Genomic DNA, 56,867 nt, shown 5'->3' with positions numbered 1-56,867 from the left:
CCGGCTAGTCGAGCAGGCAGGGTATGCCGATCGCGTGCACATCGATTCCGCCGGCACACACGCTTACCACATCGACCAGCCGCCCGACCTGCGCGCGCAAGCCGCGGCAGCGCGGCGTGGCGTCGATATCGCCATGCTGCGCGGTCGTCAGGCGCTGGCGGAGGATTTGTTGAGCCATGACTATGTGCTGGCGATGGACGACGAAAATTACGCGCACCTGCGCGCGTTATGTCCGCCGGAACATGAACACAAGGTTCGGTTGTTTCTGGAATTCGCCACGCGTTCGAACGAGCGCTTCGTTCCCGATCCGTATTACGGCGGTGCGAGTGGTTTCGATCGGGTGTTGGACTTGATTGAAGATGCCGCGGAAGGACTGCTCGCCGACATTCGTAAACGCACTTCTTAAAAATGCAGGGTGGACAAACGGTCCACCCTGCATTGCTAATTACTCTGTCTTAATCGAATCTTCATTATTCCGCGACGGCGCCGGTGCAGTTTCTATCTGAACCAAGCGCGGTTCTTCCGATCGTGCTGATGTCGCCGGTGGTGGCGTCGATTCTGTATGTTCCACGGGTGTTGCTGTTTGCGGTTCGCGTACATTCGGTGCCGCCGGCTCGCTGGGACGCGGGCTATGGGTACGTTCATGCTCACGATGTTCATGGTGCTCGTCTTGATTCGTCTGCTGCGATTCGCGAAACGATGGCTGCTCCGAGGCGCCTTCCGGCCGTAACTCTTGCGGACGATCACTCCCCGTACGACCGCGACGACCCCGGCGGCCACGACGGCGGCCACCGCCTTCGCGCCGCTCATTGCGACCCGCAGCGCCTTCCGGGGGTTGCGGGTTGGCGTTCGCTGGCCGTGGTGGCCGCGGCTGATGCTTCGGCGCATCGGCTACGGGCTTCGGAGTCGGCGGCGTATTCCGTTGTTGATGACGCGGACGTTGATGGTGCTCACGTTCGCGGTGTTCGCGCTCGCGGGGTGCCGATGTCGGTTGTGGTCGGGTAGTGCGCGGTTCTTTGGCTTTGACGGGGGTAGCCGGCGCGGAAGTGGCTTCCGGCTCGGTGCTGAAGAAATTGGTAATCAAGCGCTTGATGAAGCTGACCGGCTTCTTCGGCGCCAACGGCACAGGTGCTGGCGCATGGGTCAGCGGACCGATCGCCGGCTTTTCGGCGACTGGCACGACACGGGCCGGCGTTTCGTCTTCTTCCTCATCGACCAATTCGATCTCGTAGCTTGGAACATCGGCTTCGGAGTCGTACTCATCCATGCGTAACCGGCGGATATGGTAATGCGGCGTTTCGAGTGTCTCGTCCGGAATCAGCATGATCGGTGTACCGATACGCGATTCGATGGCGTTGATCTCGACGCGCTTTTCATTCAGCAGGTAGGTGGCGGTCGTTACCGGCAGATGTATATGTACTGCCGCGGTATTTTCCTTCATCGCTTCTTCCTGAATCATGCGCAGGATGGAGAGGGCGGAGGAGCGTACCGAACGAATCACGCCGGTGCCGCTACAGCGCGGACACACCAGGCTCGACGACTCGCCAAGCGATGGCCGCAACCGTTGGCGCGACATTTCCAACAAGCCGAAGCGGGAGATGCGACCAACCTGTACGCGCGCGCGGTCGACCTTAAGCGCTTCGGTGATACGGTTTTCGACCATCCGCTGGTTGCGCACCGGTGTCATGTCGATGAAGTCGATGACGATCAGGCCACCCAAGTCGCGCAACCGTAATTGGCGTGCGACTTCATCGGCGGCTTCGAGATTGGTATTGAGGGCGGTTTCCTCGATGTCCGCGCCCTTGGTGGCGCGTGCCGAGTTGACATCGATCGTGACTAGCGCTTCAGTTTTGTCGAACACGATGGCGCCACCGGACTCGAGGCGCACTTCGCGTGAGAATGCCGATTCGATCTGATGCTCGATCTGAAAGCGCGAGAACAATGAGGTCTCGTCGGCGTACAGCTTAAGCCGCTCGACCCATTGCGGCGCCACTTGCTGCATGAACTTCTTCATGCGCTCGTGGATTTCGGGGTTGTCGACTAATACTTCGCCGATGTCCTGACGCAGATAATCGCGAGTCGCGCGGACCACGAGATTACTTTCTTGGTAAACCAAGAATGGCGCTGAACGTTCAACCGCTGCCTTAGTAATGGCATCCCACAGATGAATCAGGTAATCGAGATCCCATTGCAACTCTTCGGCACTACGGCCGATGCCGGCCGTGCGGGCGATCAACGAGTAGTCGTCGGGGATCGTGAGCTGAGCCATGGCTTCGCGGAGTTCGGCGCGCTCTTCGCCTTCAATCCGACGCGAGATGCCGCCACCCTTGGGGTTGTTCGGCATGAGTACCAGATAACGTCCGGCGAGACTAATAAAGGTGGTAAGGGCGGCGCCTTTGGTGCCGCGCTCTTCTTTATCGACCTGCACGACGAGCTCTTGGCCTTCCTTGACGACGTCCTTAATCTTGACGGAGCCAAGGGGTGTTTTGTCGTCGTAACCGCTGAAGTAACTGCGCGAGATTTCTTTGAGGGGGAGAAAGCCTTGACGCTCGGTACCGTAATCCACAAACGCCGCTTCTAGGCTGGGCTCGACGCGCGTGATACGCGCTTTGTAGATGTTGCCCTTTTTTTGTTGATAACTGGATGACTCTATATCTAAATCGAGGAGTTTTTGGCCGTCGACGATGGCAAGCCGCAACTCTTCCGGATGAGTTGCATTAAACAATATTCTTTTCATTTAAAATCCCCGACGCTCGGGGTTCACGCAGCATAAGGCAGGCGTGTGTGGCCATGCGGCACCCTGCGGGAAGCGGCACATCGTCGAGTGACGGGCGCTAAGCCGGCCTGGTGCGAAAACCCGTTTGCGTCTTACTGTGCGTCCCTACTATTGACTAGGGGGGTGAGAGACGCTGAACCCTTGTTATCCGGCAGGCTTACTCGAAAGTGGGATATGGATTCACTGCGGTCTGCTTGCCGGGACGGTACCGGTACGCTTTGTCCCGGTATGGAAAAATGTTCTATCTGACACGAATCAAAATAGGCCAATCGGGGCGTTCGTCGGTTGGCCCTTGACACCGTATCAAAAGATACAACGTGGGCACTATATCAATGAACTTACCCAGCAGCAATCAGCAAGTAGGGCAATTTAAATGAAAAAACAGGAATCCATGGAGGTGCGCTACGTCGAAATCGACGAGGCGCGCGAGGGCCAGCGCCTAGACAATTTTTTGCTGGGGCAACTGAAAGGCGTCCCTAAAAGTCATGTTTATCGGCTATTGCGGCGTGGCGAAGTTCGGGTTAATCGCGGTCGGGTAAAGCCGGATTACCGCTTACAGGCGGGCGATAGCGTCCGAATTCCACCGGTTCGGCAGGTGGTAAAGGTACAACCGGACGGGGACGGGTTCGAATGGTTGTTGCAACGAGTGCTGCACGAGGATGCCGACCTGTTGGTGCTCGACAAACCGGCCGGTCTCGCGGTGCACGGCGGTAGTGGTGTGCAGATCGGCCTAATCGAGGCGCTGCGCGGATTGCGGCCGGACGTGCCGATGCTGGAGCTGGTGCATCGCTTGGACCGGGACACCTCCGGTTGCCTGTTGTTGGCGAAACACCGACAAGCGCTATTGGCAATGCACGAGGCGCTGCGCGAAGGACGCATGGAGAAGCAATACCTGGCGCTGGTGCAGGGACGCTGGCGCGGCGGACCGCGAACGATACAAGCGGCGCTGGCGCGCGATCAAATGAGCAGCGGCGGCGAGCGGCGCGTCGGCGTAAGCGAAGACGGGCGCGAGGCGGAAAGCCTGTTCACGCCGAAGGGCTTTTACGGCTCGGCGACGTTAATGGAAGTCACGCTCGTGACCGGCCGCACGCACCAAGCGCGCGTGCATGCGGTTCACGCCGGCCACCCGATCGCCGGCGATGATAAATACGGCGAACGCGACTTCAACCGCGCCGTGCGTAAGGTCGGGCTGAAACGATTGTTCCTGCACGCCGCGCGCGTGCGGTTCATTCACCCGACGAAAGAAGTTACCATCGACATCGAAGCGCCTCTGCCAACCGAGCTGTCTCAAGTCCTGGAACGCCTGCGTGATACGTCCTCGTTATGACCTGATCGTTTTCGATTGGGACGGTACTCTCATGGATTCTGCCGCCAAAATCGTTCGCTGCTTTCAATTGGCGGCGGCCGATATCGGCCTAATACCGCCGAGCGATGCTGAGATTCGTAACATCATTGGATTGGCGTTGCGCGAAGCGATTGCCGTATTGCTACCCAATGCTGAGGCCGGCGCGCGCGAGCGGTTGGCCGATCGTTATCGTGATCACTTCGTACATTTAGACGAAACAGAAACGGTGCTGTTTCCCGGCGTCGAAGCGGGGCTGCAACGATTAGTCGACTCTGGCTATCAACTGGCGATCGCCACCGGCAAAGCGAGACGTGGCTTGGACCGCGTGTTGAGCGAAACGGCTATCGGCGCACATTTTTGTGTCACACGTTGTGCCGACGAAGCCTATTCCAAACCGCACCCGCAAATGCTGCACGATATTCTCGATTACACCGGCATAACTCCGGATCGTGCACTGATGGTGGGCGATACCACTTACGATTTGGAAATGGCCGCTGCTGCCAAGATGGGCGGTTTGGCCGTGAGCTACGGCGCGCATGCACGCGAACGTTTATTGGCGCTTGCGCCACTTGGCTGTTGCGATTCGTTTGTCGAGGTTTGCCAGTGGATCAAGCCCGGCAATTAATTTGTGCCAGTACGGCGTTAGTCGATGGCGCCGATGGCGTGCGCTTTACCGTGCGCCGTGACGATGGGACCTTTCCCGCTTTTGCAGTACGGTATCGCGGTCACGTGCATGCTTATGTCAATCGCTGTACGCATCGCGGTGTCGAGTTGGATTGGGCGCCCGGTCGATTCTTTGACGCAGACGGTCGCCATCTGATTTGTGCTACCCATGGCGCGCTGCATCATCCAGAAACCGGTGCTTGCATGGGGGGTCCTTGTAACGGGGGACTGGCCAAGCTCGAAGTAATCGAGAACAATGATTGCATTCATCTTGCGACATTCTGCGACGAGGTTATTCCGTGACCGACCCAAAAAATGAAACACCATCTTCACCAGAAAACCGTACGGCCGGTTGGGAACGCGATCTGCTAGAGCGATTTGCTTTCGCTAGTCTCACCGAACAACGGCGTGCCCGCCGTTGGAGTATCTTCTTCAAACTGTTCTTCGTCATTTATCTATTGTTCGTGTTGTTGATGGCTCTCAGTAATGGCCTCGGCAGTCATGGGTTGTCGACGCATCACACGGCGTTGGTCGAGCTCGACGGCACTATTGAAACCGACGGCCTGGCGGGTGCCGATGCTGTTATTACCGGTTTGCGCAGCGCCTTCGAAGATACCAACGCGCTCGGTGTAATTATCCGTGCCAACAGTCCTGGCGGCAGTCCGGTGCAGGCCGGTTATATCTACGACGAAATCAAACGCCTGCGTGCGAAGTATCCAAAGATGCCGGTCTATGGTGTCGTTACCGACGTCTGTGCCTCGGCGTGCTATTACGCATTGGCGGCAACTGACAAGATCTACGCCGATCGCGCCAGCATCGTCGGTTCCATCGGCGTGTTAATGGATGGGTTTGGGTTCGTCGATACCATGAAAAAGTTCGGCGTTGAGCGACGTTTGCTCACTGCCGGGGAGAATAAAGGATTTCTCGATCCGTTCTCGCCGATGACGCCAGCACACCGCGAGCGCATGAAAGTTATTCTCAATAGCGTCCACCAACAGTTTATCGAGCGCGTGCGTGACGGCCGTGGTCAACAATTGAAAGAAACCAAAGATATGTATTCCGGAATGTTCTGGACCGGCGAAGAGGCGTTGAAGCTTGGGCTAATCGACGATTTCGGCAGTGCTAGCTTCGTTGCCCGCGAAGTGATCGGCGCTGAAGATCTTGTCGACCACTCATTACACGAGGACATGCTCGATCGCTTTACGCGTCAATTCGGTGCGTCGATCGCCGGCGCACTGGGCATCCGCACGCGCGGAACCGCGCCGCAGTTGCGATAGAGCGCTAAACGACCACCACGCCTTCGTTCTCCAACATCCGTATCAAACGGATCAATGGGAGACCGATGAGCGTGTTGGGATCGTCGCCTTCGAAACGCTCGATCAGCACGATACCGAGGCCTTCGGACTTAACGCTGCCCGCGCAGTTGTAGGGCTTTTCCTTGTGCAAATAAGACTCGATTTGCGCGTTGGTGAGCTGCCGAAACAAGACCCGGTAAGGGATTACCTCGCTTTGGAGGCGGCCGGTACCGGCATTTAATAGGGCTAAGCCGGTGTAGAGTGTAACTTTCTTGCCCGATGCTGCCTGTAGTTGCTTGACCGCTTCGGCATGGGTGCCCGGTTTGCTGACAATGGCGCCATCATAGATGGCCACTTGGTCCGAACCGATAATGAGCGCATCCGGTCGGCGCTCGCCAATGGCCCGTGCCTTGGCAACCGCCAGCCGCTCCACCAGCGTCATTGGTGATTCGCCGGGCAGCGGCCGTTCGTCGACATCGGGCGCGATTGCCTCGAAAGGGAGCTGCAAACGCGCCAGCAGCTCGCGCCGGTAGGGCGACGAAGAAGCCAGGATTAGCGGTAGATTCGTCATAGCAGGGATTGGATCTATAAGAAGTTAGTGAAAGAAGCTAGATAGGTGGCGATCCTGCCCGGTCGACGGCCGCAGGTAAAGTCGGGGCAGTCCCAAAGTTTTTAATACCTTGTTTTGACACAGGTTACCGTCACCATTAAGATGCGCGCCTTATGTCTGCTGGCTGGCCTTCGACGATCGATCCCATTCAGCTTGCCGATCAAGGTGCGCGCTTAACCGGCGAGCTTCCGCTTAAAGGAATGCAGCGGCTGATCGACATGTGCCTGGATGATGCTGGGTCGGCTATGATCGACCTACAGTTCGACCGTAGTCAGGGCGACGGTGTGCGCACGATGGTTGGCAGGGTCCATGCGCGACTGCGGATGACTTGTCAGCGTTGTCTGCGACCGTTCGAGTTAGCGGTACGAACCGAACCGCGGTTGTTGTTACTGCGTCCCCGCGAGCGCGAGGATTTGCTCGAAAACGGCGATGCGTTAGTGGTCGAACAATCGATCCCGCTGAGCAGCCTGGTGGAAGATGAGCTGTTACTGGTGATGCCGATGGTGCCGATGCATGCACCGGCGGATTGTCCGGTAACGAGAAAAAGCGCGGGCAGTCAGCCGCAGCCAACAGAAGACAGTCGGCCCAATCCATTTTCCGTGCTGGAAAGACTGAAACGCACGGATCATTAATCTACTCAGTCAGTTTTAAGGAGTTCAAATGGCAGTCCAGAAAAGCCGAGTATCACCGTCACGGCGTGGCATGCGGCGCGCGCACGACAAGTTGACCACGTCGACCCTGGCGGTCGACAAGACCAGCGGCGAAACCCATCGCCGTCATCACGTGACCCGCGACGGCTACTATCGTGGCCGTAAGGTAATCGACAACAGCGCCGAGTAGTAGCGCGCACTTGCAAGGCGAAGGCGACATCGCTTGATCACCATTGCGCTCGACGCGATGGGAGGCGATCACGGTCCGTCCGTTACCGTTCCCGCCGCCCTCGCGGCGCTGACGAAAGAGTCGACGCTCAAGCTCGTTCTTGTCGGTCGTCGTGAAGTTTTGCTCGAAGAGCTCGCGCGTCATGGCGCGAGTGAGCACCCGCGTCTGCAAATTCATCACGCCGCCGAAGTCGTCGATATGGACGAGCCACCGGCACAGGCGCTGCGCAACAAAAAAGTATCGTCCATGCGCTTGGCCATTGAGTTGGTGAAGCAGGGCGAAGCGCAAGCGGCGGTGTCGGCCGGCAACACCGGCGCCTTGATGGCGACCGCGCGGTTCGTGCTGAAAACCATTCCTGGCATCGATCGTCCCGCTATCGTAAAAACATTACCGACCACGCGTGGTCGCACGCACATGCTCGATCTCGGCGCTAATGTCGATTGCACTCCCGAGCAGCTGGTGCAGTTCGCCATCATGGGCTCGATATTGGTTAGCGCCATCGACGGCAAACCGCGTCCGCGCGTCGGCCTGCTAAATATCGGCCAGGAAGACATTAAAGGCACGGAAGCGGTAAAGAAGGCGGCCGCGTTGTTGCGCGCAAGTCATGCGAACTACGCCGGTTATATCGAAGGCAATCAGATCTACACGGGCGATTTCGATGTCGTCGTCTGCGACGGGTTTGTCGGCAACGTCGCTCTGAAAACCAGCGAAGGCTTGGCGAATATGCTGTCGCACTTCATGCGCGACGAGTTTGGACGCAGTTGGTTGCGAAAGCTGGCAGCATTAGTGGCGCTGCCGGTGCTACGTTCGTTTCGTCAGCGCGTCGATACGCGACGTTACAACGGCGCGACCCTCATCGGTCTTAACGGCACCGTCGTCAAAAGTCATGGCGGTGCCGATGCCTTCTCTTTCGAATACGCAATCTACGAAGCACTTGCCGAAGTTCACAACCGCGTGCCGGAACGTATCGCCCGTGAGTTGCTCGGCATGCTTGGCACTGGCCAAGTGGCATGAAACATACCCGCATTCTCGGCACCGGCAGCCATCTTCCGGTGAAAATCGTAACGAACGCCGATCTCGAAAAGATCGTCGATACGTCCGATCACTGGATCGTTGAGCGCACCGGCATTCGCCAACGCCATATCGCCGGACCGGAAGAGACCACCAGCAGTCTGGCACTCGAAGCGTCCAAGCGCGCACTAACAGCGGCCGGCATCAGTGCGCAAGACATTGACCTGATTATCGTCGCCACCACCACACCTGATCTGGTATTTCCGAGTACCGCCTGCCTGTTGCAGGATCAGCTCGGGATCCAAGGTTGCGCCGCATTCGACGTGCAAGCGGTGTGCACCGGTTTTGTGTATGCGTTATCGATCGCCGATAAATTTATCCGTACCGGCAGTGCGCGCCACGCGCTGGTAGTCGGTGCCGAAACAATGTCGCGCATTCTCGATTGGAGCGACCGCGGTACCTGCGTGCTTTTCGGCGATGGTGCGGGTGCTGTTGTGGTCGGTGCCGCTGACGCGCCTGGCATAATCTCGTCGCACTTGCACGCCGACGGTCGCTACAAAGATCTATTGTGTGTGCCGGCCGGTATTTCCAGGAACAGCGAGCAACTCGCCGGCAGCGGTCGTTACCTGCACATGAAGGGCAGCGAAGTGTTCAAGGTGGCAGTGACCACGCTCGGCCAGATTGTCGATGAAACACTCGAAGCCAATGGTTTGCAGAAGTCGGACATCCAATGGCTCGTGCCGCATCAAGCGAACGTCCGTATCATTACTGCCACCGCGAAGAAGCTCGGTATGCCGATGGATCGGGTTGTGCTTACGGTCGATCGCCACGGTAACACCTCGGCCGCTTCCATTCCGCTGGCGTTCGATGAAGCGGTGCGCGATGGCCGCATTAAGCGCGGCGACACCGTGCTGATGGAAGCATTCGGCGGTGGCTTCACCTGGGGATCGGTTTTGTTGAAGTACTAACTCACGGATGTCTTAGCGATGACACTCGCATTCGTTTTTCCCGGGCAAGGCTCGCAGTCGGTGGGAATGCTGCATGAGCTCGCGCAAGCCCACACGCAAGTGCGCGATACATTCGCCGAGGCCGCGGCAGCGCTCGGTTTCGATCTATGGTCCATCGTCAGCAATGGGCCGGAAGAACGGCTCAATCAAACAGAAATCACGCAACCGGCGATGCTGTCTGCCGGCGTTGCTACGTGGCGCGTATGGCGCGCACAAGGCGGCGCCATGCCGGCGACGATGGCCGGTCATAGCCTCGGCGAGTACACCGCGCTTGTTTGCGCCGGCGCCCTCGACTTCACCGATGCGGTCCGCTTAGTTGCCGACCGCGCGCGTTACATGCAGGAAGCGGTGCCGGTAGGGCAGGGTGGAATGGCCGCCGTGCTCGGGCTTGAAGATGATGCCGTGCGCGCGTTGTGCGTGCAGGCTGCCGAAGGTGATGTGCTCGAAGCGGTCAACTTTAACTCGCCCGGTCAAATCGTGATTGCGGGAACCGCTGCCGCTATCGCGCGCGCGGTAGTGCTGGCGAAAGAAGCGGGTGCCAAACGAGCGTTAGCGCTACCGGTTAGTGTGCCGTCGCATTGTGCACTGATGGCGCCGGCGGCGGCGCGCATGGCGGAACGTTTCAAGTCGGTCAACCTACGCGTGCCGACGGTGCCGGTCGTGCATAATGTCAGTGCGCGCGCTGAAGCTGATGTAAATGCGATTCGCGACGCGTTGACACGGCAGATTGCCGCACCGGTGCGTTGGGTTGAGACGGTCGAGCAAATAACGAACAATGGTGCGCGCACATTCATCGAATGCGGTCCCGGTAAAGTTTTAACCGGTCTCAATAAGCGCATCCGCCGCGAGCTCGATTGCCGCGCCGTATACGATTCTCAATCATTGCAAGATACGCTGGCGGCATTACAGTAAGCCGCGCCGGCCTGATCGATAAGAGAGAATTCATGCTGTTGCAAAACGAAGTAGCGTTGATTACCGGCGCGAGTCGTGGTATCGGTCGCGCGATCGCGTTGGAATTGGGTCGCCAAGGGGCCTGCATTGTCGGCACCGCGACTTCCAGCGAAGGCGCCGAAAATATCGAGAAAGGACTGAAGGAAAATGGGACTAACGGTATCGGCCGCGTGCTTAATGTCACCCAAGCCGACAGCATCGATGCGTTGCTCGCAGAGATGGGAAAAACCGTTGGGATGCCGACTATTTTGATCAATAATGCCGGCATTACCCGCGATGGGCTGCTGTTGCGTATGTCGGAAGCCGATTGGGATGCCATTTTCGACACCAATCTGAAGTCCGTTTATCGCCTGACGAAGGCATGCCTGCGCTCCATGACCAAAGCGCGCAAGGGCCGTATCATCAGCGTGACCTCGGTGGTTGCGGCGATCGGCAATGCCGGCCAAACCAACTATGCCGCTGCCAAGGCAGGTATTATAGGTTTCACGCGTTCGCTGGCGCGCGAGGTTGGAAGTCGTAATGTAACGGTCAACGCCGTGGCACCGGGGTTTGTCGATACCGATATGGCGCGTGCATTGCCGGAAGCGAGCCGGCAAGCGCTGATCGGGCAAATTCCGCTCGGTCGGCTAGGGCTCGCCGAGGAAATTGCGCATGCGGTCGCGTTTCTCGCATCGCCGCAGGCAGCCTATATCACCGGTACAACCCTGCATGTGAATGGCGGGATGTACATGGGCTGACAACTCGGCTTGCCGGGTTCGCGCAAACTGTGATATCTATGCGGCCGCATTAGGCCAATCGGCCGTGATTCTATTAGTCAGTAACGATTAGCCTGTAGAATTGCGAAAAATCCCACCCACTGCCCGCTCGCCGTTGGTGGCGGGTAGGCGGAACGAGTCATACTTCGGAGGAACTCTTTGCCATGAGTAGTGTAGAGGAACGCGTCAAAAAGATTGTGGTAGAACAGCTGGGCGTAAATGAGACTGAAGTTACCGGCGACGCCTCCTTCGTGGATGATCTGGGCGCTGACTCTTTGGATACGGTCGAGCTCGTGATGGCACTGGAAGAAGAGTTCGATTGTGAAATCCCGGACGAAGAGGCCGAGAAGATCACCACGGTGCGCCAGGCGGTCGACTATATCAATTCGCATCTCAACTAATATTCTTCTGTTCGGCCGGCCGCCATCGTTTGCGATGACGGCCGGCCGAGCCTGCACCTTCTTGCGTACCCGCTCGCGCGAGGAACTCTGTCCTTGAATAAACGGCGCGTTGTCATCACCGGCATCGGTATCGTTTCGCCCCTAGGTATAGGCGTCGATGAAAATTGGAAGGCGATTCTTGCCGGTCGCAGTGGTATCAGTCGCATCACCCATTTTGATGCAACCGGCTTTCCGTCGCAGATTGCCGGGGAAGTGAAAGATTTCGATCCGACCCGCTTTATGAGCGATAAGGAAGCGCGGCGTATGGATCGCTTCATGCAACTTGGTATGGTTGCCGGCATCGAAGCGTTCAAAAATTCCGGTCTACAAGTTACCGACGCCAACGCTGAGCACATCGGCGTGCATATGGGTTCAGGCATCGGCGGGATCGAAACCATCGAAGGCATGACCGAAACGTTGCGCGAGAAAGGTTCGCGTCGCATCTCGCCGTTCTACGTACCGGCTGCCATCATTAATATGATTTCCGGCCATCTGTCGATCATGTTTGGTCTCAAGGGGCCGAACTTGGCGATGGTTACTGCCTGCTCGACAGCAACGCATGCCATCGGCGACGCCGGTCGACTGATCGAATACGGCGATGCCGACGTCATGATTGCCGGCGGTTCCGAGGCGGCGATTACCCCGACCAGCATGGGCGGCTTCGGCAATTCCAAAGCGCTATCCACTCGCAACGATAGTCCCGAGACGGCGAGCCGGCCGTGGGATACCGATCGTGACGGTTTCGTTATGGGCGAAGGTGGCGGCGCAGTAGTGTTAGAAGAATACGAACACGCCAAACGACGCGGTGCACGCATCTACGCCGAGCTCATCGGCTTCGGCCTGAGCGGTGATGCGTTCCATATGACTAGCCCACCCGAAGGCGGCGAAGGTGCGGCGCGTTGCATGCGCAATGCGTTGCGTAATGCCGGCGTCAATACCGGTGATGTGCAGTATGTGAACGCGCACGGCACATCGACTCCGCTGGGCGATCTTGCCGAGACGCTCGCCATCAAAGCGGCATTTGCCGATCATGCACGCCGGTTGGCGGTTAGCTCGACTAAGTCCATGACCGGTCATTTACTCGGTGCCGCTGGCGGTGTCGAGGCGATCTACACCGCGCTGGCGGTGTACCACCAGATTGCACCGGCGACCATCAACCTAACGACGCCGGATCCGCAATGCGATCTCGATTACATCCCGGGCAGTGCGCGCGAGATGAAAATCGATGTCGCCATCTCCAACTCGTTTGGCTTTGGCGGCACTAACGGCACGCTGGTATTGCGCCGACTGGCGTGACGCCGGCGATCCGTTTCATCCTTCCTCGCATAAATCCCGCAACGGCGCTTGAACAGGCGCCGTCTGCGGCGTATACCAAGTCCATGAGCAAGCAGCCGACGGGGCGACGGTGACGTCCCCGCGCATACTTATTAATGGCACGCCGGGCGATAGCGTATCGGTGCAGGACCGAGGCTTTCAGTACGGCGATGGTCTATTCGAAACGATCGCCGTGGACGACGGCATCCCGTTGCGTTGGGCGCGACATCTCCGGCGATTGCAACGCGGCGCCGAACGTCTGCGGTTACCGCTACCGGATGTAAATCTTTTACGCGTCGAAGCCGATTCGCTTTGTCGTCAATCGAAGCAAGCGGTACTGAAGCTCATCATTACTCGTGGTCCATCAGCGCGCGGTTATCGTCTACCGGAAAGCACGCAACCAACACGCGTAGTAAGTCTGTCGGCCTGGCCGGAACGGCGTGAGCCGGAAGGCGGCGCGTCGGTGCGTATCTGCCAGACGCGGTTGTCGTCGAATCCGCTGCTCGCCGGTATCAAACACCTGAATCGTTTGGAGCAGATACTTGCCCGTGCCGAATGGGCCGACGACTATACCGAAGGCCTGATGCTCGATGCGACCGACGGTGTGATCGACGGTATCTCCGCCAATGTATTTGCTGTTATCGACGGAGTCCTGACGACACCAGACCTGTCGCATAGCGGTGTTGCCGGTATCGTTCGCGAGGTCGTATTGGAACGGGCGGCGCTCCTCGGTATACGCTGGCGCGTGGCATCGCTTCCGCTCGATGAGTTGTTCCGCGCCAACGAAGTTTTTTTGACCAACAGCCTTATCGGTATTGCACCGGTAATGCAGCTTGAACACAGGGGATATGCGGTTGGCGAAATCACCGAAACGCTCCGGACAGACTTCAAAGACGTCGGCGCAGCGACATAAGAAAATGCCCAAGCTCAAGGTGTTCGGCGCTTTCGTCGCCGCGATTATAGTTTTGGTGATCGGTGCTGGCGCGTATCTCTACTGGACGTGGCATCATCCGTTAGAGCCGGGTACGGATACTTACCTAGTAAAACCTGGCACCAGCATGCGCGGCCTCGCGCAGCAGCTTTACGAACGTGGCGTTATACCGGAGCCGCACTCACTGCGTTGGCTCGGTTATGTTTCCGGTCGCAGTCGTCAGCTCAAAGCCGGCGAGTACCGGTTCCGTCCGCATATCAATGCTGTCGAGTTGCTCGACCAAGTCGTCGCCGGACGAGTCATCGAATATCCGGTGATATTCGTCGAGGGTTGGAATTTTTCGCAAGTTATGAAGGCGCTCGCGGCGGCACCCAAGCTAACGCAGACGCTGACCGGACTGACGCCGGCGCAAATCATGGCGCGACTCGGCCATCCGGAATTGCACCCGGAAGGGCGGTTTTTCCCCGATACTTATTATTATTCCACCGGTAGTACCGACCTTGCGATTCTCACGCGCGCATTTAAACGCATGCAGACGCGTTTGGAGGAAGAGTGGGAACGGCGCGCGGCGGATTTGCCGTTGCCGACAATGGATGAGGCGCTGGTAATGGCTTCAGTGATTGAGAAGGAAACCGGCGACGCCGCTGAGCGGCGGCAAATTGCCGGCGTGTTTATCAATCGTTTGCGTAAGCGTATGAAGCTGCAATCCGATCCAACCGTGATTTACGGTATGGGCGTGACCTACAACGGCAACATCCGCTTGGTCGATTTGCGGCGCGACAATGCTTACAACACGTATACCCGCTACGGCTTGCCGCCGACGCCGATTGCCATGCCGGGCGCGGAATCGTTGGCCGCCGCGCTTCATCCGGACGATACCGACGCATTGTACTTTGTTGCCCGCGGCGATGGTTCGCATGTGTTCTCCGATACGTTGCAAGAACATAACGCCGCCGTTATAAAATATCTGCTCGGCGGTAAGGCATCGGTCGGTCGATAATTATGACGGGTCTCTTTATTACATTCGAAGGCGGCGAGGGGGCGGGCAAGAGCACGCAGTTGCAGCGAGTCGCCGATTGGCTGCGTGCACAACAGCGCGACGTCGTCGTGACGCGCGAGCCGGGCGGGACCGAGCTCGGCGAGCGCGTTCGCGAGATCTTGCTGCATCATCGCGGATCGATGGCGGTTGAGACGGAAGTGTTGTTGCTATTTACCGCGCGCGCGGAACATCTGGCCGAAGTGATCAGACCGGCACTGGCCGCCGGCAAGATTGTGTTATGCGACCGATTTACCGATGCGACTTACGCCTATCAATGTGGCGGCCGCGCTTTCCCGCGCGCGCGGATCGCCGCGCTCGAGCATTGGCTGCAACAAGGATTGCGGCCGAATCTGACGTTGTTGCTTGATGTGCCGGTTGTGGTTGGTATGGAGCGGGCCGGGCGACGCGGCAGTTCCGATCGATTCGAGCGCGAACAGCTAGAGTTCTTCGAGCGCGTATCCGCCGAATACCGGGCGGCAGCGGAGCGTGAGCCGCAGCGATTTCGCCTAATCGATGCCAGCCGCAGCGAAGCCGAGGTAACGGTGGCGATCATCGCTGCACTTAAGGAAGTCGTTCATGGCTGAAATTGCGACCGCATCGACCTCCGGTACCTCGCCGCACCTCGGTTACCGCGAGCGTTTTCCGTGGCACACGACTCCCTGGAATCTTCTGGTACGCGACCTGGCGCGTCTACCGCATGCCTTGTTGCTGCAAGGCCCGGCCGGTCTTGGCAAAACCGCGTTCGCCTGGCGTCTGGCGCATACGCTGTTGTGCGCCGGTACCGGCGTTGACGCTGCGGCATGCGGGCACTGCGGTAGTTGTGAGCTGTTTAGTGCCGGCACTCACCCCGATCTCCTGGCGGTGAGTCCGATCGACGACAGTACGATCATCACTATCGACCAAGTGCGGGAAGTGCGCGAGTTTTTCGCACTGAAGCCACATACAGCGACACGCAAATTAGTCGTTTTGGCGCCGGCCGAGGCAATGAATGTCAATGCGGCTAACGCCTTGCTGAAAGTGTTGGAAGAGCCACCCCCGGGAGGCGTGCTGTTGTTGGTGGCATCGCAGCCGGCGCGGCTACCGGCAACCGTTCGCAGCCGTTGTCGCTCGATCTTTTTTCGGGCACCGGCTGAGAGCGAAGCCATCGAGTGGTTAGTTGCACAGGGCACCGTCGTTGCCGATCCCGCTGGACTAATTAAGCAGGTAGGTGGGGCGCCCCTACGCGCTTTGGCACAACTGAAGACGCCGCCATCGGCGAACCTGTCGGAGCTGACCCAGGACCTCTTAGCCCTCAAGAGCGGAAAGGACAACCCGCTACGGGTCGCTACTCGCTGGAAGAGCGCCGGCGGCGTTGCCTGCCTGGAATGGCTGCAACGCCATCTCACCGATCAAATCCGGAGGGAAATGCTAGCCGGGGAAAAAAATAGCCATAAGGTAAAGGACTTATACAGCTATTTTGATGCTGTCTCTGAAGCCAAAAACCTGCTTCCGGGACCACTCGACGAAACATTATTGCTGGAAGATTTGCTGATCCGCTGGTGTCGCACCTCCACTTGAATCGACTAAGCTTGAAGCACTGATGAGTACCGAAACTCCACCCAAAGGCCCAACGGTAGTTCCGCCGCCGGCCCCGTCTACCGCCCGTCCTGGGGTCCTGTCACTAACGATCAAAGACAAGAACGCGCTTTATGCCGCCTATATGCCGTTCGTGAAAGGCGGGGGCATCTTCGTTCCGAGCAGCCGGCCGTACAAGCTTGGGGAAGAGGTGTTCATGCTGTTGAGCTTGATGGAAAGCAAAGAAAAGATCCCAGTCGCCGGCCACGTCGTCTGGATTACGCCCAAAGGCGCACAAGGCAGCCGTACCGCCGGTATCGGCGTTCAGTTCAGCGAAAAGGATGCGGGGTTGGCGCGTTCAAAGATCGAAACCGTACTCGGTGGGTCGTTGAATTCTGAGCGCCCGACCCACACAATGTAACGGTGCATTTCGTCGATTCGCATTGTCATCTCAATTTTGACTCCCTAGGTTCCGATCTTCCCGCGGTCCTCGAGCGCGCCAACGCCAATGGCGTGCAGCACATGTTGTGCGTATCGGTGACGTTGGAGAAGTTTCCGGAGGTAAGGGCGATCGCGCACGCCTATCCACATATTTTTGCTTCCGTCGGTGTGCACCCGGATGAAAAGGAAGGTCGCGACCCGACGGCGGAAGAGCTCATCGCGTTAGCCGACGATCCGCGCATCGTCGCTATCGGCGAGACCGGCCTCGATTATTTTCGCAGCAAAGGCGATCTTAGCTGGCAGCACACCCGTTTTCGGCATCACATTCGCGCCGCCCGCGCTACCGGTAAGCCGCTCATCATCCACACCCGTGAAGCCGCCGCCGATACGATTCGCATCATGGCGGAAGAAAATGCAGGTACCATCGGTGGGGTAATGCACTGCTTTACCGAGAGCTGGGAAGTCGCACAGCAGGCGTTGGATTTAAATTTTTATATTTCACTTTCCGGCATCGTTACTTTCCGCAATGCTGAAGCGCTGCGCGATGTCGCCCGCAAAGTGCCGGCGGATCGGCTGTTGATCGAGACCGATTCACCTTACTTAGCGCCGGTGCCGTTCCGTGGCAAGACCAACGAACCGGCGTATGTACGCCACGTCGCCGAGTGTGTCGCCGAAGTTCGCGGCGAACCGCTCGCCGCTATCGCCGAACAGACCACGCGCAATTTCTTCACGCTGTTCAACAAAGCAACAATGTAGCTTGGGCAGCGAGCTCGGAGTCGTGTTGTTATTCCGCCGCCCAAGCCAATGCTCGATCGAGCTGTTCCAATGTCGTATAGAAATTCGGCGAAAAACGAATTCCACCGCCTCGCGGCGCGCAAACGACATTGCGTGCCTGTAGCTGCGCGTGTACCTCCGTTGCCGGTCGATGTTGATGGCGGAACGTCACGATGCCGGCATAGCGACCGGGCACGGACGACGTCATCAAGCCAAGATTTGCATGACGCTTAATTCCTTCAAATAATCTTTCCGCTCGTAGCAAGACCCGTCGTTCGATTTCCGGCAAGCCTATCTCCAACAATAACGACACGCTGGCGGCGAGCGCATAAATACCGACCATATTCGGGCTGCCGCACTCGAACCGGCGCGCCGACCGCGCCGGTTGCCAATCGGTACGCGTGTAATCACCGACGGCTTCGACCATGTGCCAACCGTATTGATGCAGCGCTAGCCGCTCGCGCCATTCGGCACGGCAATAGAATACGGCGATGCCTTCCGGTGCGAGCAGCCACTTATGGGCATCGGCCATCAGAAAATCGATGTGCATCGCTTCTACATCATGCGCAAAGACACCGAGCCCTTGAATCGCATCAACGCATAGGGCAATGCCACGCGCTCGGCAGAGTGCGCCCAACTTGGCGAGATCGATACGCAAGCCGCTGGCATATTGCACCGAGCTGATTGCCAGCAAACGCGTGCGCCGATCGGTAGCTTCGAGCAACGCTTGCTCAGGATCGGTCTTGTCGCGCAATGCCACCTGACGTACTTGCACGCCGGCTGGTGCTAACGACTCCCAGACGACGCGGTTCGACGGGAACTCTTCATCGCTGATAACGACGTTGTCGCCAGTGCTCCAGGGGAATCCGTGCGCCACGACCGATAGCGCCTCCGACGTATTTTTAAGAAAGGCGATATCGTCCGGCGACGCGGCATTGACGAGCTCGGCACATAGGCGGCGAGCGGCCCGTTCGGTCTGCATCCACTCGGGATAATGTTGTGCACCGTTACGGACATTCTCTTCGGCGAAGCGCTTGACGGCCTCGCCGGCGCGCCGCGGCCAAGGCGCGACAGCGGCGTGATTCAAATAAATTAAATCGGGCGCCTGCGGAAATTCGTGAGTCAACAGCTGGTCGATCGTCATGAAGCTCTCTAGCGATGGGTCTGATCGATCATATCACCGCCGAAAATTCAGGGTCAGGTGTTTCCAAGGGTGCTGCTGGAAACCTTCCGGCAGGCATCAACGCAGGAGCAGCAACATCTCGATCACATAAAGAGGTGGGCACGAGCAGAGCGTGCGGCGGAAGATGTTAATTTCGTTCCTTCTCCTCCTCCGCGGAAATGGAGTGGGGGAAGGCCCAGTTGTTTCCCCTATCGACACTCAGTAGTTTCTCTTATCAGGATTTTTCTGCGTAGATAAAGTGAAGGACATATTGCATATTTAGGTATTAATAATTAATTACAATCCGTTGTCGCGCTTATTACGCGGAATCGTCGGTGTGTAAAAACAATTAGAAAGGGAAGAGCGCTAATGAGCGTATTGTTAGTTATCTGTGACGTCAGCGATCCGGACAAGCGCACGAAAATCTTTAACACGATTAAAAGGCGTTACCGTAGTTGGACGGCGTTATCAGAGTCGTGCTGTGCGATATATACTCCATTGCTCCCGATAAAGGTTTACGACGATTTAAAAATCTTTCTTAACGCCGACGATCAACTCTACGTCATTCAGCTAGCCAAGCCCTATACCGGCTTCGGTCCGCGCAAAACGACCGAATGGTTGAGCGATTATCTGCCGGTACAGTCAAAAAACTAACCACGCCGTTTCCGGCGCTCCACGGAAGGAATTCCTCAACTAGGCTTGACGTAGGAGGAATGCCCGGGACGTATGACAACGCGCGAATACAATTTCGACGGTATCGTCGGGCCGACCCATAACTATGCCGGTTTGTCCCGTGGCAACGTCGCGTCTACCGAAAATGCCAAAGCGACATCAAACCCGCGACAAGCGGCGCTGCAAGGATTGGAAAAGATGTGGGCGTTGGCACAACGCGGTATCGCCCAGGCGGTTTTGCCGCCGGTCGCGCGACCGAATATCGAACTGCTGCGCACGCTCGGCTTTAGCGGCGATGATGCGCAGGTGCTACAGCACACCGCCCGATCGGAACCACTACTGCTGGCCGCTGCCTATTCGGCATCGTCCATGTGGACCGCGAACGCGGCCACGGTCAGCCCGTCGGCCGATACCGGCGACGGCCGTTTGCACCTTACCGTCGCCAACTTAAACAACAAGCTGCACCGTTCGCACGAGCATCCACAGACCTATCGGATTCTGCAGGCCATCTTCGGTAACCGCGAGTACTTCGAGGTGCATTCAGCATTGCCCGGTACACCGGTGTTTAGCGATGAAGGTGCTGCCAATCACTCGCGCTTCGCTAAATCCTACGGCGGGCCTGGCGTGGAACTATTCGTCTACGGCAAATCGGAATTCGAACCGGGGGCAGTTGCGCCAGTGCAGTTCCCGGCGCGACAAACGCTCGAAGCGAGCCGTGCTGTCAGTCGCCGTCATCAGCTCGCAGAATCCACGGTGGTCTTTGCCCAACAAAATCCAGCGGCGATCGATCGCGGCGTGTTTCACAATGACGTCATCGCCGTCGGCAATCTGGATATGTTGTTCTATCACGAAGACGCCTTCTTGGATGAGACAATCACGTTGGCAGCGTTGCGCGCGGTTGGTAAACGCCTCGATTTCGACATCAAGCCGCTGCGAGTGACGCGTCGGCAGGTGTCGTTGGACGATGCGGTAAAGAGTTACCTTTTCAACAGTCAACTGCTACAACGATCAGACGGCAAGCAGTTGTTGGTTGTGCCCAACGAGTGCGAGGAGACGCCGAGCACCCGTGCGCTACTGGCATCGCTAACAGTCAGCGGTGGGCCAATTGCAGAAGTGCTCACTTTCGATTTGCGGCAAAGTATGCGCAATGGGGGTGGGCCGGCATGCCTGCGGTTGCGTGTGGTGTTGACCGAGACCGAACGTCAAATGCTGCAAGGCAACGTCATTCTCGACGAGCCACTTTATCGAGCGCTGAAAGATTGGATAACGCGGCACTATCGCGATCGTTTGGTATTCGCCGATCTCGTCGACCCGCAGCTTGCGATCGAAGTGCGCGACGCACTTCAAGAACTCGAATCGTTATTGCGACTTCCCGGTATTCTGCTCGCTTAACCCTGTTGCTCGACCAGCCTGGGCGCAAGTTCTATGTTTCGCCATCGCCCCACAAATGGAGTGAGGCGCCGGATAAAAAGAATCCCGGCCGCGCCAACGCAACTCCTGTCACTTCTCGATCACCAGATCTGTCAGCGGTTTACTGCAGCAGATCAAGATAAACCCCTGATCGATTTCGCGCTGGCGAATCCCGCCTTTATGCACCATATCAACTTTGCCGGACGCAAGCTTGCATTTGCAGGTACCGCACATGCCTTGCGCACACGACGCCGGCAGCCGCAAGCCATTGGCGCGTGCCGCGTCGAGAATGTTGGTTTGCGAATCGCAGTTCACGGTACGCCGGCTTTTTGCGAAATCGATGGTAAATTGCGCCTGCGCTGCCGTCGCCGCTGGCACGGCTGGTGGTTCGGCGTTGGTCGAGGCCGCTTCTTCGAACGAGAAGCTTTCTTGGTGGTAATGCGATAAATCGAACTCGGACTGGGCAAGCATTTCCTTGACCGCCTTCATGAACGGCCCGGGTCCACAAGTGAACACTTCGCGCTCACGAAAATCCGGGGCAATCAGTTGCAACGAGGCGGGCGAGAGGTAGCCGGTGTAGCCGCTCCATTCCGGTTGTTTGCCGCGATTCTCGCAGACGAAAGCGGTGCGAAATTTCTGCATGTGACTTGCCATCATTTCCAGCTCACGCTTGAAAATGATGTCGTTCGGCGTGCGCGCGGCGTGCACGAAAACGATGTCTTGATCGTCGCCGAACTCGTAAAACGCGCGCGCCATCGACATCAACGGTGTGATACCGCTGCCGCCGGACAGGAACAGATATTTTTTTGCCGGTTTGTTGACGCAGGTGAAGTCACCCGCCGGTCCGAGCGCACGCACGCTGTCGCCGACGCGCAGATTGTCGTGCAACCAATTGGAGACTTTACCGCCCGGTACCCGCTTCACCGTGATCGAGATCGTATCCGGCCGGGTAGGGGCGGACGAAATGGTGTAGCAGCGATTGATGCGGTCGCCGTCGATTTCCAACTCCAGCGTGATGTACTGCCCGGGGCTGAAACGGAACAGCCGCGGTTCCGGCGCCCGGAAGAAAAAGCTTTTGACGTCGTGCGTTTCCTGCTGGGTGCGGCAGCAAATCAAATAGTCGTCGCGCTCGCCGTTCCACGACGTCGGCACTTGCGCCAAAAACTCTTGGGTCAGACGGGTATCCAATGCTTGCATGGGTTCGAGCTCTAGAGTGCGGCGCGTAGCCGCTTGATGTACCAGCCGCAAAACTTTTCAACTAAGTCTTCGGTGTACGGCGACAACGGACCCGGTTGATAGGCTTTGCTACGGACGCCGCGCTGCGCTTGCTCGACCAGCATGCGGTCCTGATCGTTGGTGGCATTCCAAACTGCCATCAGGTTTTCCAAGTTGTAGTCTTTGCCTTCGATCGCGTCTTTATGCACCAGCCACTTGGTACGCACGAGCGTGGTCTCGGCGGTCAACGGCAACACCGAGAACGTGACGATGTGGTCGCTCATGAAGTGATGCCATGAATTGGGCTGAGTCCAGAACGACAGGCCGCCGAGATCGGCACGTTTGAAGTCGCCGAGCAGATGGCTGCACGCGACTTTCGAATCGAGTGTTTGCGATTCATGCGCGCGATCGAGAGGTAAGCGCATGGTTCGGAAGCCGGTGACGCGGTCGTTCAGGTGTTCGAGCTCACGCGACGGCAGGCCATCGGCCTCCCAGCGCGCATGGTTTTGCGCGACCGTCGATTCAAAGTTGTTCAGCAGCTCGGCGTGTTCTTCGGTCGGTGCATAGCCAAAGCCGTATTCATAAACCGAAATCGTCAACTCCGGATGGTTCGCGCGGCAGTGATAGCACTCGCGGTTATTCTCCATCGTCAGCTTCCAATTGCAATGCTCGACGATGTCGACTTGTGCCGCGATCTTGGTGTTGGCGATTTGATGCGGTAACAAGTAGGGCTCCATCTGCCGACGCATTTCTTCAAAGTCGACCGGTGGATGTTCCGCTAGGCAGATAAACAGCAGGCCGGCAAGATTGCGTAAGTGCACCGTTTTCAGGCCATGCTTGCAGCGGTCGAACTGCTCACCCATGTGCTCGGCCGAGATCAGTTCGCCGGTGAGGTTGTAAGTCCATTGGTGATACGGGCACACCAAGTTACCGACGACGCCTTTCGATTCATTGCACAACCGTGCGCCGCGGTGGCGACAAACATTGTGGAACGCGCGGATCTGCATATCGTCGTCGCGCACGATCAAAATCGACTCATTGCCGATTTCAACCGTGAAGTAGTCACCCGGCTCGGCGACGTCGGGCTCGATGCCGACGTGGATCCAGTGGCGACCGAAGATTGCGTCCATATCGAGGTCGAATACCTCGCGGCTGGTATAGAACGGCGCCTCGAGGCTGTACCCCGGTTTGCGATCGGCGATCAGCGCCGGCAGATCTACTGTCGTTCGTGCCGGCGTCGGTTCTACTCGATGTAACTTGTGTACCGTCATCGTAAAAGTCCTGAAGCTATTAAATAGAAGTTCAACGATCGAGCGCGTTAATGCAGTACCGGGCGCTCTGTGACTTCGGCAGCGGACACGATTGCAAACGTGGTCGTTGCCGTTTTAATCACAATTAGGGTGCCGGTATCCGTCATGACAATGGCCATGGCGAAATCATTCGCGGCGTCCTTTTCCTTGAGTGCTGACATAGACATAACTTGTCTCCTTCCAGGCGTGGCTACTCATTCGCGCGTGCGGCGACCTCACGCAACCGTGCTGAGCGATTTCAGTGGAGGAGTTAAAGACGGATGCATCCCTGACAACCATCTGCATCGCCCACCGCGATACTAATTGCTATTCACCCTAGGCCGGTCTCCGGGCTCACGAGCTGGATGTTGTATCCTTGACTAGCGCCTTCCCGTGCTATTACACAGTGGCGTGCTGCTAGCCTTGCTCGTTTACCGTTGCGGGGGCAGCGTCGGATTTGCTGAAGTAAGCGCACCGAACTTCCCGTTTCATTCCCGCGGATGAATATCCTGGGAATACCTAGAGCGCTAATACCTACACAGTCTAGGGGCGCGAAAAAAAAACGACGAGCTGGCGGGCGGCGTTGTCTTGTCTGAACGCGTCGTCACGGCGTCGCTGATAGATATCCAGGAAGGTAGGGACGGGGGTCAACTTAACGTTCGACCTTTACACCTTTTCGTAAGACCCTAGATATAAACCACAGTTTCCGAATCGACCATTTACGTGTGCGCGATTCGATCTGCCTGGTCGCCGATTTGTCCGAGTCGCCTGCCCAGCGCTATATACAGTGGCAATCCCATTTCGATTGAATCTCACGCAGTTTGTTGGTGGGTGAGCAGGCTGAAGTCGAGATCGCCGGGTTCAAGCTTGGCGATCAAATCAATCGGAAATGGGAGCCGCTCAACGGGTTTACTTGCGATTCGAAAGACGACGTCTTCGAGGTGATGATCGATGATGATGTCGATCATTTAATTTACCAACCAAAAGACATCTATGTCGAAGAGGAGAGCATTGCACTGAGGTCGGTAGAAATTGTCGATTGTCGATAAAGTCCGCAAGAATCGTCAAATCGACCTGTGTTATTAATAGTGATCGCTTCTGGAAAATGATCGACGACAATGACAAAAACGAGCTTGCGGACCCATTACGAAGAACGGCTGAATCGAGTCACGGCCTACATCCACGATCACCTCGACGACGATCTCGATCTCCATAAACTCGCCGATATTGCCTGTCTGTCGCCGCATCATTGGCACCGGACCTATCACGCGCTGTATGGCGAAACGCTCGCCGCCACCGTCAAGCGTTTACGCTTACACCGCGCCGCCGGTTACTTGGCGCAAACGTCGATGGCAATCGAGCAGGTCGCCGAAAAATCCGGCTTCGGCAACGTGCAATCGTTCACTCGTATTTTCAGCGCGACCTACGGCATGCCGCCGGCGCAGTACCGAAAAAATGGCAGCCACACACAGTTTCAACCCCAAAGGCAGACAACAATGAATACGACGTACGACATCGCCATCAAGACCGTGCCGACGACCAAAGTAATTGCGGTCGAACATATCGGCGGATATATGCAAATCGGTAAAGCGTTCGACACCCTGTATGGTTGGTTAGGCGCGCGTCAATTAATAACACCAGGGATGAGATCCGCCGGCATTTATTTTGACGACCCTACAGCTGTTGCTGAAGACGAGCTGCGATCGTGTGCCTGTGTTATTACCAACGAAAACGTCACCGTAGAGCTACCGTTAAAGTCTGTAGAAATCGCCGGCGGCCGTTACGCGACATTGCGACACAAGGGTCCGTACGCCGACATGCGCGCTGCCTATCAGTGGCTTTACGGCGTATGGTTGCCGCAGTCGGGCGAAGAGGCAGCAAACGCGCCGATCTTCGAGGAATACCTCAACAATCCACGCGACACGGCACCGACCGAGTTGCTGACCGATATTTATTTACCATTGCGTTAACTAACAATGAAAAAACGAAGATCGTGGGCCGATAAACTGAATGATGCCAAACCGCACAAGGTCATGCCGGCGCCGATCGACATCGCCGGCATGAAGGCAGGGCAGATAATGCTAGTTCCGTCGGCCCAGATCGTCGACGCTTTCATAAGACGAATACCCCGGGGCAAGAGCATCGATGTGAAAACCTTGCGCCTGAAGTTAGCGCGCAACTACCGCGCCGAAGTGACATGCCCGATCACGATGGGCTTTCACTTGCGAACCGTAACCGAGGCGGCTTACGAAGCCTTGGAGCAGGGCGCGAAGTTGATAGAGATCACCCCGTTCTGGCGAGTGCTCGATGAACATACGCCGACGGCTAAAAAGCTTTCCTTCGATGTGACATTCATTACGCATCAGCGTAAACGTGAGCGTATCGCACCATGCCTGGACGTATCTCGTCCGCGGAAACGTTGACGTTTCCTTGGCCTAGTCAGCGGCGAAGAGTTTAAACCAAGCTATTGCCGTGTCAGAGAAATTAATACGGTTCCCGGATTACGCTTTGTTCCATCCGGGCTACGGGTTTTGGTGACGGTTTGAAGCAACTCGCGTTAGCCAATTTAATGCCCCCATGCCCGCTACCCGCCCGCTGGCGAAACAGGCGGTGAGCAAATATCCACCGGTCGGTGCCTCCCAATCGAGCATCTCGCCGGCGCAAAAAATGCCCGGCAGTGAGTGCAGCATTAAGTTGGTATCGAGCGCTTCGAAAGCGATGCCACCGGCACTGCTGATTGCTTCGTCGATAGGGCGGGGCGCGATCAGTCGCAGCGGTAGCGCTTTGATCGCCGCCGCCAACCGAGCGGGATCGGCGAAGTCTTGTTTCGACAGCAGCTCCCACAGCAATCCGGTTTTTACGCCTTTAATGCCAATGCGACTCTGCAAGTGACTGGACATCGATCGGGTAGCACGTGGGTGGGCAACACCTTTAAAAACACGTTGCAGATCCCAATCCGGCATTAGGTCGAGATGAATAATGTTGGATCCGTCGGCGGCAATTCGGTCGCGCAGTTGCGCGGCGAATGCGTAGATCAAGCTGCCTTCTACGCCGGTGGTCGTGACCACGAATTCGCCGCGTTGCCGATGCATAACACCGGCCGCATCCGTAAAGCTAACGGCGATAGATTTCAGTGGCTGACCGGCGAAGCGTGTACGAAAATGTTCGCTCCAGCCGACGCCGCGGTTGGTATCAACGTCGAATCCACAGTTCGCCGGTTGCAACGGCGTGATAGCGATGCCACGTTGTGCCAACAACGGCACCCAGGCACCGTCGGAACCGAGTCGCGCCCAGCTGCCGCCGCCGAGTGCCAGTACCACGGCCTCCGCTTGCACTAATCGCTCGCCGGCGGTGGTCGCGAAGCGTAGTGCATCGTTATCCCAACCGCACCAACGGTGGCGCACATGAAAGTTCACCCCCGCCTGACGCAACCGATGCAGCCACGCGCGCAATAGCGGTGCTGCTTTCATATCGGCGGGAAATACGCGGCCGGAACTACCGACGAATGTTTCGATCCCGAGCGTCCGTACCCACTGGCGCAATGCATCGGGTCCGAAGGCGCTGAGCAGCGGCTCAATCTGGGCACGACGTGCGCCATAACGCGAGAAAAAAGCGTCGAGCGGCTCGGCGTGGGTGATGTTAAGGCCGCCTTTGCCAGCCATTAAAAACTTGCGGCCCACGGACGGCATGGCATCGAACAGATCGACGCGAACGCCGTTCTGAATCAAGACTTCCGCCGCCATGAGACCGGCCGGACCGCCACCGATAACAGCGACTAATGGGGCGTAAACATTAATGGGAGACGTCATTTGTGTCATTCGGTAGGGAAACTGTCGAAAAAGGCGATCCTATCAATGTTCCACAACATCCGCGTCGGCTTTCCGTCGCGTCTAACGATTAATTCGGTCTGCCGCGTCGCATCGACGCAACGGCATGTTCATTGCAAACGTCGGTATGGGGCGGTCCCGCCTAAAAGGATCCGCTCGCCTACAAAAAACGGACATCATGGAAGCAAAGCAGACCAACCACGACAGCGTACCCGCACCGCCGCCACGAACGATCGGCTGGCTCGGTACAACCGCGCTCGCGTTGGGTGGCAGCAACACCAGCCTGTTATTAATCACTGTGCTCTTTATCGGCCAGGCAGAATTCCTGGGCCAGGGGAGTGCGGCGGTTCCGTTGTTGATCGTCGGCGTCGTGCTCGGTTGGGCGGCGACGCCTGGTTGGACCGAGCTGACATTGATGTACCCAAATCGTGTCGGCGGTATCGCCGCTACCTGCGCGCACGCATTCCGGCCCTATAGCCCGGTGCTCGCCGCGATCACCGGTGTTTGTTATTGGTGGGGATGGGTGTGCGGCGTGACGGCGATTTTAGCGGCGTCGGCGATTAACTCGTGGTATCTGCCCGACGTCTCGGTAACGGCGCTGGCGATTGGGTTACTACTGTTTTTCACCGTCGTTAATTTATTCGGTCTCAAATGGGCGGCTCGACTTGCGGTACCGCTCGCTGGTCTATCGGCATTGCTGGCATTCGTTTCCGGACTAACGCCGATGATCGCCGGTGAGGTCGATTGGCGGCAGGCCACCACGTTTCACCTGACGACACCGTTTGCCGGTTGGTTCGGCGAGCTCACCAGCTTGATGGCTGGCCTTTATCTCGTCGGTTACTGCGGACCGGCGTTCGAAGCGGTGCATTGCTACGCCGGCGAAACGATCAACCCAACGAAGAACGTGCCGCGCGCGGTCTTCGCCAGCGCCGCCTTGGCCGGTATTTTTTTTATCGTCTTGCCCGTCGTTTGGTTAGGCGCGCTCGGGCCGGAAGCACTCGGTAAGGATCTGGCGTTAATCCTCGGGCCGACGTTCGCACCGATATTCGGCGCCGCCGCCAAAGCGGTCGCTATTTGGTTTCTGGTCGTCAGCATGTGCTCGACAGCGTTACAGCCGATCGCCGGTGCGTCGCGCACCTTGTCGCAATTGGCGGACGATGGCTTGCTACCGCGCGTGCTTAGCCGGCGCTGGTACAACGGCACACCGTGGGTAGCGACGCTGTTGACGGGCGGCATGGGTATCGGCTTCGTGTTGCTCGGGCAACCGGTTTGGTTGATCGCTGCAACCAACTTTACCTACTTAATAGGCATCGCCTTACCAAGCGTTGCCGTCTGGTTACTGCGCCGTAACGAACCGCACCACCCGCGACCCTATCGCGCGCCGCGCGGGACCATCGGTCTTGGGCTCGTGGCCGCCGGCGGCTGGGGTATTTCGGCATTGTTAGGATTCGAGCAATTCGGTCTGCCGACAGTCATCGTCGGCTTGGCGCTCGCTTGCTCCGGTTCGCTGCTGTACGCGTGGCGCCGCTATTCCGATCGGCGGCGCGCCGGTTTGCCGCCGGTCGCGCGTACGCTGCACCTTAAGTTGACCGGTGCCATGTTGTTGGTGTTGCTGCTCGACGGCGCCGGTTACTTGCTGGCGGTCAGTGTCGTGCCGAAAACCGAAGCGGCGTTACTCGCCGGGCTCGCCGATATTTTTGTTGCCGTCGCGATGCTGACCATCGGTGTCGGTTTGATTTTACCGGGCATGATTGCGCATTCGGCGGTCGAGGTTGCCAATGCCGCGCACGTCCTGGTCAAAGGCACACTGGCTGATTTTTCCCGCGCGATGCAGGCCTTGGCGAACGGCGATCTCGACGCGGCGCACGCGCGTGTGACGATTACGCCGGTGCGCGTCCGCTCGCGCGACGAGGTGGGCGATATGGCGGAGGCGTTTAATTCGTTGCAGCTCGAGGTGAGTAGGGCAGCGATCGGCCTCGATGGCGCCCGCGAAGGATTACGCGAGGCGCAGCAAGCGTTGACCGAGGTCAACGCCAGCCTCGAGCGGCGCGTACAAGAAATACTCGAATCGATCGACAACATCGTTTGGTCGGCATCGTCCGACACGAACGAATTGCTCTATCTCAATCCGGCCGCAGAAAAAGTCTACGGCCGACCGATCGGCGATTTTTTCCGCGACCAGCTATTGTGGGACGAACGTGTTCATCCCGACGATCGCCAACTGGTGCGCGATGCGCGCATCGGATTGTCGATCAATGGATCGGTGACGTTGGAATACCGGATCATCCGGCCGAACGGCGAAGTGCGCTGGCTGGAAGATAAAGCACGGTTAACGCGAGACAACACCGGCAAGCCGATCCGTATCGACGGCGTAGCGAGCGATATCACCGAGCGCAAGACGCATGTCGCGCGCGTCGAGTACATCGCCAGTCACGACATGCTGACTGGGCTTCCCAATCGCAACCTGCTCGACGACCGCATCAGCGACGCCATCGCCCGCGCGCACCGAAGCGATCAACGACTAGCGTTGCTGTTCCTCGACTTGAATCGATTCAAGCTGATCAACGACACCTTCGGCCATCCGGTCGGCGACGGCCTGTTGAAAGTCGTTGCCGTGCGGCTCACGGAAATCGTTCGCGACGGCGATACCGTCGCTCGATTAGGCGGCGATGAATTCGTCATTCTCTTGTCGAGCCTGAAGCACATCGATGAGGCGGAGCATGCAGCGGTACGAATACTCGACGCGTTCTCCCGCCCGTTCGAGGTGGACGGCCGCGAATTCCATGTCACGACCAGCATCGGTATCAGCATCTTTCCCGAAGACGGCAATGAACCGGTTATGTTACTCAAGCACGCCGATGCCGCTATGTACCGTGCCAAGGAGGAACGGCGTGACGGCTTTCAGTTCTATACCCGCGACTTGGGCGCACAAGCGCGCGAGCGCGTCGATCTCGAAAGTGCGTTGCGCCTGGCGGTCGAGCGCAAGCAGTTCGAGCTGTACTATCAACCGCGGTTCGATCTCAAGAACGGAAAAATCTGCGGCATCGAAGCGCTGATTCGCTGGAATCGCCCTGGCCACGGAATAGTCGTACCGGAACAGTTCATTGCCATTGCCGAAGAAATCGGTTTGATTACACCTATTGGCGAATGGGTCTTACAGACAGCGTGCGCGCAATTGAAGGCATGGCATGTCACCGGCCATAACCAACTTGCGCTGGCGGTTAATTTGTCGGCACGACAACTATTCCGCCAGGATGTACCGCAGCTGGTAAGCCGAGTTCTCGCGCAAACCGGCGTACGCGCCGAGTATCTGGAATTGGAACTGACGGAAAGTACGCTGATTCATAATGCCGACACCGTCATCGCAACCTTACGCGCGCTGAAATCGATCGGGGTGTCGCTGTCGCTGGACGATTTCGGTACCGGATATTCCAACTTGCGTTATCTGCGGCGCTTTCCCATCGATCTCATAAAAATCGATCAGTCGTTCATCGTCGACCTACCGGATAACGAAGAAGCGGCGTCGATCACGCGAGCCATCATTGCCTTGGCCAGTTCGCTCAAGCTCAAGACCGTCGCCGAGGGCGTGGAAACCGAGGGCCAACTGAAGTTTTTGATCGAGCACGGTTGCGACGCTGTTCAAGGTTTTTACTACAGTCAGCCGTTGTCTGCCAAACAGATGACCGAATTGCTGTGCAATCACGCGCCGGCACCGATGACGGCGAGGACTGGGTGCCATCGGCAGTAACGAGCATTAGCCATTCGTGTCGCCAACTGCTGTTGCTCGATGCCCGGATAAGGGCAGGGGATGGTCATCGGAATGCGATTCACTACCGCATGAACCACTTTTGCACGTGACGATCCAAACGGACCGCTGCAAGGGCCTCTGCAAGCATTCAACGGCGCGTCGTGCCACCTCCTGCGTTATTTCGTGTCCTACCGACGGTAATACGTTCGCCGTAAAGTTCGCCTGCAGGGCTTGCAGCCGTTTGCCGGCATCGATGCAGTTTGTAACAGGGATTACCGGATCGCTCTCACCATGAATCAAATGCAAAATCGTTTGTGTTGGCGCCGAACTCGGCAATTTTGCATAACGACCTGATAGCGCGAGCACCTGACCGGCAACTCCGTCCTGTGCGACGCTAGCTTCGAGCGCCATGATGGCGCCTTGCGAGAATCCTAACAGTACAGTTTGGGATGGTGTCACAGTAAACGTCGCCTGCCAGCGTTGAACAGTGTCGAGGAACTGCGGCATAACGGCGGCGACTCGGGTGGGTCGATTGTCTTCAGTAACGTTGCGTACCGAGAACCACTGGTTACCCGAACCCAGATCAGAGGCATACGGCGCCGCCACGGATACTATTGCCGCCTTTGGAAAGAAGGTGGATAACCATTGGCCGAACGGATACATCGACTTAGCATCGGCGCCGACGCCATGAAACAGCAGGATCAGCTGCTCCGCCGGTGTCGTTGGCGTTCGCACAACAATAGATTCATCTTTCATAGGCATGACTCCGGTTAATGCTCCAGCCAGGCACGCAATCGCCGCGTCAGCCATGGCATCCATACGAACGTCATCGCTAACGTGCCGAGCCCACTGGTTAACACCAGTCGCACTGACAGCGGCAAGCTTCCCAACGATGTTCCGCCAACCGCGTAGAGCGCGAGCAACGTCGGATATAAAGCCGCCCAGCGCAGTAACCACAGTTTCCATTTCGGCGACGCGGTTTCCTTTGGGCGGCGACACGTCGGCAATAGATTGGTTAATGGCGACGCCGTTCCACTCATGACGCATGTCCTTCTGTCGTCGATCCCCACGCGTAGGATTCCATCGACAACACGCCATAGGTAAAGCCACCATCGATCACCGTCGCTGGCGTGGTCGACTCGGCGGCGCCGAGCGCAATGAGCAACGGCAAATAGTGCTCGCTGGTGGGGTGCGTCCGTTGTGCATGCGGTGCTCGATCGAGCGCATGCGTCAGCGCGTCGACGTCGTTGGCGACTACCTGCTGGCGTATCCAGTGCGCGAACTCGATCGCATATGGCGCGCTATCGGCGGCGCCGGCGCGTAGCTCATAGAGGTTATGTGTCAGGCTGCCGGAGCCGATCACCAGCACACCGTCACGTACGAGCGGGCGCAGCGTCTGGCCAAGCTGATACGCACCCGGACCGTCGAGCGATATCGGTAGCGATATCTGGAACACCGGCACGTTTTCTTCCGGGAACAAGTACATCAACGGTACCCAGGCGCCGTGATCGCGGCCGCGCTTGTTGTCATAACTGACCGAATGGCCGCCGGCGGCCAGCAGCTCGCCGACTTTCTGTGCCAGTGCCGGATGGCCGGGTGCGTCATAACGCAACTGATACAACGGCGCCGGGAAGCCACCGAAGTCGTGGATGGTCGACGGCATCGGCGTGGTCATCACGGTGACATCGCGCGTCATCCAGTGCGGCGAGACGATGAGCACGGCCTTCACATCGCCAAGCTCGCGTCCCAGCGTTTGTAACAACGGACCGGCGCGACCCGGCTCAGCCGCGAATGTCGGTGCGCCATGCGAAACAAATAAGGTGGAATGTGTCATTGTCTTGTTCCTCGTCTTGTTCCTCGTGCCCGAATCTCTACGATTCGGGCACGAATCGTTGCTCCGTTTTAATTATGTTTACTCAGGCGCGGGCGATCCACGTCGGCGCAATGTCAGTACCGCGACCGGCACCGTAGCCGAAGTAAATATTCAACCCGGCCAACGGTTCGAGATAACGGGCGTTCTGTAGACCGCCAGCGTCGACCGGCTCGAAGCCAATGCTCTCGATAATTGCGTGCGCGGTTTGCTTGGCGCGTTCGCTGTTGCCGGCATAGAACACCGGTACCGTGTTGCCGTGACCGAAGTCAGCGCCGTCGGCGAGCACCTGCGCAAACACCGTGTTGAACGCCTTAACCACTTCAGCTTGCGGAAATGCTTTTGCAATCTCTTCGCCGGCGGACGTGTTATGGCCGATCGTCAGGCCCATGTAATCCGCGGTGAGTGGATTGGTGATGTCGACGATCACCTTGTCGGTGAGATCGCCTAAGGCGCGCAACGCCGGTATCGCATCGGCGTAACCGGTGGCGACGAACACGACCGACGAATCAGCGAGTGCCTGGTCGATGCTGGCGGCACTGACATTCGGGTATTGCGCGGCCAACGCCTGCGCTTTGGCCAAATCTTTCGCCGTCACTCGCACGCAGTGACCGGCCGTGGCCAGTTGCTTGACGAGTCCCGAACCCATGTTGCCGGTGCCGACGATGGTGATGTTCATAACGTTTCTCCGGTCGATCATCTGTTATTGGTTTTGGCGGTAACGACTGTCCCGACCATGGACCGAACTGTAGAGGTATCGTTTTTTAGGATAAATAAGATATATTGAGATTAACTGTTCCGATTTTCGAGACTAAAGAGCCTTCAGATGGACAAATATCGAGAAATGCAGTCGTTTACCGCGGTGGTCGATGCCGGCAGTTTTGTCGGCGCTGCCGATACGTTGGTGACATCGAAGGCGGCGATCTCGCGCCACGTCGTCGATCTCGAACAACGGTTGGGCGTGCGTTTACTCAACCGTACGACCCGCAAGCTGTCGCTCACCGACGAGGGCCGTACGTTCTACCAGCAGTGCAAAGAAATCCTCGGCTTTATCGATGCCGCTGAAGCCGAAGTGAACTCGCGCACCGGCGAGGCGAGCGGGTTGTTGCGACTGAACGTACCGGTAAGTTTCGGCATTCAACATTTGGCGCCGCTGTGGGGAAAATTCACGGCGGCTCATCCAAAAGTAAAATTGGATCTCTCATTGTCGGACCGAGCCGTCGATTTAGTCGAGGAGGGTTACGATTTGGCGATTCGCATTTCGCGATTGCCGAGCTCGAGCTTGATCTGCCGCAAGCTGGCGTCGACACGAATGGTGGTATGTGCATCGCCGCAATATCTGCGTCGACGCGGTAAACCAAAACGCCCGGAAGATCTCGCCGATCACGACGTGATTTCCTACTCCTATTGGTCGACACAAGATGAATGGCAATTCGAAGGTCCAGCGGGACCGGTGAGCGTTAAGACCCATCCGCGGATCTACGCCAACAACGGCGATACTTGCCGGGCGGCGGCGCTACTGCATCAAGGCATCGTGCTGCAACCGACGTTTTTAGTTGGCGATGATTTACGCGAAGGCCATCTAATCGAGTTGCTCGCGGAATACCAAACGGTCGAGCTGGGGGTTTACGCGCTGTACGCCTCCCGAAAACTGCAACCGTTAAAGGTAAGACTGCTGATCGATTTTCTGGTAGAGGCGTTTCGCCGACCGAAGTGGCCGGACTGATTCGGTCGGCGGTTAACGGATTAGGACGCCATCGTTGGCAGGGATTGCGCTTCATCGCCGATTGGCGATGAAGCGCTCTCGCCGCGCATCAATAAGCTCAGCAACAATGCCGTCAAGGCGGCGCACAGAATCACGAAATAAACCGTGGAGAACGACCCAAATAGCTGCTTCGTCATCCCGCCCGACAAATTGCCGATTACACCGCCAACACCGGCAAGCACGTTAGTGACGCCCGATAATGTCGTTGCACCGGCGCCACGAAAGGCGACGCTGATATATGCCGGAACTAGTCCATAAATAGCGTAGAACGCCAATCCGAAACCGGCGGCGCCGGCATAAATTAGATTTACCGAGCCGTGCTGCCAAATTGCCAGCGCCGACAGGCTCAAAATCAAATACGTCAACACCATTGCCCAGCGAATGGTGATGCGATCGGCGAGTGCGCCGATGACAATGCCGCTGAACATTCCGACTAAACCGATAACGCTCCAGCTGCGTGTGGCGACCTCGATCGAAAGGTTAAGCTCCTCGCGTAGAAACGGTGCCAAATAATTTTGCATGGGCGCACAAGCGAGTGCGCTCAGAAACATCACCGCCATGAGTGCAAGCGCGGTCGGCTGTTTAAGAAGCCGCCATTGCTTAGTATTTATGCCGGTGGAAGATGGTGTAGCCGCGGCCGCGGGGGAGGCCGCATTTTCGCGCGTCCCTAAACGCAATACGGCCCAAACAAAGAGTACTGACGTTACTAAACCGACAACAAGCCAAAGCGCTCGCCAACCGTATTGTGGTACCAGCCAAGGCACTAACAACCCATTAAGAAAAACGCCATATGCCGTACCCGATGACATGAACCCGAGCGCCTTGCCCTGATGTTGCGGCGGAATCAACGCTTGCGAAACCGCCACCATCGGTACCCACACCGACGCCGCGCATGCGCCAAGAACCGTTAACAGCAACCCGGCTACCAAGGTCGTCGGCGCCACCGACAGCGCTAGCAACGACACCGCACATATTAATACAGAAAATAAAATAACCCGCTTCGGACCTAGCACCGGCGCCAGTAGGCCGCTGGCCAGCGCGAACAGTAAGAAGCCGACTTGCGCAGTTCCGGTAATGACGCCGACGACGCCGTAGTCGAATCCGAGGCTCTGCCGCATGTCCGGTACTAACATCGAGAAAAGATAAATGCCAAACCCGTAAGTCGCGGCAATGAACGCGGTAAACAACACTGTTACTTCGATGGCAGTAATCGGGCGATCAGGCGTTGATGGCATCGTCGTTTTTTATTTCGTTGTTAGGGTTTAGTTATCCTGCGGCGACGCCGGCATTACAACAATTGATTAAGTTAATGACACACTTGAGGAATTTTCAGGTGTTGTAAAGCCGACGCCGCGGTTGGGTAAGGTCCGCTTTATGCAGCAAATAGGCACCGATGTGCCAGGTAGGCTGCACCGGAGAGTTTATTGTCGCCGCTTCGGCGACTAACCTGCTGAAGGTAGACGCCCAACATGAATTCGCGGATCGAGTTAAAAACGACAAGTGATGCCTCGACCACTACGCTTCATGACTCCACTATTCTGATTGTCGACGACACCGCCTCCAACTTGCAGGTAGTGACAGCGCATTTGGAGGAAGAGGGCTTTCGCGTCGTTATTGCCCGCAACGGCGAGGAAGCGCTACGACTCGCCGGCTCGATTCGGCCGGATCTCGTGCTGCTGGATGTCATTATGCCGGGCATGAACGGCTTCGAAACTTGCCGCCATTTGAAGGCGAATGAAGCAACCGCGAATATTCCGGTCATCTTCATGACAGCGCTCACCGCCACCAACGACAAAGTCACCGGCTTCGAGACCGGTGGCGTCGACTACGTTACGAAGCCGTTCCAGATCGCCGAGGTGCTGGCGCGGATCAACACCCATCTTGCCTTGCGCCGCATGCAACAACAGCTGGCAGCACAAAACGTACAACTTCAACAGGAGGTTCAGGAACGGCGACGGGCCGAAGAGGCGCTGCGTGTCTCCGAGGTTCGTTATCGCGGGTTGTTCGAGACGGCGAACGACGGAATTCTATTGCTCGATTCGGAAACCGGCCAGATCAACGACGTAAACACTGCTTTCATAAAAATGTTTGGCTATAGCTACGAGGAATTTCTCGGCAAAGCGCTTTGGGAAATCGAACCGTTCAAAGCTGCTCCGTCGTTCCAAACGTTCTTTGAGCAGATACATGGCGACGAGACGGTTTGCTTCGAACAGCCGTTATTGTTAACCAAGAGCGGCGCGCGCATCGACGTCGAATTCGTCGGCAATATTTATCAGGTCGACAATGCCAACGTCATTCAATGCAACATCCGCGACATTACCAAACGCGCGCAGGCCGAAGAACGCATCCGTTACATGGCGACACATGATGCCTTGACCGGCCTGCCGAATCGCGCGCTGCTGGCCGATCGCGTGCGCCTGGCCATTGCCCAAGCGCGACGCCAGCGCCAGCAGGTGGCGCTGCTCTTTATCGATCTAGATCATTTCAAGTACGTCAACGATTCGCTCGGCCATACAATCGGCGATCAATTGCTGCAGCTAGCAGCGACGCGATTACAGAGCTGTCTGCGCGAGAGCGACAGTATTGCCCGCCTCGGCGGCGACGAGTTCGTGGTCATGTTGCCCGGTATCAGTCAAAACCAGGACGCAGCGGTCGTTGCCAAAAAGATTATCGATTCGATATCGCAACCTTTTGCCGTCAATGATCAAATGCTGCACGTGAATGCCAGCATCGGCATCAGTTTTTTTCCGACCGACGGCGGCGACGCGCAAGCGTTGATCGGCGCGGCCGATGCTGCGATGTATCACGCCAAAGAAAAAGGGCGCGGCAACTATCAATTTTTTACGCCGGCGCTCAACGCCGCCATGCAGCAGCGCGTGACATTGGTCAACCGATTGCACTACGCGCTCTCGAACAACGAATTCGTCCTGCACTATCAGCCGCAGGTGGACATGCGTAGCGGCGAAATCATTGCAACCGAAGCCTTGCTGCGTTGGCAGCCGCCGAACTCACGTATGGTTCCGCCGTTGGAGTTTATCCATGTTGCCGAAGAAACCGGTCTAATCGTTCCGCTGGGTGAATGGGTGTTGCGACAGGCGTGTGCGCAATTAAAACATTGGCGCGACAACGGCCAACCGAATCTGCGCATGGCGATCAATCTTTCGGTGCGGCAATTCGACCAACCGCATTTTCAGCACACCCTTACCGACATTCTGAATGAGACGGGAGTGCCGGCGTCGGCGCTCGATCTGGAGATTACCGAAAGTTATCTGGTCCGTCAGGTCGCACAAGATTTGGTGATTCTCGACGAGCTGGCGGCGATGGGTGCGCAGATCACGATCGACGACTTCGGCATGGGTTACTCGGCGTTGTCCTATTTCCAACGTTTTCCGATCCATGCACTAAAGATCGATCGCTCATTCGTCAGTCGCATCGGCCGCCAATCGAATGACACGATTGTGACGACTATCATTGCCATGGCTAAGGGACTGGGCCTGCGTGTGATTGCCGAAGGTGTCGGCAATCAAGAGCAGGCTAGCTTCTTGACGGTGAACGGCTGTTGGATCGCGCAGGGTTTTTTCTATAGTCGGCCGGTCCCGGCGGATATGTTCAGCGAATTTCTGCGTACCCACGTAACGGCATGTTCGGTTCGCTAGTAGTTGGTGCCCGCCAGTCCACTTCCCATCAAGAGCAGGCGCTAATAGGAGATCAGCGTTTTTTTGGACAAACGGTAATGTCAGAATTCGCAGGACCTGCTGATCGCTCGGATACTTCGTCGGCTGCATGACACCTAATCGCTGCGGCGCCGCTTGCGGTAGATAATAAAATGTTCCAATCCCGTCCTTGAAAGAGGGAGGGAGTAAAACGCATCAAGCGTGTACTGGTACCAGTGGCCGAACGCCTGTTAGTACCGCCGCCATGGCAAGCGCGAACAGTGCTTTAGAAATGAATGTCACCGCATACGGTAGCAGCGTTACAAACGTTGGATGGAGCATCGGCAATACCGCGAAGAAGTTGATCGCCCATAGCACCGCCAGCGTCGCCAACGCTGAGGCAAATATTGCCGCCGACCGCCGATGGCTCAGGCGCGGCCAGACAACACGGGCAAAGCCAAATCCGACGACCAACGAAAGCAGCAGATGAATCCCGAGACCGATCATTACGGCGTTAGGCGACTGCACCAGGTTCGGTGCTATGCTCGAGGTGACTTCCCGTGCAATATTCGCCGCCGACACTGGTGAGATGACGCCGTAGGCGGCCACCCATACGACTTCGGCCAAACCGCCAGCGAGTCCGGCCAACAGCACCAGCGACGTCGGCAGCGCCAGCGATCGGCGAGTTTTTTTGCGGTTTACCAAGCAACACCTCCAAATTTTGTCGACAGCCGGGAATCAGCCGCGCATCAGGAAAAATCCAAAGAGCAATAGGCCGCTGACAACCGTGGTCGCACCGACAAGAAGCGCCAGGCCGCTTTCATTGATCCACGAACGTTTACTGGGTTGGAATCTCGCCAGAATAAACCCCAGCGCTACGAACACCAGCACCGTTAGTATTCCGTGCGTAATCCAATGATGACCCGACACGGCTTTCATCCACGTCATGAGTGACTCGTTGGTTTCTTTGGCGACCACCAGCAGCACTGTCAACACACTTGTTACTGCTGCTGAGAGCCCGAACGACAACACTGTATTTCGATTCGACATACCTTACCCTCCGAGCAATCCGAGTTTCACGCCGAGCGCGACAACGGCACCACCGCCTTCCATCGCCAAGCCAAGTAACACGATAAACGTCGTTACGGTGAGTAATAGCTGGCGGGTGCCTGAATCGAGGATCAATCGGTTGCCGCTTGCACGCGTAGCGATTGGCAGGTACGTGCTCAAGAGCAGCAGTACAAAGAACAAATGTTCTTTGCTTTCCATTACCAGATCGTGCGCGAACGGCCAGGGGCCGCTTTTGATTACCGCTTTATCGGCGGCGTAGTACAAGACATACCAGTAGCCGCCGAACATATACGACAACCAAAACATGACGGCGGCGATTAAGGCGGCACAACGGATGCGCTTCTCGTTATGTGCACTGGCGTTCAAGATTTCGACGCCGACCCATACGGTGGCGAGCACGCCCAGAACACCGAAGGTGGGATGTAGCATGAGAATGATTTCTTTCATAAGGCTCCTCCCTTTGATATTTCATTTTTAGCAGCGTCCGGTCCGATGTACCTTGACCGATGTCAAAGTTTTCGTGCTTAGGGGTTGAAGCGAGAACGAAGGTTTTTTAGCGTTATTTCATACCGTGAAACGGGGAGGGCTATGATGGGGCGATAAATCGAACCGCGACTACCAAAGGACTTCGTATTTTTATCCATCATGTTCGGGAGCACTCCATCTTTGCCGCATTCTCTTAAACACCTCAGACCCAATCATTCCCGCCGAACCTGCGACCATCGACAGCAACCAGTGTTGCCACCCCAGTGCTTCGAAGTGAAATACGTCGCGTAACGACGGCACGTACAGCACCAGCAGCAGTCCACCGAGCGCGCCGGCGACGACGAACCACAACGCCGGATTCGGCATAGACAACGTCGCCCATAAGCGGCGCGTCTGCGATCGGTTCGCCAAGATCAAACCGATATTGCCCAGGACGAGTGCGGCGAAGGCGGTGGCGCGAGCCTGCGGTTCGGGAGTGCCGTGACCGAGTGTGAACCAGTACAGCGCGCTGATGACGAAGAGTACCGCTAGTCCTTGAAACAACGCGTATCCGAGCAGCTGCGTGCCGAGTAACGGTTCGTGTGGATCGCGCGGGCGGCGCTTCATCGTGTCCGGATGGGCCGGTTCAGCCTCAAAGGCGATGGAGCAGGCGGGATCGATGATAAATTCTAAAAAGACAATGTGCACTGGAAAGAACAACAACGGCAGGCCGGTGAGTAACGGCACTAGTGCCATGCCGGCGGTTGGGATATGCACGGCGACGAGGTAGGCCATCGCGTGGCGGATATTGTCGTAGATACGGCGGCCAAGTTTGATGGTATCGACGATCGCGGGAAACTCGTCGTCGAGCAGGATGAGGGCGGCGGCTTCGCGCGCGACATCGGTACCACGGTGGCCCATGGCAACGCCGATGTGTGCGGCTTTCAGAGCCGGGGCGTCGTTGACGCCGTCGCCGGTCATGGCGACGATCTCGCCATTGGCTTTGAGTGCGTTGACGAGCAGGAGTTTTTGCTGCGGGATAACGCGGGCGAAGATGCTGACCTGTTGCACGCGCGCACGCAGCTCGTCGGTGCTGAGCAGAGCCAGTTGCTTGCCGGTGATGACACCGCCGGTGGATTCGAGGCCGATCTGCCGGGCGATAGCTTCGGCGGTACCGGGATGATCGCCAGTGATCATAACGACGCGAATGCCAGCGTCGTGGCATTGGTGGATCGCGTGCGGGACGGTGGCGCGGACCGGATCGGCCAAAGCGAGCAGGCCGAGATAATTGAATGTGAAGCCGGTCGGATCGTTCGGGAAATTATTTCCTTGAAAGCGCGCTTCGGCGACAGCGAGCACGCGTCGACCTTGAGCGGCGAGCGCTTTGGTTTGGTCGAGGACTTGGTGGCGCAAGTTGTCGTCGAGCTGACATAGGCGAGCGATGGTTTCGGGCGCGCCCTTGCTGGCGACGAGCAGCTCGTCGCGCTCGGGAATTTTCCAACAATGCGTAACGGCAAGCAGTTCCGGCGTCAGATCGTATTCGCGGACTAGGCGCCATTGCGCGCGCATGGCGTCAACGTCGGGATTTGCGTCGTGGGCGTAGCGCAGGATGGCGCGTTCCATCGGATCGGACGGATTGAGTTCACATGCCAGCGCTGCGGATTGCACGATCGGCCGCAGGGTGGGGATGGGTTTCGCGGTGCCGTCAAAAATCTTACCCTCGTCTGAATTTTCCCGAGACGGCGGAAACGCGATCTCGCTAAGCACCATCCGGTTTTCGGTGAGCGTGCCGGTCTTGTCGACGCATAACACGGTGGCCGAACCGAGCGTTTCGATAGCGGGAATGCGGCGCGTTAGCACGCGCTTCTGCGAGATGCGCCAGGCGCCGAGAGCGAGAAACACAGTGAGCACGACCGGAAATTCTTCTGGCAACACGGCCATTGCCAGCGTGATACCGGCAAGCAAGCCATCGAGCCAGCCGCCGCGTAGCAGCGCGTACAGCAGCACCACTAGCACGCACGCGCTAAGGCCGACGGCGGCGAACACGCGAATCACACGGGCGGTTTGTCGCTGCAGCGGTGTGTTTTCGATATCCAGTTGTTGCAGCGCTTTGCCGATGTGGCCGATCTGGGTACTGCTGCCGGTCGCGAGTAGGCGGGCGATGCCTTGGCCTTGAACGACGAGCGAACCGGAATACACGAACGCTGTGGCCTCGCTGCCGGCCGCCTCCATTTGCGTGGCCTGGATCGTGTCGGTGTGCTTTGCGACCGGCAACGATTCGCCAGTCAGCAGTGATTCATCGACGCTGAACTGATTGCATTCGAGCAATACGCCGTCGGCCGGCACGCGGTCGCCCTCACCGAGAATGACGAGATCGCCGGGGACAACCTCGCGCCCGGGAATGCGACGCTGCTCGCCGTCACGAATGACGAGCGCGCGCGGACTCGATAAATCGCGCAACGCATGGAGCGTGCGTTCGGTTTTACGTTCTTGGTAGATCGTGATGCCCATAACAACGACGACCGACGCCAACAAAATCAGCGCTTCGCGCACATCGCCGAGCACTAAATAAATGATACCGCCGGCAACGAGCAGCAGGAACATCGGCTCGCGAATGACATCGACAGTGATACGCCAGAGGTGACGTTGGCTGGCGCCGGCGAGCTCGTTCGCGCCGTATTCCGTCAGACGTCGTTGGGCATCGGCGTCGGTGAGACCCGTCGTTAACAGCTGCTGGTGTTCAGAGGCGGTCATGTTTGCGATATCGGGATTATCCCGAACGCGGTCCGGTGTCATCCGTGCTCGGCGCAATGGGCGTTTCGCGATCCATCAGTATTGTATGCGCTGGCCCCTCGAGATCCTCGAATTGTCCGCTTTGTACCGACCACAAAAATATCCCGACGATGATTAGGCTAATCACCAATGCAAGTAGGACGAGCAGATAGACGACTTCCATACGTTTATGGACGCCCAGGCCGCCGATGAAGGCGCCACGCATTTGCCACCACCAGCAATGAACTTGTCGACATGCCGAGCGCGGCTACCCACGGTGCAACGACACCCGTGGCCGCCGTTGGAACGGCGAGCAGGTTATACAAAATGGCCCACGTAAGATTTTGCCGGATTACGGATGTCGTGCGGCGGGCAGTCGTGACGGCGGCGGCAAGCGGGCGTAGGTCCGACGACAGTAAAACCATATCGGCGCTGGCAGCGGCAATGTCGGCGGCATTGTTCATGGCGATGGACACCTGCGCGCCGACGAGCACGGGGGCGTCGTTGATGCCGTCGCCGGCCATGGCAATGATGGCGCCGTTCTGCTGGAACGCCTGCAATCGTGCCAGCTTGGCTGCCGGTGTTAGCTCGGCGTGGACGTCGTCGATGCCGAGCGATTTGGCAACTGCCATTGCCGACTCGCTGTGGTCGCCGGTCAGCATGACGATGTGTCGTCCGTAGCGCTTTAGCTCAGCGATCAATTCGGCGGCGCCCGGGCGTAATGTGTCATTGAGCACAAAGGCGGCGAGCAATTGCGCCGTTGTCGCCAGTAGCACGACCGTGCCGCCACCGTTTCGTAGATCAGCGAGCGTCTCAGGCGCTAACTGGAACTGTGTCATCTCGGCGATGAACGCTGGTGTGCCGATAAAAATCGGACGGTTGTCCATCACGCCGGAGAGACCGGCGCCGACGCGATTTTTCACGTTGTTGATCTGCGGAAGTTTCATCGTTGCCGCGTCGGCGACGATGGCGCAGGCGATAGGGTGTTCTGAATGCTGCTCAAGTGCGGCGGCGATCGTGAGACAGCGCTCGCTTGTTTCGTTGCCCAACACTTGGGTACGGCGGATGTGCAATTGACCGAGCGTCAATGTGCCGGTTTTATCGAAGACGAAGTGAGTCGCGCGCGCTAGTGTTTCGAGCGCATGGCCGCGAGTGACGAGCATGCCGTTACGCGCCAGTGTCGACGTCGCCGCGGTAAGCGCGGTCGGGGTCGCTAACGCCAACGCGCACGGGCAAGTGACGATGAGTACGGCGATGACGATCGGCAAAAAGCGGGTCGCATCGTGCTGCCACCAATAGGCGCCGACCAGCGCGGTAACGACGAGCATGCCGATGACGAACCAGGCGGCGACCCGGTCGGCGATCTCGGCGATGCGCGGCTTTTCCGTTTGTGCGCGATCGAGCAGTCGTAACACCGCCGACAGCACGGTGTCGGTGCCGGTTTTGTCGACGCGCACGGTCAGCGGGCTTTCGATATTGATCGAGCCGCCGATGACTGTGTCGCCCACTGCTTTGGGGATCGGTCGGCTTTCGCCGGTGAGCAACGATTCGTTGACGCTCGAAAGCCCGCCACGAATGACGCCGTCGGCAGGAATCGTTTCGCCGGGACGCACGAGCACGAGGTCGCCGAGTACGAGTTCCGCGACCGGCAGTTGCTCCGGTTCGGCGCGCGCGTTCAAGCGAGTGGCACTGGCCGGTGTTGCCTTAATCAGAGACTCGACGGATTCACTGGCGCGTGCGCGCGCGGCCAGCTCCAAATAACGACCGCCGAGCAGTAAGAACACGAACATGGTGACCGCGTCGTAGTAAGCAATACCGTTGCCGGTAATTGTGGCGACGGCGCTGGCGGCAAAGGCGCCGCCGATGCCGAGGGTCACGAGCACATCCATGCCGACGCGCGCGTGGCGCACACTGTTGGCGGCAGCGCGGAAGAATGGTCGCGCGCTGTAGAGCAGTACCGGTAGCGTGAGCGCCAGGCTGATCCAGCTAAAGAACGTACGCAACATCGGATCGCTGCCGGACCAATCGCCGAAATAGAGCGCCTCGGACAACGTCATCACTTGCGCTGCCATGATGCCGGCGACGCCGAGTCGGCGCAGCAACGCACGCCGTTCTTGCGCTAGCAGTTGTTGGCTACGTGCCGCGTCGTAAGGATGAGCATCGTAACCGATGGCGCGAATCGCCTTTAGGATGCCGCTCAAATGGATTTTTTTATCGTCCCATATCACGCGCGCCCGCCGTGTCGCGTAATTCACCTGCACGTCGTGTACACCCTCAAGACGTTTCAGTTGTTGCTCGTTCAGCCAAATACAGGCGGCACATGTGATGCCATCCAGGATCAACGCCGCTTCACGTTGTTCGCCGACGTCGCGGACGAATCCGCGTTGCACAGACGGATGATCATAGACGGCGAGCTCACGGAGCGTGTCCGGTACGAGCTCGTCGCCTTTAGCGGCGGCGGCCGTGCGAAAGCGGTAGTAGTCGCCGATCCCGGCGTCGACGATCGTATTGGCCACTGCCTGACAACCACGGCAGCAGAGCGGACGGGTAACGCCGTCCCAGGTGAGTGACAAGTTGGTGCCGGTCGGTATCGGCAGGCCGCAGTGGAAGCAGGAAACGACCGCAGTTCGCGCCGGTACCGGGTCTGCGGTGATGGCGAGTGATGGCGCTGACGCTGTCATGAGGCGTTCCGGTTTGTGCGCGGCTTGTTTATTCAGACTCTTACAGCGTATGCGCGAACCGTATTACGCACCCAGTTACTCCACAAATCCTTGATCTGCATCAAACAAGGAAACACCGACGTCGACTATCGTTTGTGACATTGAATCGGGTCCGGTGACGCGGGTTTACTCGATCGGATCAGAACGATGGTTGATCTTCGTCAAAGAACCGACGTTGTGGGTAATTTAAAAGGGGCGCCTGCATGACTGCAGTAACAACGACGTACAACGACACCGTTGTACGCCAATTTGCCGTGATGACCGTGGTATGGGGCATCGTCGGCATGTTGGTCGGTGTCATCATCGCCGCGCAAATGGCGTGGCCGCAGCTTAATTTTGATATTCCGTACCTGACATTCTCGCGCCTGCGGCCGTTGCATACCAATGCCGTGATCTTCGCGTTTGGTGGCTCGGCACTGTTTGCGGCGTCGTACTACGTCGTCCAACGCACATGCCACGTGCGGTTGCACAGCGACAAGCTCGCGGCCTTTACCTTCTGGGGCTGGCAGCTGGTGATCGTCGCCGCTGCCATCACGTTGCCGCTCGGTATTACGTCCAGCAAGGAATACGCCGAGTTGGAATGGCCGATAGATATTCTCATCGCCGTCGTCTGGATCGCCTACGCAATTGTCTTCTTCGGCACGCTCGCCAAGCGCCGGGTCAGTCATATCTACGTCGCCAATTGGTTCTTCGGTGCCTTCATCCTGACGATCGCCATTCTGCACATCTTTAACAGCTTGGCGCTGCCGGTGTCGTTCTGGAAATCGTATTCGGCCTACGCCGGTGTTCAGGACGCGATGATCCAATGGTGGTACGGCCACAATGCCGTCGGCTTTTTTCTGACCGCCGGCTTCCTCGGCATCATGTACTACTTCATTCCGAAGCAAGCGGAGCGGCCGGTGTATTCCTATCGCTTGAGCGTGGTCCACTTTTGGGCGCTGATCTTCACTTATATCTGGGCCGGCCCGCATCATCTGCACTACACGGCGTTGCCCGATTGGGTGCAGTCGATAGGCATGGTGTTCTCGATAATCCTGTTGGCGCCGTCGTGGGGCGGAATGATCAACGGCATCATGACGCTGTCCGGTGCCTGGCATAAGTTGCGTACCGATCCGATTCTCAAGTTCTTGGTGGTGTCGGTGTCGTTCTACGGCATGGCGACGTTCGAAGGGCCGATGATGTCGATCAAGACGGTCAATGCGTTGTCGCACTACACCGATTGGACCATCGGCCACGTGCATGCCGGCGCGCTCGGCTGGGTAGCGATGGTATCGATTGGGTCGATCTATTTCTTGATCCCGCGACTGTTCAATCGTCCGCTCTACAGCCTAAAGCTGGTGGAAACGCATTTTTGGGTTTCGACCATCGGCATCGTGATCTACATCGCCGCCATGTGGACTGCCGGTGTGATGCAGGGGTTGATGTGGCGGGCCGTGAATCCCGACGGCACCTTGACCTATAGCTTCGTCGAGACGGTACAGGCGATGCACCGGTTTTACATAGCGCGTCTGGTAGGCGGCCTGTGTTTCTTCGGCGGCATGTTGCTCATGGCCTATAACCTGCGGCGCACGATCGCCGGCGCGAAGCCGGTGGCTATCCAAGTTCCGGCGCCGAGCCGGGCGCTGGCGATGACAAATTAAGAGGGCCACATGGCAAGCGCGCACGACAAAATCGAAAAGAATTTAGGGTTGCTGATTATCTTGGTGGTTATCGTCATCAGTATCGGTGGGCTGGTCGAGATCGTGCCGTTGTTTTTCCAACGGTCTACCACCGAGCCGGTCGACGGCCTTAAACCGTACACCGCCTTGCAGCTTGAGGGGCGCGACATCTACGTACGCGAAGGATGTTACGGCTGTCATTCGCAAATGATCCGTCCGTTCCGCGCCGAAACCGAGCGCTACGGTCACTACTCGGTCGCCGGCGAATTCGTTTACGACCGCCCGTTTCAATGGGGTAGTAAGCGCACCGGTCCGGATCTCGCACGCGTCGGCGGGCGTTACTCGGACGATTGGCAACGCGCGCATCTTATTAGTCCGCGTGACGTCGTGCCGGAGTCGATCATGCCGGGTTATCCCTGGCTCGCGGCCAATAAGCTCAGCACCGACTTAGTTCAGAAAAAAATGCGGACACTGCGTCAACTCGGCCATCCGTATACCGATGAAGATATCGCCAATGCACCGCAAGAGCTCGATGGCAAAACGGAAATGGACGCGATGATCGCATATCTGCAAAACCTCGGTATTGTTATTAAGGTGCGTCGATGATGACAGTGATCAATGCGGTTTGGACGGTGTTGTCGTTGATTATCTTTATCGGCATTGTCGTCTGGGCATGGAGTGCACGGCAGCAGGATCGTTTCGATGCCGCAGCAAACGCGCCGTTCGACGATGCGTCGCGAGATGAAAAACATGGCTGACTTTAGCACCGGTTTTTGGAGTTGGTTTATCGCTGGCGTGACGCTTGCCGGTATTGCCGCGCTGTTCTGGCTCAATCGTTGGATGGCGACGCCGCGACGTAAGGATGTCAAGCAGACGGAAACGACCGGGCATGTTTGGGACGAAGATCTCAAGGAACTGAACAATCCATTACCGCGTTGGTGGCTCAATCTGTTTTATCTGACGCTGGTCTTCGGTCTGGTTTATCTCGCGCTTTATCCCGGACTTGGCGGCTATAGCGGGATGCTCGGTTGGAGCCAGCGCGGTCAATACGAACAGGAAACCGCCGAGGCCGAACAAAATTTCGGCGCGCAATACGAAAAATATTCGCACGAAGATCTGGCGGTGCTTGCGACCAATGCCGAGGCGCTCAAAACCGGCGAGCGGTTGTTTGTAAATTACTGCACGGCTTGTCACGGCTCCGATGCGCGCGGCGCCCGCGGATTTCCTAATTTACGTGACAACGATTGGTTGTGGGGCGGCGATCCGCAGACAATCAAACAATCGATCATGGAGGGACGCAGCGGTGCCATGCCGGCCTGGGGCCCGGTATTAGGCGCGGATGGCGTTCGTAATGTTGCCGCCTATGTGCGCTCGCTGTCGAAATTGGCGGACGTTGACGAGCTCGCGGCGACAGCCGGCCGGGAAAAATTTCAGCAGCTGTGCGTCGCCTGTCACGGCCCGGAAGGGAAAGGAAATCCGGCGCTCGGCGCGCCGAATCTGACCGACAAAACGTGGCTCTATGGCAGCACGTCGCAAATTGTAATGGAGACGATCGAGAAGGGACGGAGCGGGCGTATGCCGGCGCACAACGATTTTCTTGGCGAGGCTAAGGTACATGTGCTGGCGGCTTACATCTACAGCTTGTCACATCCGCCGGCCGTCGCCGCGACGAATTCGCTATCAACCGTTCCGGGTGAGAGCAGTGGTGGGAACGGATTTTAGATGTCTGGCGGGAATGGTACTTACTTAACTCGACTATGTTACTAAACTGACTTGCCCCGACCTTATTAGCAGGTTCCTTCCCCTTCAGGGGGAAGGACAGGATGGGGGTGGGTTGTGGTCGCTACTGCAAAAAACCCACCCCCACCCCGGCCCTCCCCCTGAGGGGGAGGGAGTGTCGGCCGATATGCTTCGGTTCTTGCTTAAGTAAGCGCCATTCATGTCTGGCGGGTTTGACACGTGAGCGCCAAACCCGCCTCAACGTAGACCAAAATTATGATGAACGACGAAGTCCGTGAAGAGCTTTACGCCAGGCGCCAACAGATCTATCCGCGCGAAGTCCACGGCGTGTTCGCGCGCTGGCGCGTGATCATGGTCGTGCTCACTTTGGGTATTTACTACGGTCTGCCGTGGATCTCGTGGGGCGAAGGTCGGCAAGCGTTTCTCATCGATCTGCCCGGGCGCAAGTTTCATCTATTCTTTTGGACGTTCTGGCCGCAAGATCTTTTTTATTTGGCGGCGGTGCTGATCATCGCCGCGCTGTCGTTATTTCTTTTTACCGCTATTGCCGGTCGGCTCTGGTGCGGTTACACCTGCCCGCAGACCGTATGGACCGAAGTATTTCTATGGATCGAACGACACATCGAAGGCGGCCGCTTAAAGCAGATGAAGCTAGCAGCGAGCGCTTGGAACCGCGATAAGGTTTTAAAGAAGGGCGCTAAGCATCTCGTATGGATCCTGTTATCACTGTGGACCGGATTTACTTTTGTCGGTTATTTCACGTCCATTCGCGAGCTCGTGCTGGCAGTTACCCAGGTAAAACTGGGACCCTGGGAAACGTTCTGGATTCTGTTCTACGGATTTACCACCTACGGCAACGCCGGGTTCCTGCGCGAGCAAGTTTGTCTTTATATGTGTCCGTACGCACGTTTCCAGGGTGTCATGTATGACCGCGACACGCTCGTTATCTCATACGACAAACGCCGCGGCGAACCGCGCGGTGCACTGAAACGCGCCGACGACACCACGACCACCGGCCTCGGCGATTGCATCGATTGCACGTTGTGCGTGCAAGTTTGTCCGACCGGCATCGACATTCGTAACGGCTTGCAAATTGAATGCATCGCTTGTGGGGCTTGCCTGGATGCTTGCGACACGGTGATGCAGAAAGTGGGCTATCCCAAAGGTCTAATCCGCTACAGCAGCCAAAATGAAATGGAGCAGGGCACGCCACGGCAATTACTACGGCCACGCATACTTATCTATGGCGCCGCGCTGGCGAGTATTGCCACAGCGTTGATAACGGCGGTGTTACTGCGTGTGCCGCTGGATCTTGATGTTATCCGCGACCGCAACGCGCTCTACCGCGAAACGCCGGACGGATTAATCGAAAACGTATATACCTTAAAAATCCTTAACAAAGACACACGCGACCATCGCTACCTAATCACTGCCGGTGGTATTCAAAACCTTGTCTTGGGCATTGAACACAATTGGGTTTCGGTGGCCTCCGGTGAAGTGGTCGAAATACCAGCGCGGCTGCAAGCCGATGTTCGAGGATTACACGGACGCAGCACTGTCGTGCGATTTGCCTTACAAGCGCAAGACGAACCGATGCTCCGCAAGATCGAGGAAGCGCGTTTTCTCGGACCGGCGTCTTAAGGAGGATGATTCGATGAATTCAAACATCGTTGCACAGGTGCCTTGGTATAGCGTACCCATGGTTTGGCTATTGATCGCGCTGCCGGCCGCCGCCGTTGCCGCCGGGTTTACGATGCTGTGGTTTGCTATCGCTACCGACGACGGTGTGGTGGCTGACGATTATTATCGACGCGGCAAGGAGATCAATCTCGTATTGAGTCGCGATCATGCGGCGGCGGCCAAGAATCTCAAAGCATCGCTGCAGCTCGATGCCGCGCAACGTGAGCTGCTCATCAAGCTTGAGCCGGCGACGATTCAACCGCCGCAATTGGAAGTTCTCTTTTTGCATGCCACGCGCGAAGGCAATGATCGTCGACTTCTTTTGTCGCGCGCCGACGACGGCCGTTATCGCGGTCAGATCCTTGTGCTTGCACCTGGGCGCTACAACATTCAACTCGCCGCTAACGATTGGCGATTGATCGGTTCGTTGCGTGCTCCCGGCGATGCTCGAATTGACGTGTTACCGGCAGTATCGCGCTAACCGTGCCTAACGAGATCTCGTTGGGCGCGGCGTTCCTAGTCGGCCTGCTGAGCTCGATCCATTGTATTGGCATGTGCGGCGGAATCGTCGGTGCCTTGACCTTGGGTATCCGCGCTCCCGGCCGCACGATGGGGTCGATCGCTCCGTATCTGCTTGCCTATAACACCGGACGTATCGCCAGTTATGCCGTAGCCGGTGCGATCGTCGGTTTTCTCAGTGTACCGTTGTTGCAGTTGGCACCGCGCTTTGTGGCGCGGCTAATTTCCGCTGCTTTTATGGTTGCGCTCGGCCTGTATCTCACGGGTTGGTGGACCGGCCTCGCATTGCTCGAACGACTCGGCGGAAATTTATGGACCCGCATCGCACCGCTTGGCCGGCGCTTATTGCCGGTACGCCATCCGCTACAGGCGTTGCTGCTCGGATTATTGTGGGGTTGGCTTCAGTGCGGATTGGTCTACGCCACGCTTGCGTGGTCACTCGCCGCCGGCGGCGCTACCGAGAGTGCCGCGCTAATGACGGCATTCGGTCTCGGTACATTGCCAATGTTGCTTATCATGGGCGCTACGGCGCGTTGGTTTGGTGGTATCGCGCGCCAAGCGTGGGTGCGGCGCGTCGTGGGTCTGTTGCTAATTGCGCTGGGTATCTACGCGTTGCTGAATGGTACTTACTTAACTCGACTATGTTACTAAACTGACCTGCCCCGAACTTATTAGCAGGTTCCTTCCCCTTCAGGGGGAAGGACAGGATGGGGGTGGGTTGTGGTCGCTACTGCAAAAAACCCACCCCCACCCCGGCTGTTCCCGCCCGGTGCGCACGAATATCACGTGCGCCCGTTCGGCGGCGCCAGTGTCCACTGGACACTGGCGAAAGCTTCGCCTCACCCCCCTGAGGGGGAGGGAGTGTCGGCCGATATGCTTCGGCTCTTGCTTAAGTAAGTGCCATTCGTGTCCGACTTAGCATTGCTCGGCGTGCCGGCACGTCGAGCAAGTGCACATTTTTGTTATCGACATCGATTAAGCCCGATCGCTGCAACTTGGAAAAAATGCGGCTTACCGTAAACACGTTTGCCCCGGCCTTCATGCAGAGGCGTCGAAATTGTGGTTGCGGGTGATTCGTTAGGATGGGGTAGGAATCGACCTACTCGGTGGAATAGCAGCAGCGTTCTAACCGCCTGACTTGGGATCGTCGACCAGTTGATTGGCGATCGCGTAACGGATTAATTCGGTTTGGTTGGTCAGCCCCATCTTTTCCATGAGGCGAGCCTTGTGCGTGCTCACGGTTTTGACCGACAAGTTCAGCCGCTCGCCGATCTCGGTGACGGACTTGCCGGAAACCAGCAGCTGAAATACCTGGTACTCGCGGTCAGACAGCGTGGTATGTGGTGGGCCGCTGGTCTGCGGCATGGCGCCGAGCGCCAATTGCTCGGCTACCTCGGCGCTAATGAAAGCGCCACCGCCAGCGACCTTGCGGATCGCCGAGATCAGCTGCGCGGAGCGCTTTCTTTCGTCAGATAACCGGCGGCGCCGGCCTTGATCGCACGGATCGCGTATTGCTGCTCCTCATGCATGCTTAATATAAGGATACGCAGCTTCGGCTTTTCACTGCGGATCTGCTTGATCAGTTCGATGCCGCTCTTTTTCGGCATCGACATGTCGAGCAGCAACACGTCGAACTCGAGCTCGCGCACGCACTGCAGGACTTCTTGACCGTCACGCGCCTCGCCGACAATCGAAAAATCGGCGTCGGCGAGCAGCTGCTTGAGCCCCTCGCGCACGATCGTGTGATCGTCGGCAATCACTACTCGGATCACGCTTCCCCCTCGCCCCATCCTGCGGTACAGGGAGGTACGAATGTCGCGAGCGCAGGAGCGACCTCTCCGGCGAGGGGAGAGGGGGAGTTGGTACGCTGACGCGTTTCTTCGACCGGTATGACGACGCGCATCATGGATTGAACGGTAGCCGTACCTCGATATAAGTGCCATGGCCGGGACTGCTTTCGATTTTCACCTTACCGCCGATCAAGTATACCCGTTCGCGAAGGCCGATGAGGCCATAGGAATTCGGTTTACGCGGATCTGTCGACGTGAAACCGATTCCATCGTCGCGCACGCTGAATACGATTTCACCGTCGGCGTTTTCGACCGTCACATCCACGCTAGTCGCTTGCGCATGCTTGGCGATATTGGTTAGCGATTCCTGTAACACGCGAAACAGCATCTTTGCCTGTGGATCGTACATTTCAAGTTCAGGATCAGCGACAGCGAGGTGACATTGGATACCGCTACGCTCGATAAAGTTTTGCACCAGCCATTCCGTCGCCGGCAGCAAGCCGAGGTCATCGAGCATCATCGGCCGTAGATCCGAAGAGATACGGCGGGTGGCGGCGACGGTACTGTCGAGCAGCGCTTCCATGACCTTCAGCTTATCGGCGATCGGTAACGGTGGCGCCGTTAGCTTATCTTTGATCCAGGCGACATCCATCTTAAGTCCGGTCAGCGCCTGTGCCAGCTCGTCGTGCAGCTCGCGAGCGATGCGGCGCTTTTCTTGCTCGCGTAGCTGATTTGCGGCGGCGGCAAGCTCGTACAGTTCTTCTTTGGAGCAGCGCAAGGCCGCTTCCGCCCGTACACGCTCGGTAACGTCGCGCAGAATCACGGTATAAAACTTCTGGCCGTTCTCGGTGATGTGCGAAATCGACGCATCGATCGGGAACTCCTCTGAAGGCACGTCAGCATGGCCAGCTCAACTACGACATGTGCGACTATTTCATCGGCACCGAATGCGATGTAGTTGGCATAGGTCCGACGGCCCTAAGCAAGCTTCGGGCAATCCACGCCAAGAACGAAGATCGATTAACGGATTACGGCACGGCACTCGACAGCGGGCAGCTGCCGATTGCTGGCAGCACGCTGTTGCGCATGGAGGAGTTGCACGCCGTTGTACTAACTATTTAGTCGCATCACTAGTAGCATGCCGTACCGAAGCCTGCGTCAGGTGAATGCGTTTTTTTGAACACCGTGAGGGGAGCATCGATGCTCCCTCTTTTTTTGATATAAGAAAGCCCGTTTGGCTCGCACGACGAGAACGCCGTTTGCCGGTTTCGATTTCATCTTCATCGAGTGGCACACAGATTCCGCTTGTCCGCCCAATCGAACTTCAAATGATCGCACCCGTATTTAACAGAGCACGGGTGTCCAACTTCTTTTGCTAGGTACAAGGAACATAATGTTTGCCGCTTTTACCCAACAAGAAATCAGAACTAATTTATTGAGCGGCTTGACGGTTGCGCTAGCCATGGTGCCGGAAGCCGTGGCATTCGCTCTGGTGGCGCATGTTTCTCCGCTTACCGGCCTGTACGCGGCGTTCATGATGGCGCTAATTACATCCGCTATCGGCGGTCGACCTGGCATGGTATCGGGTGCTGCCGGTGCACTTGCCGTCGTCATGGTCGCGCTGGTCGTCGATCATGGCGTCGAATATTTGTTCGCTGCGGTGATACTGATGGGCGTTCTGCAGATGTTGTTTGCGCTCGCCAAGCTCGGCAAGTTCATCCGCATGGTGCCGCACCCAGTGATGCTGGGCTTCGTCAATGGCCTTGCCATCGTCATCTTCCTAGCACAATTCGGCCACTTTAAGATTACTGGAGCGGATGGAGCGACGCGCTGGTTGCCGGTCGATGCGCTCTACATCATGTTTGGCCTCATCGCGCTAACGATGGCGATTATTTACCTGCTGCCTAAGCTCACCAAAGCCATACCGGCGACACTCGCCGGCATTCTGGTGGTATCGATATTGGTTGCCACCTTTAGTATCGAAACCAAAACCGTCGGCGACCTTGGGTCGATCAAAGGCGGGTTGCCGAATTTTCATCTGCCGGCGGTGCCGTTGAGCTGGGAAACGCTGCGTATCGTGTTCCCGTATTCGTTGATCCTTGCCGCCATTGGTTTGATGGAGTCGTTGCTTACGCTCAACCTCATCGACGACATGACCAACACCCGTGGCCGACCGAACCGCGAATGCTTGGCCCAAGGAGCGGCGAACGTCGTGACCGGCTTCTTCGGCGGCATGGGCGGCTGCGCCATGATTGGTCAGAGCATGATCAATGTCGGTAACGGTGCGACCCGGCGTTTATCCGGTATTGCCATGGCGCTGTTCTTGCTCAGTTTTATCTTATACGGCTCCGAGTGGATCGAGCGCATTCCCCTGGCGACGCTGATCGGCGTGATGTTCGTTGTCGTCGGCAAGACGTTTGAGTGGGGCAGCTTTCGCTTGTTCGGCAAAGTACCGACGCCGGATATCGTTGTCGGGCTGCTGGTCGCAGCGGTAACGGTAGCGGTTAATTTGGCTGTCGCCGTGGTCGTCGGTGTCATTGTTTCAGCCTTGGTATTTGCCTGGGAGCATGCCAAGCGCATCAAGGTCCAAACCTATACGGATGAAAGCGGTTGGAAGGTCTACGAGCTCGAAGGGTCGCTGTTCTTTGCGTCGGTGGCCGAATTCCAGAAACTGTTCTCGACCAAAGACGATCCAGCGGACGTCGTCATCGAGTTCCGCCGCGCGCGTGTCGTCGATCACTCCGCGCTGGAAGCAATCGATGTGTTGGCCGACCGTTATCAGCAAGCAGGTAAGCGGTTGCATCTGCGTCACCTCAGCGCCGACTGCCTCGAGCTGCTGGACAAGGCCAAAGGAATGATTGAGGTAAATGTGCTCGAAGACCCGCATTATCATGTCGCCGATGACAAGCTTGCTTAACCGATGGGCGCCATGGCTTCCGATGACCGCGTCAGACGGAGGGGTAGCGAACAGGTTTGGTGCAGCTCCTTTTTGCGAGGGAAGCGGGGAGCGCAGATTGCTCAACGAACCCCAATAGTCCCCATTAATCGCCGGCCAAGAAAAAGCGATATGCGTGCTACCGCACAGAGTAAACGTGCTGTTACGCCCATACTCCATTCACAGATTTGAATTACAGGCTACTGCCCCAGCCAGCCTGACAGGAGGTGCTCATGAATAGCCATCAACTCAAAGGTCGAATCAGCCAAGCGACAGGTAAGCTCAAGGAAATCACCGGCAAGCTTTTCGGCAACAAGTCGTTAGAAGCGAAAGGGCGTGCCAAAAAAACCGGCGGTAAAATTCAGGCCGGATATGGTGATATCAAGGACGACACCCAGAAGCATGTCTGACCTTTCCGTAATTTTCCGTCGATCTAAATACGAACCGCTACGGGAGCGACACGGGTTCGGACAAACCGTTGGCGTAACTCATTGCGGCTTTCTTCACAGCAGCCAAATCGATTGCGATTGCGCCAGCAGCAGTCCAGCCAGTAGCGCTTCGGATTGCAACGGCAGAAGTGTCGCTGCCGCCAGGGCGACGATAAATAAACTGGCGTAAACGGCAAGATCGGTCATGGCGTTACATTCTTACTCCGATCGCGGAAAACGGTTACGGCGTTCATCGAGGAACCGATAATGGGCTGTGTACTTCCTCGGTAGTATTGGATTGGGATCTTAATCGGTAGGTGATAGAGTCTCGCGGCGCCTCTCTCGAATCGTCTCCAGACCCATCAATATTTCCGTTTCGTCCGTGGTAGCGACATCCAAAACTAGTTGCCATGTACGCGATATTTGTCGTTTAGCCAATTGAAGTAACGCGCTTTTGACCAATCCTCACGGTCAACCGATACCCGCAGCGCTGGGGTCGTATTTGGGGTACAGCCGGGGTGAAGCATTATGCGCTGCAGTGCATAAGACTTTTAATGCTCAGTACCAGATTATCCATAGCAAATGCCCCTTGCTCTACAAACGACCTCAGCGAGATCAGTCTTTCCTAACGTAGCGCAACCGCGGCACTGCGCATAATCCGGCGCACACTTCTTCTCCCGACCCAGTGGTCGG

General features: G+C 57.4%; 56 protein-coding genes, 2 pseudogenes and 1 riboswitch (1 of these 59 running past the window's edge). Of the genes and pseudogenes, 37 read left to right on the top strand and 21 right to left on the bottom strand.

Going from position 1 to position 56,867, the window contains the following annotated elements:
- Window positions 1-406: the 3' portion of a low molecular weight phosphotyrosine protein phosphatase gene (locus HY308_18200; protein MBI3900200.1), read on the top strand. The gene continues 68 nt to the left of window position 1, outside the view; only the last 406 of its 474 coding nucleotides appear in the window; its start codon lies beyond the left edge, outside the window; its stop codon occupies window positions 404-406.
- A gap of 39 nt (window positions 407-445) precedes the next feature.
- On the opposite strand, the gene HY308_18195 is transcribed toward HY308_18200, so the two are convergent.
- Window positions 446-2,737 carry an Rne/Rng family ribonuclease gene (locus tag HY308_18195; protein MBI3900199.1) on the bottom strand — a complete coding sequence of 764 codons (2,292 nt, stop codon included), beginning with the start codon at window positions 2,735-2,737 and terminating at the stop codon, window positions 446-448.
- Between the two features lie 412 nt (window positions 2,738-3,149).
- On the opposite strand from HY308_18195, the gene rluC reads away from it, so the two are divergent.
- From rluC to HY308_18175, 4 genes are read left to right on the top strand one after another with little or no spacing between them, the layout of a single operon-like run.
- Window positions 3,150-4,103: a 23S rRNA pseudouridine(955/2504/2580) synthase RluC gene (gene rluC, locus HY308_18190; protein MBI3900198.1), complete on the top strand. Its 954-nt coding sequence runs from the start codon at window positions 3,150-3,152 to the stop codon at window positions 4,101-4,103.
- A complete protein-coding gene (locus HY308_18185) occupies window positions 4,087-4,746 on the top strand; it encodes an HAD-IA family hydrolase (GenBank protein MBI3900197.1) in 660 nt (219 codons plus the stop codon). Before rluC ends, HY308_18185 begins: the two co-directional genes overlap by 17 nt.
- A complete protein-coding gene (locus HY308_18180) occupies window positions 4,719-5,087 on the top strand; it encodes a Rieske 2Fe-2S domain-containing protein (protein MBI3900196.1) in 369 nt (122 codons plus the stop codon). Before HY308_18185 ends, HY308_18180 begins: the two co-directional genes overlap by 28 nt.
- A complete protein-coding gene (locus tag HY308_18175; protein ID MBI3900195.1) occupies window positions 5,084-6,061 on the top strand; it encodes a S49 family peptidase in 978 nt (325 codons plus the stop codon). The genes HY308_18180 and HY308_18175 overlap by 4 nt, the downstream gene beginning before the upstream one ends.
- 4 nt (window positions 6,062-6,065) lie before the next feature.
- On the opposite strand, the gene maf is transcribed toward HY308_18175, so the two are convergent.
- Window positions 6,066-6,650: a septum formation inhibitor Maf gene (gene maf / locus HY308_18170; GenBank protein ID MBI3900194.1), complete on the bottom strand. Its 585-nt coding sequence runs from the start codon at window positions 6,648-6,650 to the stop codon at window positions 6,066-6,068.
- Between the two features lie 152 nt (window positions 6,651-6,802).
- Between maf and HY308_18165 the strand changes: the two genes are divergently transcribed.
- The 14 genes from HY308_18165 (at window position 6,803) to HY308_18100 (ending at window position 17,767) form a co-directional block, all read left to right on the top strand.
- Window positions 6,803-7,321 carry a DUF177 domain-containing protein gene (locus tag HY308_18165; GenBank protein ID MBI3900193.1) on the top strand — a complete coding sequence of 173 codons (519 nt, stop codon included), beginning with the start codon at window positions 6,803-6,805 and terminating at the stop codon, window positions 7,319-7,321.
- A 28-nt stretch (window positions 7,322-7,349) separates the two neighbouring features.
- Window positions 7,350-7,529 carry a 50S ribosomal protein L32 gene (gene rpmF, locus HY308_18160; GenBank protein ID MBI3900192.1) on the top strand — a complete coding sequence of 60 codons (180 nt, stop codon included), beginning with the start codon at window positions 7,350-7,352 and terminating at the stop codon, window positions 7,527-7,529.
- Between the two features lie 57 nt (window positions 7,530-7,586).
- Entirely contained in the window at window positions 7,587-8,582 is a 996-nt protein-coding gene (gene plsX, locus HY308_18155) for a phosphate acyltransferase PlsX (GenBank protein MBI3900191.1), read from the top strand.
- Window positions 8,579-9,547, top strand: coding sequence for a ketoacyl-ACP synthase III (locus HY308_18150; GenBank protein ID MBI3900190.1), 969 nt, complete (start codon window positions 8,579-8,581; stop codon window positions 9,545-9,547). Before plsX ends, HY308_18150 begins: the two co-directional genes overlap by 4 nt.
- A gap of 18 nt (window positions 9,548-9,565) precedes the next feature.
- Entirely contained in the window at window positions 9,566-10,498 is a 933-nt protein-coding gene (gene fabD / locus HY308_18145; protein MBI3900189.1) for an ACP S-malonyltransferase, read from the top strand.
- Window positions 10,499-10,530: 32 nt separating this feature from the next.
- Complete coding sequence (gene fabG, locus HY308_18140; protein ID MBI3900188.1) at window positions 10,531-11,274, top strand: 3-oxoacyl-ACP reductase FabG; 744 nt, start codon at window positions 10,531-10,533, stop codon at window positions 11,272-11,274.
- A 182-nt stretch (window positions 11,275-11,456) separates the two neighbouring features.
- Window positions 11,457-11,693, top strand: coding sequence for an acyl carrier protein (gene acpP / locus HY308_18135; GenBank protein ID MBI3900187.1), 237 nt, complete (start codon window positions 11,457-11,459; stop codon window positions 11,691-11,693).
- A gap of 93 nt (window positions 11,694-11,786) precedes the next feature.
- On the top strand, window positions 11,787-13,028 hold the full coding sequence (gene fabF / locus HY308_18130; GenBank protein ID MBI3900186.1) for a beta-ketoacyl-ACP synthase II: 1,242 nt from the start codon (window positions 11,787-11,789) through the stop codon (window positions 13,026-13,028).
- A gap of 124 nt (window positions 13,029-13,152) precedes the next feature.
- Window positions 13,153-13,959 carry an aminodeoxychorismate lyase gene (gene pabC / locus HY308_18125; GenBank protein ID MBI3900185.1) on the top strand — a complete coding sequence of 269 codons (807 nt, stop codon included), beginning with the start codon at window positions 13,153-13,155 and terminating at the stop codon, window positions 13,957-13,959.
- 4 nt (window positions 13,960-13,963) lie between these two features.
- The gene (gene mltG, locus HY308_18120) at window positions 13,964-14,977 is read left to right on the top strand and encodes an endolytic transglycosylase MltG (GenBank protein ID MBI3900184.1); all 1,014 of its coding nucleotides are present in this window, start codon (window positions 13,964-13,966) and stop codon (window positions 14,975-14,977) included.
- Between the two features lie 2 nt (window positions 14,978-14,979).
- Window positions 14,980-15,600: a dTMP kinase gene (locus tag HY308_18115; GenBank protein ID MBI3900183.1), complete on the top strand. Its 621-nt coding sequence runs from the start codon at window positions 14,980-14,982 to the stop codon at window positions 15,598-15,600.
- The gene (holB, locus tag HY308_18110) at window positions 15,593-16,573 is read left to right on the top strand and encodes a DNA polymerase III subunit delta' (protein MBI3900182.1); all 981 of its coding nucleotides are present in this window, start codon (window positions 15,593-15,595) and stop codon (window positions 16,571-16,573) included. The genes HY308_18115 and holB overlap by 8 nt, the downstream gene beginning before the upstream one ends.
- Before the next feature lie 22 nt (window positions 16,574-16,595).
- Window positions 16,596-16,991: a PilZ domain-containing protein gene (locus HY308_18105; protein ID MBI3900181.1), complete on the top strand. Its 396-nt coding sequence runs from the start codon at window positions 16,596-16,598 to the stop codon at window positions 16,989-16,991.
- A gap of 2 nt (window positions 16,992-16,993) precedes the next feature.
- On the top strand, window positions 16,994-17,767 hold the full coding sequence (locus HY308_18100) for a TatD family hydrolase (GenBank protein ID MBI3900180.1): 774 nt from the start codon (window positions 16,994-16,996) through the stop codon (window positions 17,765-17,767).
- Between the two features lie 28 nt (window positions 17,768-17,795).
- Here HY308_18100 and HY308_18095 read toward each other — a convergent pair whose 3' ends face one another.
- Window positions 17,796-18,929 carry an aminotransferase class V-fold PLP-dependent enzyme gene (locus HY308_18095; GenBank protein ID MBI3900179.1) on the bottom strand — a complete coding sequence of 378 codons (1,134 nt, stop codon included), beginning with the start codon at window positions 18,927-18,929 and terminating at the stop codon, window positions 17,796-17,798.
- Window positions 18,930-19,316: 387 nt separating this feature from the next.
- Between HY308_18095 and HY308_18090 the strand changes: the two genes are divergently transcribed.
- Window positions 19,317-19,601, top strand: coding sequence for a hypothetical protein (locus HY308_18090; protein MBI3900178.1), 285 nt, complete (start codon window positions 19,317-19,319; stop codon window positions 19,599-19,601).
- Between the two features lie 72 nt (window positions 19,602-19,673).
- Window positions 19,674-21,011, top strand: coding sequence for an N-succinylarginine dihydrolase (gene astB / locus HY308_18085; protein MBI3900177.1), 1,338 nt, complete (start codon window positions 19,674-19,676; stop codon window positions 21,009-21,011).
- A 108-nt stretch (window positions 21,012-21,119) separates the two neighbouring features.
- Here astB and HY308_18080 read toward each other — a convergent pair whose 3' ends face one another.
- The 3 genes from HY308_18080 to HY308_18070 are packed head-to-tail and all read right to left on the bottom strand — an operon-like array spanning window position 21,120 to window position 23,721.
- Window positions 21,120-22,226, bottom strand: a complete 1,107-nt coding sequence (locus HY308_18080; protein ID MBI3900176.1) for a hybrid-cluster NAD(P)-dependent oxidoreductase — start codon at window positions 22,224-22,226, stop codon at window positions 21,120-21,122.
- A gap of 11 nt (window positions 22,227-22,237) precedes the next feature.
- Window positions 22,238-23,515 carry an aromatic ring-hydroxylating dioxygenase subunit alpha gene (locus tag HY308_18075; protein MBI3900175.1) on the bottom strand — a complete coding sequence of 426 codons (1,278 nt, stop codon included), beginning with the start codon at window positions 23,513-23,515 and terminating at the stop codon, window positions 22,238-22,240.
- A gap of 47 nt (window positions 23,516-23,562) precedes the next feature.
- Entirely contained in the window at window positions 23,563-23,721 is a 159-nt protein-coding gene (locus HY308_18070; GenBank protein MBI3900174.1) for a hypothetical protein, read from the bottom strand.
- Window positions 23,722-23,854: 133 nt separating this feature from the next.
- A riboswitch (cobalamin riboswitch) is annotated at window positions 23,855-24,071 on the bottom strand.
- 289 nt (window positions 24,072-24,360) lie between these two features.
- Here HY308_18070 and HY308_18065 point away from each other — a divergent pair.
- The 3 genes from HY308_18065 (at window position 24,361) to HY308_18055 (ending at window position 25,956) form a co-directional block, all read left to right on the top strand.
- Entirely contained in the window at window positions 24,361-24,582 is a 222-nt protein-coding gene (locus tag HY308_18065; protein MBI3900173.1) for a DUF5335 family protein, read from the top strand.
- A gap of 69 nt (window positions 24,583-24,651) precedes the next feature.
- Window positions 24,652-25,503: a GyrI-like domain-containing protein gene (locus HY308_18060; GenBank protein MBI3900172.1), complete on the top strand. Its 852-nt coding sequence runs from the start codon at window positions 24,652-24,654 to the stop codon at window positions 25,501-25,503.
- A 6-nt stretch (window positions 25,504-25,509) separates the two neighbouring features.
- Entirely contained in the window at window positions 25,510-25,956 is a 447-nt protein-coding gene (locus tag HY308_18055) for a hypothetical protein (protein MBI3900171.1), read from the top strand.
- Between the two features lie 99 nt (window positions 25,957-26,055).
- Here the strand turns inward: HY308_18055 and HY308_18050 are convergent, their stop codons facing one another.
- A complete protein-coding gene (locus HY308_18050) occupies window positions 26,056-27,342 on the bottom strand; it encodes a TIGR03862 family flavoprotein (protein ID MBI3900170.1) in 1,287 nt (428 codons plus the stop codon).
- Between the two features lie 196 nt (window positions 27,343-27,538).
- Here HY308_18050 and HY308_18045 point away from each other — a divergent pair, with 196 nt between their 5' ends.
- Entirely contained in the window at window positions 27,539-31,108 is a 3,570-nt protein-coding gene (locus tag HY308_18045) for an amino acid permease (protein MBI3900169.1), read from the top strand.
- A gap of 6 nt (window positions 31,109-31,114) precedes the next feature.
- On the opposite strand, the gene ypfH is transcribed toward HY308_18045, so the two are convergent.
- The 4 genes from ypfH to HY308_18025 all read right to left on the bottom strand — a co-directional run bounded on the left by ypfH (window position 31,115) and on the right by HY308_18025 (window position 33,657).
- Window positions 31,115-31,864, bottom strand: coding sequence for an esterase (ypfH, locus tag HY308_18040; GenBank protein MBI3900168.1), 750 nt, complete (start codon window positions 31,862-31,864; stop codon window positions 31,115-31,117).
- Window positions 31,865-31,878: 14 nt separating this feature from the next.
- Window positions 31,879-32,148, bottom strand: a complete 270-nt coding sequence (locus HY308_18035) for a hypothetical protein (protein ID MBI3900167.1) — start codon at window positions 32,146-32,148, stop codon at window positions 31,879-31,881.
- Window positions 32,145-32,942 (bottom strand): dioxygenase, encoded by a 798-nt coding sequence (locus HY308_18030; GenBank protein MBI3900166.1) that lies wholly within the window; start codon window positions 32,940-32,942, stop codon window positions 32,145-32,147. The genes HY308_18035 and HY308_18030 overlap by 4 nt, the downstream gene beginning before the upstream one ends.
- Before the next feature lie 82 nt (window positions 32,943-33,024).
- A complete protein-coding gene (locus tag HY308_18025; protein MBI3900165.1) occupies window positions 33,025-33,657 on the bottom strand; it encodes an NAD(P)-binding domain-containing protein in 633 nt (210 codons plus the stop codon).
- A gap of 147 nt (window positions 33,658-33,804) precedes the next feature.
- Here HY308_18025 and HY308_18020 point away from each other — a divergent pair, with 147 nt between their 5' ends.
- Window positions 33,805-34,704 carry a LysR family transcriptional regulator gene (locus HY308_18020; protein MBI3900164.1) on the top strand — a complete coding sequence of 300 codons (900 nt, stop codon included), beginning with the start codon at window positions 33,805-33,807 and terminating at the stop codon, window positions 34,702-34,704.
- 20 nt (window positions 34,705-34,724) lie between these two features.
- Here the strand turns inward: HY308_18020 and HY308_18015 are convergent, their stop codons facing one another.
- Window positions 34,725-35,978, bottom strand: a complete 1,254-nt coding sequence (locus HY308_18015; protein MBI3900163.1) for an MFS transporter — start codon at window positions 35,976-35,978, stop codon at window positions 34,725-34,727.
- A 234-nt stretch (window positions 35,979-36,212) separates the two neighbouring features.
- On the opposite strand from HY308_18015, the gene HY308_18010 reads away from it, so the two are divergent.
- The gene (locus HY308_18010) at window positions 36,213-38,399 is read left to right on the top strand and encodes an EAL domain-containing protein (protein MBI3900162.1); all 2,187 of its coding nucleotides are present in this window, start codon (window positions 36,213-36,215) and stop codon (window positions 38,397-38,399) included.
- A 213-nt stretch (window positions 38,400-38,612) separates the two neighbouring features.
- Here HY308_18010 and HY308_18005 read toward each other — a convergent pair whose 3' ends face one another.
- The 6 genes from HY308_18005 to HY308_17980 form a co-directional block, all read right to left on the bottom strand.
- Window positions 38,613-39,101: a hypothetical protein gene (locus tag HY308_18005; GenBank protein ID MBI3900161.1), complete on the bottom strand. Its 489-nt coding sequence runs from the start codon at window positions 39,099-39,101 to the stop codon at window positions 38,613-38,615.
- 33 nt (window positions 39,102-39,134) lie between these two features.
- On the bottom strand, window positions 39,135-39,446 hold the full coding sequence (locus tag HY308_18000) for a hypothetical protein (protein MBI3900160.1): 312 nt from the start codon (window positions 39,444-39,446) through the stop codon (window positions 39,135-39,137).
- 3 nt (window positions 39,447-39,449) lie between these two features.
- Window positions 39,450-39,914, bottom strand: coding sequence for a hypothetical protein (locus HY308_17995; GenBank protein MBI3900159.1), 465 nt, complete (start codon window positions 39,912-39,914; stop codon window positions 39,450-39,452).
- Between the two features lie 189 nt (window positions 39,915-40,103).
- Window positions 40,104-42,686, bottom strand: coding sequence for a cation-translocating P-type ATPase (locus HY308_17990; protein MBI3900158.1), 2,583 nt, complete (start codon window positions 42,684-42,686; stop codon window positions 40,104-40,106).
- 16 nt (window positions 42,687-42,702) lie between these two features.
- Window positions 42,703-42,888, bottom strand: coding sequence for a cbb3-type cytochrome oxidase assembly protein CcoS (gene ccoS, locus HY308_17985; GenBank protein MBI3900157.1), 186 nt, complete (start codon window positions 42,886-42,888; stop codon window positions 42,703-42,705).
- A 4-nt stretch (window positions 42,889-42,892) separates the two neighbouring features.
- The gene (locus HY308_17980) at window positions 42,893-45,385 is read right to left on the bottom strand and encodes a heavy metal translocating P-type ATPase (protein MBI3900156.1); all 2,493 of its coding nucleotides are present in this window, start codon (window positions 45,383-45,385) and stop codon (window positions 42,893-42,895) included.
- 242 nt (window positions 45,386-45,627) lie between these two features.
- Here HY308_17980 and ccoN point away from each other — a divergent pair, with 242 nt between their 5' ends.
- From ccoN to HY308_17945, 7 genes are all read left to right on the top strand, one after another.
- Window positions 45,628-47,064: a cytochrome-c oxidase, cbb3-type subunit I gene (gene ccoN / locus HY308_17975; GenBank protein MBI3900155.1), complete on the top strand. Its 1,437-nt coding sequence runs from the start codon at window positions 45,628-45,630 to the stop codon at window positions 47,062-47,064.
- Window positions 47,065-47,073: 9 nt separating this feature from the next.
- Window positions 47,074-47,688, top strand: coding sequence for a cytochrome-c oxidase, cbb3-type subunit II (gene ccoO, locus HY308_17970; protein MBI3900154.1), 615 nt, complete (start codon window positions 47,074-47,076; stop codon window positions 47,686-47,688).
- Window positions 47,685-47,840 carry a cbb3-type cytochrome c oxidase subunit 3 gene (locus HY308_17965; protein ID MBI3900153.1) on the top strand — a complete coding sequence of 52 codons (156 nt, stop codon included), beginning with the start codon at window positions 47,685-47,687 and terminating at the stop codon, window positions 47,838-47,840. The genes ccoO and HY308_17965 overlap by 4 nt, the downstream gene beginning before the upstream one ends.
- On the top strand, window positions 47,833-48,804 hold the full coding sequence (ccoP, locus tag HY308_17960; GenBank protein MBI3900152.1) for a cytochrome-c oxidase, cbb3-type subunit III: 972 nt from the start codon (window positions 47,833-47,835) through the stop codon (window positions 48,802-48,804). Before HY308_17965 ends, ccoP begins: the two co-directional genes overlap by 8 nt.
- Window positions 48,805-49,077: 273 nt before the next feature.
- Window positions 49,078-50,463 carry a cytochrome c oxidase accessory protein CcoG gene (gene ccoG, locus HY308_17955; protein ID MBI3900151.1) on the top strand — a complete coding sequence of 462 codons (1,386 nt, stop codon included), beginning with the start codon at window positions 49,078-49,080 and terminating at the stop codon, window positions 50,461-50,463.
- Between the two features lie 13 nt (window positions 50,464-50,476).
- Window positions 50,477-50,983, top strand: coding sequence for a FixH family protein (locus HY308_17950; GenBank protein MBI3900150.1), 507 nt, complete (start codon window positions 50,477-50,479; stop codon window positions 50,981-50,983).
- A 2-nt stretch (window positions 50,984-50,985) separates the two neighbouring features.
- Window positions 50,986-51,672 (top strand): sulfite exporter TauE/SafE family protein, encoded by a 687-nt coding sequence (locus tag HY308_17945; protein MBI3900149.1) that lies wholly within the window; start codon window positions 50,986-50,988, stop codon window positions 51,670-51,672.
- Window positions 51,673-52,146: 474 nt separating this feature from the next.
- Here the strand turns inward: HY308_17945 and HY308_17940 are convergent.
- Window positions 52,147-52,793 (bottom strand): annotated as a pseudogene (locus tag HY308_17940) (response regulator transcription factor).
- 130 nt (window positions 52,794-52,923) lie between these two features.
- Window positions 52,924-53,706: a sensor histidine kinase gene (locus HY308_17935; protein MBI3900148.1), complete on the bottom strand. Its 783-nt coding sequence runs from the start codon at window positions 53,704-53,706 to the stop codon at window positions 52,924-52,926.
- Window positions 53,707-53,732: 26 nt separating this feature from the next.
- Between HY308_17935 and HY308_17930 the strand changes: the two genes are divergently transcribed.
- The 3 genes from HY308_17930 (at window position 53,733) to HY308_17920 (ending at window position 56,156) form a co-directional block, all read left to right on the top strand.
- A complete protein-coding gene (locus tag HY308_17930) occupies window positions 53,733-53,933 on the top strand; it encodes a hypothetical protein (GenBank protein ID MBI3900147.1) in 201 nt (66 codons plus the stop codon).
- 271 nt (window positions 53,934-54,204) lie between these two features.
- A complete protein-coding gene (locus HY308_17925) occupies window positions 54,205-55,728 on the top strand; it encodes a SulP family inorganic anion transporter (protein ID MBI3900146.1) in 1,524 nt (507 codons plus the stop codon).
- Between the two features lie 251 nt (window positions 55,729-55,979).
- Window positions 55,980-56,156 (top strand): CsbD family protein, encoded by a 177-nt coding sequence (locus HY308_17920; protein MBI3900145.1) that lies wholly within the window; start codon window positions 55,980-55,982, stop codon window positions 56,154-56,156.
- A gap of 96 nt (window positions 56,157-56,252) precedes the next feature.
- Here the strand turns inward: HY308_17920 and HY308_17915 are convergent.
- Window positions 56,253-56,381: pseudogene (locus HY308_17915) on the bottom strand (DedA family protein).
- Window positions 56,382-56,867 lie beyond the last annotated feature (486 nt).

The sequence above is a fragment of the Gammaproteobacteria bacterium genome (assembly GCA_016199745.1).
Classification (GTDB): domain Bacteria; phylum Pseudomonadota; class Gammaproteobacteria; order Acidiferrobacterales; family Sulfurifustaceae; genus JACQFZ01.
This window is presented reverse-complemented; position numbering and strand designations above follow the sequence as displayed.

Excerpts from the sequence above, each read along its gene's own strand:
- HY308_17990 (MBI3900158.1), bottom strand. The coding sequence starts at position 42,686 with ATGACCGCCTCTGAACACCAGCAGCTGTTAACGACGGGTCTCACCGAC.
- HY308_18090 (MBI3900178.1), top strand. The coding sequence starts at position 19,317 with ATGAGCGTATTGTTAGTTATCTGTGACGTCAGCGATCCGGACAAGCGC.
- HY308_18015 (MBI3900163.1), bottom strand. The coding sequence starts at position 35,978 with ATGCCATCAACGCCTGATCGCCCGATTACTGCCATCGAAGTAACAGTG.
- HY308_18080 (MBI3900176.1), bottom strand. The coding sequence starts at position 22,226 with ATGCAAGCATTGGATACCCGTCTGACCCAAGAGTTTTTGGCGCAAGTG.
- HY308_17980 (MBI3900156.1), bottom strand. The coding sequence starts at position 45,385 with ATGACAGCGTCAGCGCCATCACTCGCCATCACCGCAGACCCGGTACCG.
- HY308_17930 (MBI3900147.1), top strand. The coding sequence starts at position 53,733 with ATGTGCGACTATTTCATCGGCACCGAATGCGATGTAGTTGGCATAGGT.
- HY308_18075 (MBI3900175.1), bottom strand. The coding sequence starts at position 23,515 with ATGACGGTACACAAGTTACATCGAGTAGAACCGACGCCGGCACGAACG.
- HY308_18055 (MBI3900171.1), top strand. The coding sequence starts at position 25,510 with ATGAAAAAACGAAGATCGTGGGCCGATAAACTGAATGATGCCAAACCG.
- HY308_18060 (MBI3900172.1), top strand. The coding sequence starts at position 24,652 with ATGACAAAAACGAGCTTGCGGACCCATTACGAAGAACGGCTGAATCGA.
- HY308_17920 (MBI3900145.1), top strand. The coding sequence starts at position 55,980 with ATGAATAGCCATCAACTCAAAGGTCGAATCAGCCAAGCGACAGGTAAG.
- ccoN (MBI3900155.1), top strand. The coding sequence starts at position 45,628 with ATGACTGCAGTAACAACGACGTACAACGACACCGTTGTACGCCAATTT.
- maf (MBI3900194.1), bottom strand. The coding sequence starts at position 6,650 with ATGACGAATCTACCGCTAATCCTGGCTTCTTCGTCGCCCTACCGGCGC.
- ccoG (MBI3900151.1), top strand. The coding sequence starts at position 49,078 with ATGATGAACGACGAAGTCCGTGAAGAGCTTTACGCCAGGCGCCAACAG.
- HY308_18095 (MBI3900179.1), bottom strand. The coding sequence starts at position 18,929 with ATGACGATCGACCAGCTGTTGACTCACGAATTTCCGCAGGCGCCCGAT.
- HY308_18025 (MBI3900165.1), bottom strand. The coding sequence starts at position 33,657 with ATGAACATCACCATCGTCGGCACCGGCAACATGGGTTCGGGACTCGTC.
- HY308_18045 (MBI3900169.1), top strand. The coding sequence starts at position 27,539 with ATGGAAGCAAAGCAGACCAACCACGACAGCGTACCCGCACCGCCGCCA.
- ccoO (MBI3900154.1), top strand. The coding sequence starts at position 47,074 with ATGGCAAGCGCGCACGACAAAATCGAAAAGAATTTAGGGTTGCTGATT.
- rluC (MBI3900198.1), top strand. The coding sequence starts at position 3,150 with ATGAAAAAACAGGAATCCATGGAGGTGCGCTACGTCGAAATCGACGAG.
- HY308_18150 (MBI3900190.1), top strand. The coding sequence starts at position 8,579 with ATGAAACATACCCGCATTCTCGGCACCGGCAGCCATCTTCCGGTGAAA.
- ypfH (MBI3900168.1), bottom strand. The coding sequence starts at position 31,864 with ATGAAAGATGAATCTATTGTTGTGCGAACGCCAACGACACCGGCGGAG.
- HY308_18050 (MBI3900170.1), bottom strand. The coding sequence starts at position 27,342 with ATGACGTCTCCCATTAATGTTTACGCCCCATTAGTCGCTGTTATCGGT.
- HY308_18195 (MBI3900199.1), bottom strand. The coding sequence starts at position 2,737 with ATGAAAAGAATATTGTTTAATGCAACTCATCCGGAAGAGTTGCGGCTT.
- ccoP (MBI3900152.1), top strand. The coding sequence starts at position 47,833 with ATGGCTGACTTTAGCACCGGTTTTTGGAGTTGGTTTATCGCTGGCGTG.
- rpmF (MBI3900192.1), top strand. The coding sequence starts at position 7,350 with ATGGCAGTCCAGAAAAGCCGAGTATCACCGTCACGGCGTGGCATGCGG.
- ccoS (MBI3900157.1), bottom strand. The coding sequence starts at position 42,888 with ATGGAAGTCGTCTATCTGCTCGTCCTACTTGCATTGGTGATTAGCCTA.
- HY308_18020 (MBI3900164.1), top strand. The coding sequence starts at position 33,805 with ATGGACAAATATCGAGAAATGCAGTCGTTTACCGCGGTGGTCGATGCC.
- plsX (MBI3900191.1), top strand. The coding sequence starts at position 7,587 with ATGGGAGGCGATCACGGTCCGTCCGTTACCGTTCCCGCCGCCCTCGCG.
- HY308_17995 (MBI3900159.1), bottom strand. The coding sequence starts at position 39,914 with ATGAAAGAAATCATTCTCATGCTACATCCCACCTTCGGTGTTCTGGGC.
- HY308_17950 (MBI3900150.1), top strand. The coding sequence starts at position 50,477 with ATGAATTCAAACATCGTTGCACAGGTGCCTTGGTATAGCGTACCCATG.
- HY308_18030 (MBI3900166.1), bottom strand. The coding sequence starts at position 32,942 with ATGACACATTCCACCTTATTTGTTTCGCATGGCGCACCGACATTCGCG.
- HY308_18035 (MBI3900167.1), bottom strand. The coding sequence starts at position 32,148 with ATGAGTGGAACGGCGTCGCCATTAACCAATCTATTGCCGACGTGTCGC.
- HY308_18070 (MBI3900174.1), bottom strand. The coding sequence starts at position 23,721 with ATGTCTATGTCAGCACTCAAGGAAAAGGACGCCGCGAATGATTTCGCC.
- HY308_18115 (MBI3900183.1), top strand. The coding sequence starts at position 14,980 with ATGACGGGTCTCTTTATTACATTCGAAGGCGGCGAGGGGGCGGGCAAG.
- astB (MBI3900177.1), top strand. The coding sequence starts at position 19,674 with ATGACAACGCGCGAATACAATTTCGACGGTATCGTCGGGCCGACCCAT.
- fabG (MBI3900188.1), top strand. The coding sequence starts at position 10,531 with ATGCTGTTGCAAAACGAAGTAGCGTTGATTACCGGCGCGAGTCGTGGT.
- mltG (MBI3900184.1), top strand. The coding sequence starts at position 13,964 with ATGCCCAAGCTCAAGGTGTTCGGCGCTTTCGTCGCCGCGATTATAGTT.
- HY308_18010 (MBI3900162.1), top strand. The coding sequence starts at position 36,213 with ATGAATTCGCGGATCGAGTTAAAAACGACAAGTGATGCCTCGACCACT.
- HY308_18105 (MBI3900181.1), top strand. The coding sequence starts at position 16,596 with ATGAGTACCGAAACTCCACCCAAAGGCCCAACGGTAGTTCCGCCGCCG.
- HY308_17965 (MBI3900153.1), top strand. The coding sequence starts at position 47,685 with ATGATGACAGTGATCAATGCGGTTTGGACGGTGTTGTCGTTGATTATC.
- holB (MBI3900182.1), top strand. The coding sequence starts at position 15,593 with ATGGCTGAAATTGCGACCGCATCGACCTCCGGTACCTCGCCGCACCTC.
- HY308_17925 (MBI3900146.1), top strand. The coding sequence starts at position 54,205 with ATGTTTGCCGCTTTTACCCAACAAGAAATCAGAACTAATTTATTGAGC.
- fabD (MBI3900189.1), top strand. The coding sequence starts at position 9,566 with ATGACACTCGCATTCGTTTTTCCCGGGCAAGGCTCGCAGTCGGTGGGA.
- acpP (MBI3900187.1), top strand. The coding sequence starts at position 11,457 with ATGAGTAGTGTAGAGGAACGCGTCAAAAAGATTGTGGTAGAACAGCTG.
- HY308_18000 (MBI3900160.1), bottom strand. The coding sequence starts at position 39,446 with ATGTCGAATCGAAATACAGTGTTGTCGTTCGGGCTCTCAGCAGCAGTA.
- HY308_18165 (MBI3900193.1), top strand. The coding sequence starts at position 6,803 with ATGTCTGCTGGCTGGCCTTCGACGATCGATCCCATTCAGCTTGCCGAT.